This is a genomic window from Bradyrhizobium sp. Leo114 (assembly GCF_055229415.2).
In genome coordinates this window covers 1-57,048 of sequence record NZ_JBUYEN020000032.1, presented here as the reverse complement: position 1 = coordinate 57,048, position 57,048 = coordinate 1, and the positions used below count along the sequence as shown (strand labels likewise).

At 60.3% G+C, this 57,048-nt stretch carries 47 protein-coding genes and 6 pseudogenes (1 of these 53 only partly in view); 38 read left to right on the top strand and 15 right to left on the bottom strand.

Going from position 1 to position 57,048, the window contains the following annotated elements:
* Positions 1-619, top strand: partial view of an amidohydrolase family protein gene (locus ACZIRK_RS31230; RefSeq protein WP_474418771.1) — the final stretch only. The gene continues 890 nt to the left of window position 1, outside the view; 619 of the gene's 1,509 nt are visible here — the last part of the coding sequence; its start codon lies off the left edge, out of view; its stop codon occupies positions 617-619.
* 224 nt (positions 620-843) lie between these two features.
* On the opposite strand, the gene ACZIRK_RS31225 is transcribed toward ACZIRK_RS31230, so the two are convergent.
* On the bottom strand, positions 844-1,350 hold the full coding sequence (locus ACZIRK_RS31225) for a GlcG/HbpS family heme-binding protein (protein ID WP_130228979.1): 507 nt from the start codon (positions 1,348-1,350) through the stop codon (positions 844-846).
* Positions 1,351-1,736: 386 nt separating this feature from the next.
* On the opposite strand from ACZIRK_RS31225, the pseudogene ACZIRK_RS31220 reads away from it, so the two are divergent.
* Positions 1,737-2,191, top strand: a pseudogene (locus ACZIRK_RS31220) (chromosome partitioning protein ParB); the annotation flags it as partial.
* Positions 2,192-2,501: 310 nt separating this feature from the next.
* Here the strand turns inward: ACZIRK_RS31220 and ACZIRK_RS31215 are convergent.
* Positions 2,502-2,630 (bottom strand): hypothetical protein, encoded by a 129-nt coding sequence (locus tag ACZIRK_RS31215; RefSeq protein ID WP_282526666.1) that lies wholly within the window; start codon positions 2,628-2,630, stop codon positions 2,502-2,504.
* 260 nt (positions 2,631-2,890) lie between these two features.
* Here ACZIRK_RS31215 and ACZIRK_RS31210 point away from each other — a divergent pair, with 260 nt between their 5' ends.
* Together ACZIRK_RS31210 and ACZIRK_RS31205 are read left to right on the top strand one after the other, a co-directional pair.
* Positions 2,891-3,202, top strand: a complete 312-nt coding sequence (locus tag ACZIRK_RS31210) for a DUF736 domain-containing protein (RefSeq protein ID WP_130228978.1) — start codon at positions 2,891-2,893, stop codon at positions 3,200-3,202.
* Between the two features lie 363 nt (positions 3,203-3,565).
* A pseudogene (locus ACZIRK_RS31205) lies at positions 3,566-4,763 on the top strand (DUF932 domain-containing protein).
* A gap of 183 nt (positions 4,764-4,946) precedes the next feature.
* Here ACZIRK_RS31205 and ACZIRK_RS31200 read toward each other — a convergent pair.
* Positions 4,947-5,198 (bottom strand): helix-turn-helix domain-containing protein, encoded by a 252-nt coding sequence (locus ACZIRK_RS31200; protein ID WP_456644977.1) that lies wholly within the window; start codon positions 5,196-5,198, stop codon positions 4,947-4,949.
* Between the two features lie 165 nt (positions 5,199-5,363).
* On the opposite strand from ACZIRK_RS31200, the gene ACZIRK_RS31195 reads away from it, so the two are divergent.
* From ACZIRK_RS31195 to ACZIRK_RS31145, 11 genes and pseudogenes are all read left to right on the top strand, one after another.
* Complete coding sequence (locus ACZIRK_RS31195) at positions 5,364-5,636, top strand: DUF2285 domain-containing protein (RefSeq protein WP_130228976.1); 273 nt, start codon at positions 5,364-5,366, stop codon at positions 5,634-5,636.
* A gap of 165 nt (positions 5,637-5,801) precedes the next feature.
* Positions 5,802-5,996 carry a transcriptional regulator domain-containing protein gene (locus tag ACZIRK_RS31190; RefSeq protein ID WP_130228975.1) on the top strand — a complete coding sequence of 65 codons (195 nt, stop codon included), beginning with the start codon at positions 5,802-5,804 and terminating at the stop codon, positions 5,994-5,996.
* Between the two features lie 73 nt (positions 5,997-6,069).
* Entirely contained in the window at positions 6,070-6,573 is a 504-nt protein-coding gene (locus tag ACZIRK_RS31185) for a DUF2285 domain-containing protein (RefSeq protein WP_245474987.1), read from the top strand.
* 134 nt (positions 6,574-6,707) lie between these two features.
* On the top strand, positions 6,708-6,989 hold the full coding sequence (locus tag ACZIRK_RS31180; RefSeq protein WP_130228973.1) for a helix-turn-helix transcriptional regulator: 282 nt from the start codon (positions 6,708-6,710) through the stop codon (positions 6,987-6,989).
* Between the two features lie 20 nt (positions 6,990-7,009).
* The gene (locus ACZIRK_RS31175) at positions 7,010-7,891 is read left to right on the top strand and encodes a replication initiator protein A (RefSeq protein ID WP_130228972.1); all 882 of its coding nucleotides are present in this window, start codon (positions 7,010-7,012) and stop codon (positions 7,889-7,891) included.
* A gap of 289 nt (positions 7,892-8,180) precedes the next feature.
* Positions 8,181-8,645 carry a DUF2840 domain-containing protein gene (locus tag ACZIRK_RS31170; protein WP_474418770.1) on the top strand — a complete coding sequence of 155 codons (465 nt, stop codon included), beginning with the start codon at positions 8,181-8,183 and terminating at the stop codon, positions 8,643-8,645.
* Positions 8,642-9,154: a S26 family signal peptidase gene (locus tag ACZIRK_RS31165; RefSeq protein ID WP_474418769.1), complete on the top strand. Its 513-nt coding sequence runs from the start codon at positions 8,642-8,644 to the stop codon at positions 9,152-9,154. The genes ACZIRK_RS31170 and ACZIRK_RS31165 overlap by 4 nt, the downstream gene beginning before the upstream one ends.
* Positions 9,151-10,050 (top strand): lytic transglycosylase domain-containing protein, encoded by a 900-nt coding sequence (locus ACZIRK_RS31160; RefSeq protein WP_474418768.1) that lies wholly within the window; start codon positions 9,151-9,153, stop codon positions 10,048-10,050. The genes ACZIRK_RS31165 and ACZIRK_RS31160 overlap by 4 nt, the downstream gene beginning before the upstream one ends.
* A gap of 400 nt (positions 10,051-10,450) precedes the next feature.
* A pseudogene (locus tag ACZIRK_RS31155) lies at positions 10,451-11,698 on the top strand (relaxase/mobilization nuclease domain-containing protein); the annotation flags it as partial.
* A gap of 19 nt (positions 11,699-11,717) precedes the next feature.
* Complete coding sequence (locus ACZIRK_RS31150) at positions 11,718-13,631, top strand: hypothetical protein (RefSeq protein ID WP_474418767.1); 1,914 nt, start codon at positions 11,718-11,720, stop codon at positions 13,629-13,631.
* Positions 13,613-14,674: a filamentous hemagglutinin family protein gene (locus ACZIRK_RS31145; RefSeq protein WP_474418766.1), complete on the top strand. Its 1,062-nt coding sequence runs from the start codon at positions 13,613-13,615 to the stop codon at positions 14,672-14,674. The genes ACZIRK_RS31150 and ACZIRK_RS31145 overlap by 19 nt, the downstream gene beginning before the upstream one ends.
* Before the next feature lie 595 nt (positions 14,675-15,269).
* Here ACZIRK_RS31145 and ACZIRK_RS31140 read toward each other — a convergent pair.
* Positions 15,270-15,452 (bottom strand): hypothetical protein, encoded by a 183-nt coding sequence (locus tag ACZIRK_RS31140; RefSeq protein WP_130227191.1) that lies wholly within the window; start codon positions 15,450-15,452, stop codon positions 15,270-15,272.
* Between the two features lie 913 nt (positions 15,453-16,365).
* Between ACZIRK_RS31140 and ACZIRK_RS31135 the strand changes: the two genes are divergently transcribed.
* The 4 genes and pseudogenes from ACZIRK_RS31135 to ACZIRK_RS31120 all read left to right on the top strand — a co-directional run bounded on the left by ACZIRK_RS31135 (position 16,366) and on the right by ACZIRK_RS31120 (position 21,000).
* A complete protein-coding gene (locus ACZIRK_RS31135) occupies positions 16,366-17,112 on the top strand; it encodes an alpha/beta fold hydrolase (protein ID WP_130227192.1) in 747 nt (248 codons plus the stop codon).
* An 835-nt stretch (positions 17,113-17,947) separates the two neighbouring features.
* Positions 17,948-18,039: pseudogene (locus tag ACZIRK_RS31130) on the top strand (carboxymuconolactone decarboxylase family protein); the annotation flags it as partial.
* Between the two features lie 9 nt (positions 18,040-18,048).
* Positions 18,049-18,379: pseudogene (locus ACZIRK_RS31125) on the top strand (epoxide hydrolase N-terminal domain-containing protein); the annotation flags it as partial.
* A gap of 68 nt (positions 18,380-18,447) precedes the next feature.
* Positions 18,448-21,000 carry an ATP-binding protein gene (locus tag ACZIRK_RS31120; RefSeq protein WP_474418765.1) on the top strand — a complete coding sequence of 851 codons (2,553 nt, stop codon included), beginning with the start codon at positions 18,448-18,450 and terminating at the stop codon, positions 20,998-21,000.
* Positions 21,001-21,612: 612 nt separating this feature from the next.
* Here the strand turns inward: ACZIRK_RS31120 and ACZIRK_RS31115 are convergent.
* The 3 genes from ACZIRK_RS31115 to pdxR all read right to left on the bottom strand — a co-directional run bounded on the left by ACZIRK_RS31115 (position 21,613) and on the right by pdxR (position 24,820).
* Positions 21,613-22,569 (bottom strand): NADP-dependent oxidoreductase, encoded by a 957-nt coding sequence (locus tag ACZIRK_RS31115; RefSeq protein WP_456645015.1) that lies wholly within the window; start codon positions 22,567-22,569, stop codon positions 21,613-21,615.
* Between the two features lie 175 nt (positions 22,570-22,744).
* Positions 22,745-23,179 (bottom strand): cupin domain-containing protein, encoded by a 435-nt coding sequence (locus ACZIRK_RS31110; protein WP_130227194.1) that lies wholly within the window; start codon positions 23,177-23,179, stop codon positions 22,745-22,747.
* Positions 23,180-23,416: 237 nt separating this feature from the next.
* Positions 23,417-24,820 (bottom strand): MocR-like pyridoxine biosynthesis transcription factor PdxR, encoded by a 1,404-nt coding sequence (gene pdxR, locus ACZIRK_RS31105; RefSeq protein WP_474418764.1) that lies wholly within the window; start codon positions 24,818-24,820, stop codon positions 23,417-23,419.
* Between the two features lie 181 nt (positions 24,821-25,001).
* On the opposite strand from pdxR, the gene ACZIRK_RS31100 reads away from it, so the two are divergent.
* The 4 genes from ACZIRK_RS31100 (at position 25,002) to ACZIRK_RS31085 (ending at position 28,638) form a co-directional block, all read left to right on the top strand.
* Positions 25,002-26,030: an RES family NAD+ phosphorylase gene (locus ACZIRK_RS31100; RefSeq protein ID WP_456644986.1), complete on the top strand. Its 1,029-nt coding sequence runs from the start codon at positions 25,002-25,004 to the stop codon at positions 26,028-26,030.
* Positions 26,031-26,319: 289 nt separating this feature from the next.
* The gene (locus tag ACZIRK_RS31095) at positions 26,320-26,871 is read left to right on the top strand and encodes an HD domain-containing protein (RefSeq protein WP_474418763.1); all 552 of its coding nucleotides are present in this window, start codon (positions 26,320-26,322) and stop codon (positions 26,869-26,871) included.
* 522 nt (positions 26,872-27,393) lie between these two features.
* The gene (locus tag ACZIRK_RS31090) at positions 27,394-28,098 is read left to right on the top strand and encodes a glutathione S-transferase N-terminal domain-containing protein (protein WP_474418762.1); all 705 of its coding nucleotides are present in this window, start codon (positions 27,394-27,396) and stop codon (positions 28,096-28,098) included.
* A gap of 96 nt (positions 28,099-28,194) precedes the next feature.
* Complete coding sequence (locus ACZIRK_RS31085; protein ID WP_474418795.1) at positions 28,195-28,638, top strand: MarR family winged helix-turn-helix transcriptional regulator; 444 nt, start codon at positions 28,195-28,197, stop codon at positions 28,636-28,638.
* Between the two features lie 68 nt (positions 28,639-28,706).
* Here the strand turns inward: ACZIRK_RS31085 and ACZIRK_RS31080 are convergent, their stop codons facing one another.
* Both ACZIRK_RS31080 and ACZIRK_RS31075 read right to left on the bottom strand, forming a co-directional pair.
* On the bottom strand, positions 28,707-31,871 hold the full coding sequence (locus ACZIRK_RS31080) for an efflux RND transporter permease subunit (protein WP_474418761.1): 3,165 nt from the start codon (positions 31,869-31,871) through the stop codon (positions 28,707-28,709).
* A gap of 26 nt (positions 31,872-31,897) precedes the next feature.
* A complete protein-coding gene (locus ACZIRK_RS31075) occupies positions 31,898-33,196 on the bottom strand; it encodes an efflux RND transporter periplasmic adaptor subunit (RefSeq protein WP_474418760.1) in 1,299 nt (432 codons plus the stop codon).
* A gap of 1,146 nt (positions 33,197-34,342) precedes the next feature.
* Between ACZIRK_RS31075 and ACZIRK_RS31070 the strand changes: the two genes are divergently transcribed.
* The 4 genes from ACZIRK_RS31070 to ACZIRK_RS31055 all read left to right on the top strand — a co-directional run bounded on the left by ACZIRK_RS31070 (position 34,343) and on the right by ACZIRK_RS31055 (position 38,643).
* Positions 34,343-34,969, top strand: coding sequence for an HD domain-containing protein (locus tag ACZIRK_RS31070; RefSeq protein ID WP_130227199.1), 627 nt, complete (start codon positions 34,343-34,345; stop codon positions 34,967-34,969).
* A 112-nt stretch (positions 34,970-35,081) separates the two neighbouring features.
* The gene (locus ACZIRK_RS31065; RefSeq protein WP_456644991.1) at positions 35,082-36,260 is read left to right on the top strand and encodes an MFS transporter; all 1,179 of its coding nucleotides are present in this window, start codon (positions 35,082-35,084) and stop codon (positions 36,258-36,260) included.
* A gap of 266 nt (positions 36,261-36,526) precedes the next feature.
* Positions 36,527-37,255 carry an alpha/beta hydrolase gene (locus ACZIRK_RS31060; RefSeq protein ID WP_474418759.1) on the top strand — a complete coding sequence of 243 codons (729 nt, stop codon included), beginning with the start codon at positions 36,527-36,529 and terminating at the stop codon, positions 37,253-37,255.
* A gap of 101 nt (positions 37,256-37,356) precedes the next feature.
* Positions 37,357-38,643: a flavin-dependent oxidoreductase gene (locus ACZIRK_RS31055; protein ID WP_456644993.1), complete on the top strand. Its 1,287-nt coding sequence runs from the start codon at positions 37,357-37,359 to the stop codon at positions 38,641-38,643.
* Positions 38,644-38,740: 97 nt separating this feature from the next.
* Here the strand turns inward: ACZIRK_RS31055 and ACZIRK_RS31050 are convergent.
* The 3 genes and pseudogenes from ACZIRK_RS31050 to ACZIRK_RS31040 form a co-directional block, all read right to left on the bottom strand.
* Positions 38,741-39,243, bottom strand: a pseudogene (locus tag ACZIRK_RS31050) (transposase); the annotation flags it as partial.
* A 93-nt stretch (positions 39,244-39,336) separates the two neighbouring features.
* Positions 39,337-40,287: a c-type cytochrome gene (locus tag ACZIRK_RS31045; RefSeq protein ID WP_474418758.1), complete on the bottom strand. Its 951-nt coding sequence runs from the start codon at positions 40,285-40,287 to the stop codon at positions 39,337-39,339.
* 172 nt (positions 40,288-40,459) lie between these two features.
* The gene (locus ACZIRK_RS31040) at positions 40,460-40,903 is read right to left on the bottom strand and encodes a helix-turn-helix transcriptional regulator (protein ID WP_130227204.1); all 444 of its coding nucleotides are present in this window, start codon (positions 40,901-40,903) and stop codon (positions 40,460-40,462) included.
* A 799-nt stretch (positions 40,904-41,702) separates the two neighbouring features.
* On the opposite strand from ACZIRK_RS31040, the gene ACZIRK_RS31035 reads away from it, so the two are divergent.
* The 4 genes from ACZIRK_RS31035 to ACZIRK_RS31020 are packed head-to-tail and all read left to right on the top strand — an operon-like array spanning position 41,703 to position 44,827.
* A complete protein-coding gene (locus ACZIRK_RS31035) occupies positions 41,703-42,839 on the top strand; it encodes an ABC transporter substrate-binding protein (protein WP_474418757.1) in 1,137 nt (378 codons plus the stop codon).
* Positions 42,840-42,868: 29 nt separating this feature from the next.
* A complete protein-coding gene (locus ACZIRK_RS31030; RefSeq protein WP_165435305.1) occupies positions 42,869-43,030 on the top strand; it encodes a hypothetical protein in 162 nt (53 codons plus the stop codon).
* The gene (locus tag ACZIRK_RS31025; RefSeq protein ID WP_456644997.1) at positions 43,005-44,036 is read left to right on the top strand and encodes an ABC transporter permease; all 1,032 of its coding nucleotides are present in this window, start codon (positions 43,005-43,007) and stop codon (positions 44,034-44,036) included. The genes ACZIRK_RS31030 and ACZIRK_RS31025 overlap by 26 nt, the downstream gene beginning before the upstream one ends.
* Positions 44,030-44,827, top strand: a complete 798-nt coding sequence (locus ACZIRK_RS31020) for an ABC transporter ATP-binding protein (protein WP_456645017.1) — start codon at positions 44,030-44,032, stop codon at positions 44,825-44,827. The genes ACZIRK_RS31025 and ACZIRK_RS31020 overlap by 7 nt, the downstream gene beginning before the upstream one ends.
* A 108-nt stretch (positions 44,828-44,935) precedes the next feature.
* Here ACZIRK_RS31020 and ACZIRK_RS31015 read toward each other — a convergent pair whose 3' ends face one another.
* Positions 44,936-45,313 (bottom strand): winged helix-turn-helix transcriptional regulator, encoded by a 378-nt coding sequence (locus ACZIRK_RS31015; RefSeq protein WP_130227207.1) that lies wholly within the window; start codon positions 45,311-45,313, stop codon positions 44,936-44,938.
* Between the two features lie 86 nt (positions 45,314-45,399).
* Here ACZIRK_RS31015 and ACZIRK_RS31010 point away from each other — a divergent pair, with 86 nt between their 5' ends.
* Both ACZIRK_RS31010 and ACZIRK_RS31005 read left to right on the top strand, forming a co-directional pair.
* On the top strand, positions 45,400-46,578 hold the full coding sequence (locus ACZIRK_RS31010; protein WP_456644998.1) for an alkene reductase: 1,179 nt from the start codon (positions 45,400-45,402) through the stop codon (positions 46,576-46,578).
* A gap of 397 nt (positions 46,579-46,975) precedes the next feature.
* Positions 46,976-47,548: an OsmC family protein gene (locus ACZIRK_RS31005; RefSeq protein ID WP_130227209.1), complete on the top strand. Its 573-nt coding sequence runs from the start codon at positions 46,976-46,978 to the stop codon at positions 47,546-47,548.
* A 291-nt stretch (positions 47,549-47,839) separates the two neighbouring features.
* Here ACZIRK_RS31005 and ACZIRK_RS31000 read toward each other — a convergent pair whose 3' ends face one another.
* A complete protein-coding gene (locus ACZIRK_RS31000; RefSeq protein WP_474418756.1) occupies positions 47,840-48,100 on the bottom strand; it encodes a hypothetical protein in 261 nt (86 codons plus the stop codon).
* A 431-nt stretch (positions 48,101-48,531) separates the two neighbouring features.
* On the opposite strand from ACZIRK_RS31000, the gene ACZIRK_RS30995 reads away from it, so the two are divergent.
* Together ACZIRK_RS30995 and ACZIRK_RS30990 are read left to right on the top strand one after the other, a co-directional pair.
* The gene (locus ACZIRK_RS30995; RefSeq protein WP_474418755.1) at positions 48,532-48,795 is read left to right on the top strand and encodes a hypothetical protein; all 264 of its coding nucleotides are present in this window, start codon (positions 48,532-48,534) and stop codon (positions 48,793-48,795) included.
* Between the two features lie 69 nt (positions 48,796-48,864).
* On the top strand, positions 48,865-49,548 hold the full coding sequence (locus ACZIRK_RS30990) for an integrase core domain-containing protein (protein ID WP_474418754.1): 684 nt from the start codon (positions 48,865-48,867) through the stop codon (positions 49,546-49,548).
* Positions 49,549-50,035: 487 nt separating this feature from the next.
* Here ACZIRK_RS30990 and ACZIRK_RS30985 read toward each other — a convergent pair whose 3' ends face one another.
* The gene (locus tag ACZIRK_RS30985; protein WP_130227830.1) at positions 50,036-51,439 is read right to left on the bottom strand and encodes an FAD-binding oxidoreductase; all 1,404 of its coding nucleotides are present in this window, start codon (positions 51,437-51,439) and stop codon (positions 50,036-50,038) included.
* Positions 51,440-52,327: 888 nt separating this feature from the next.
* On the opposite strand from ACZIRK_RS30985, the gene ACZIRK_RS30980 reads away from it, so the two are divergent.
* The 3 genes from ACZIRK_RS30980 to rclC all read left to right on the top strand — a co-directional run bounded on the left by ACZIRK_RS30980 (position 52,328) and on the right by rclC (position 56,377).
* Positions 52,328-53,266 carry a helix-turn-helix domain-containing protein gene (locus ACZIRK_RS30980; protein WP_165435365.1) on the top strand — a complete coding sequence of 313 codons (939 nt, stop codon included), beginning with the start codon at positions 52,328-52,330 and terminating at the stop codon, positions 53,264-53,266.
* 787 nt (positions 53,267-54,053) lie between these two features.
* Positions 54,054-55,283 (top strand): cupin domain-containing protein, encoded by a 1,230-nt coding sequence (locus tag ACZIRK_RS30975; protein ID WP_456645002.1) that lies wholly within the window; start codon positions 54,054-54,056, stop codon positions 55,281-55,283.
* A 200-nt stretch (positions 55,284-55,483) separates the two neighbouring features.
* Complete coding sequence (gene rclC, locus ACZIRK_RS30970) at positions 55,484-56,377, top strand: reactive chlorine resistance membrane protein RclC (protein ID WP_283813290.1); 894 nt, start codon at positions 55,484-55,486, stop codon at positions 56,375-56,377.
* Positions 56,378-57,048 lie beyond the last annotated feature (671 nt).

Here is a 57,048-nt window from a genome sequence, read left to right as displayed (position 1 = left end):
CGGCGTATGGGAATACGCAACCGCGTCGGACATCGGAAAGGCTGCCAAGGATTGGCCGCAGATGAACTTCGTGATCTATCACTCGGCGCTGCGGGCGTTCCTCGAACTGCCGGACAAGGCGTGGGCCGAGTTCGAGCAGACCGGCCGCATCCAATGGGCCTCGGATCTCGCGGAAATCCCGCAGAAGTTCGGCGTCACCAATGTCTACGCCGAACTCGGCACGTCTTTTGCCAATTCGGCTGTAGCGCATCCGAAGTTCTGCGCCGCATTGGTCGGCACGCTGATCAAGGGGATGGGGATTGACCACGTGATGTGGGGCACCGATTCGGTCTGGTACGGCTCACCGCAGTGGCAGATCGAGGCGCTGCGTAGGCTCGAAATCCCGGAGGATATGCAGAAGAAGTACGGCTTTGCGGCGCTTGGCGATGCCAACAGCGCTACTAAGCAGCTAATCTTCGCGGGCAACGCCACCAGGTTCTACAAGATCAAGCTGAAGGCGGCTGGGAACATCAGGATGCCGACCTTTTCCGAGGACCGCCTCGCAGCGCTCAAAAACGAGTACACACAAGCCGCGAAGCAGCCCTCGAACCTGCGCTACGGTTATGTTCGCGCCACTTAGGTGAACGGCGCGCCTACCGCCAATCCGACTTCGACTTTGGGTCCAATAGCGCCATTTGGCTGATCGGTCGGTCACTTCCGCGCTACCCCGATAAAGCGGACCATTTCGAAGCCAAGCCGACCTTCGCTCTTGGGCCAACAGCGGACGTCGCCAGTTGCATAAGCGACAAGGCGCACGCGTTGAGGCCGCGCGACAAGGCGACCTCGGTGATGCGAGCGCGGTTTTCACTTCGCGGCGTCGGCACCCGCCTTTGCGACTTGGCCATCCTGAACTGACGTCCCGCCAGAGACGCCGATCGCCCCGACAATCTTGCCATCCACATTAATGGGAATGCCGCCTTCTAGTGGAGATGCCCCACGGAGTGCCAATGAACGCAAACCCATGCCCCCCTGCGCCACGAGATCCTCGAACACCTTGCTAGGGCGCCTGTAGTTAATCGCGCTGTGCGCCTTGTCCTCGGCAGCCATAAGAGAGCCGTATTGCGTATTGTCGAGCTTGTGCAGCATCACCGTGTGGCCCGTGCTGTCGAGGATGACGATGGCCATCGCCCAGTTGTTCTTTTCGGCCTCCGTTTCCGCGGCAGCCATCACTTTCTTGGCTGCCTCGAGCCCCAGTGGCGCTCCATAAGGCGTTATCGGAGGTGGGGATGGCGCCTGTTGAGCACTGGCTGTTGCGGTGAGTATCACTGCAGCCACGATGGAAGCGACTAGCGTCTTGTCCTGCGTCCTCATGTTGTTGTCCTCCCGATATTTGCTGGTCGGCTAAATAGGCAGTCCCTGCACTGGGACTATTTGCGACCGCAGGATTGCGCCAATCCGTACCAGAGTCCATTGGCCGGGGCGTGCCGCCTAGCTGCTTGCCAGCAATGTCCGAGAAGAGCCACAAGCGGATTTATGCACCGCAGCTAACATCGCGGTCGTTCGACAATGGCATCAGCGACTTTGCGGGCTGCGTGCGCTCATTCGGGAAACCCCGCACGGCGCAGACCTTCGGCGTATTTTGCCACGAAACCGGGCTTCTGATAGGGGCCCGAGACGGGAAACGCGGAATGCTGGATCAACAATTTGCAGGCGGGCAGATAGCCGATGCGGCCGTATCGCTGCGCCCGGCAAACAATTGGGCAAGGCAGATGCCCCGTGACGTCACTGACCTTTGGACTTTCGTGGCCGAACTCGACCACGATAGTCGCATGGACTTGTTTGCGCATTGCGCCGCATTCACCGTCAATGCGGTGAAACTGCCGTGGGAGCGGCGGCCGCGGGCGTTGGCAACGGCCGACCGGCTTGCGGAGGCCGTGTCTCTCGACATGACCGGCTTCTGGCGGCCAACGGTGCGCAGCTATCTTGGTCGCGTCACCAAGGCGCGCATTCTGGAGGCTGTTTGCGAAGGTGTCAGCGGCGAGGCCGCCGAGCGAATGGTGGATATGAAGGTCGACATGGCTGAAGCCGCCGAGCAATTGCTGGCTGCCACCGACTGGCTGCCTCGCTGCTGAGAACGGCCAGGCCGGAGGATCGGGCGGCTGTGCCAAGCGAGGCGCAAGGCGATGATGAATATTCGCAGGCCGCAGAATGAGGCTTAAGCCGGGCCGCGCGAGCGGCCCCGGTTCCAAAATTTCGGCCACGCGCCTGACCGGCGCGCGGCCGATTTTTTTTGCGCACAGCGGCGACCGCTGAATGGAAGCCCCGCCACGAGCGAGACCTCGATCACTCTGATCGACGCCGCCTGCGGCAGCCATGTGGACCGCTATGTGGTGCTCGCCTATCAACAGCAAGCGATGAGGCCGGACGCTTTGTCGTCTGCAGACTGGGGTATTGCAAGCGCTGCCTGGCGGATCGCTCTAGCAGCACCTTCATCCTGCCACGCGGGAATGCGACGAGGGGCGCTAGCGTTTGCCAGAATGCGTCTTTCTTGCCGTTGATGCGCTGATGTCAGCATGTGTACGATCGATCCAGTCCCGTCCTTGTGCTGCGTCGGTGTCGGCCGCCATGGTGGTCTCCGTCAGCTCGTTCATGGCGCGTCCAACGCAACCTCGAATGGGCTGATCAGGCCCGAGGGACGGCAAAAGCCTCGATCGCCTTCCCCGCAATGGCTGCGCCTGCTTTTTTCCCCTGCCGCGAAATGGCGGCATTCCTCGCGGGAGACAAAAAAGCAGGCTATCGCCGTCTTCCGCTGGCGCTGCGGGCCTGAAGGCTGCGGGCCGATCGCTCCCCGGGCCAAGGATCGCCATCGAGGCTGCGATAGGCGCGGCCCGAGCAACAAACGGAGACCACCATGGCTACCATCGGCACCTTCACCACTTCGGACAACGGCTACGTCGGCTCGATCAAGACGCTGACGCTGAACATTAAGGCGAGGTTCGCCGCATCCGAGAAGGATAACGACAAGGCGCCCGACTACCGCATCTTCAACGGTGTGACCGAGTTCGGAGCGGCCTGGAAGAAAACCGCTCGCGACAGCGACCGCGAATACCTCTCGGTCAAGCTCGACGACCCGAGCTTCCCGGCCCCGATCTACGCCTCGCTGGTGAAGGTCGAAGGCGACGAGGGCTTCACCCTGATCTGGTCCCGCCGCAACGGCGACTGATCCCTCGGGATCATCGGCCCCGCTTCTCCGGAGGCGGGGCCTTTTGCGTTTCTTGCGCCGCTTTGGAAGGAAGCAGAAGCGCATTTTCCTTTGAAGAAATTGCTAAGGGCTCCGCCCTCGCGCGGGCAAGGGTGAAGCACGATTCCGTGCCGGCCGGAGCGGTATCCCCGGTCTTCCGCGCAAAGATATTCAATGACGACGATGTCGTCGGGCGCGTGCAGACGCGCGCTGTTGGCGCGCCCTTGTCAGGCGGGTGATCCCCCTCCGCTCCGGCCGCCCTTGCCCTTGCTACCCCAGGTCTCGCCGACGGGCAGGGTTGCAGCGCAGCGCTGCGCTTCAACCTCAGCCCATAGGAGAACGACCATGAACATGATGACCTTGTCTCAGAATGAACAGCCTGCTTCCGGCGGCTTCCGCGTGGATGTATCGCGCGGCCAGCGGATTGGCCGCGTGTCGTCCGAGTGGTTTGCGCGACCGGATGACGAGCGGTATCTGAACCTGCCGGAACTCTATGAATCGGTGCGAGGCCGGGCCGAGCGCGCGCAAGCGCGAACGGTGGAAAGCCGAACCATCCGGGTGGAGGCGAGCCGGGACAATGCCGAGCGGCTGGCCCTGACAGTGCCGGGACGCGAGGAGCCGGTAGCGCCGACCCATTGGAGCTTCGGCCAGTTGTGTACGCTGGTCGGTGCGCCGACATCCTATCTGCGGCAGCTTCCCGCAGCCCTATCCGCGATCAACCTGCAACACGGCTTGCTGTCGCATCGCGCCGAGCCCGTGAAGACTTTGGAGACCAACAGCGGACGCGTCGAGCTTCGTGCTGTTACCGGGCCGGATTACGGCCGTATCTGGGATCATGAACTAGTCGCAGCCGTCATGAAGATCGCGGGCAATGGCACCGGTGACACGCGGTGGAAAGTCCCCGGCGTGATGGACTGGTCAACCATGACCCACAATCCCTTTGTGGACGTGACCAAGGACACGACCACGCTCTATGCCAGTGACCGGGATGTGTTCCTGTTTCTGGTCGACGACACCAACCCGATCGAAGCGGGGCGTCTGGCGGATGGATCACCGGATTTGTATTTCCGGGGTTTCTATTGCTGGAACAGCGAAGTTGGTAGCAAGACGCTCGGAATTGCGAGCTTCTATCTTCGCGCCGTCTGCATGAACCGCAATCTCTGGGGCGTAGAGAATTTCGAGGAGATCACCATCAGGCATTCTAAATTCGCCGCGCAACGCTTTGCGCATGAAGCCGCTCCCGCATTGACGAGCTTTGCCAATTCCTCACCCGCGCCATTCATCGCCGGCATCAAGGCTGCAAGGGAACGGATCGTTGCCCGCACGGACGAGGACCGGGAGACCTTCCTCCGCAAAGGCGGGTTTTCCAAATCGGAGAGCGCGAAGATCGTCGAGACCGTTCTGGGTGAAGAAAATCGCAAGCCGGAAAGCATCTTTGATTTCGTGCAGGGCATCACCGCATTTGCTCGCGGAAAGGGCTCATCAGGACACACGCCTTGAGCTGGAGGGCAAAGCAAAGCGCTTGATGGAGCGTGCAGTCTAAAGACACAGGCCGCGTAACCGGAGGTCGGTTGCGCGGCCTTGCGTCCAGGTCTGGTGCACCGCCGCCGCTCCGGCAAGCCGGATCGACGGCGGTGACGCGTATCCGCGTCCGGCGCTCGCCGGGCCTTCGGCCCGGCTCGCAAGAGTCGAGGGTTATGATGACTTAGAATGACTTGCGACCCGATCATTTCCGCTTGGCTGGCTTTGATCGGTCGCTTCGCGCCTCCTCGTCGGGGATCACCAGATCAACGTGACTGACACCTAACGTGCTGGCGAGCTCAAAAATGGTTACGACAGTCGGATTACGGCGGCCGCGCTCCAGGTCACTAATATACTGCTGGGTGAAGCCGGACATTTCGGCGAATTTCTCCTGCGTGAAGCGCTTCTGCTTCCGCAGTTTTGCGAAATTCCGGCCGACCAACTTGCGCATGTCCATCAGCGCAAGTTGCTTCTTTACATACTATGAGGTTTATCTCCTATAGTATGTAATTGCTGCCGCTCGCTCGCTGGTCGGTAACCCGGAATGGGGCTAAAATGAGAATGTTGGACAATCTCGACCGGTCTGAGAGGTTAGAATCATTCGCAGTTTGCTAGGATGCTCATGACGAAGCCCCAGCTAGATCCTGACGTCGCGGATGTTGCGCCGAACGAGGCGAATCTGACCGCCTATGACGAACAGCATGTGGTGACGTACATTCGCCTTATGCAGGCGGAGGGTCAGGGAGCGGACTGGCGGGAGGTCGCTCGAATCGTCTTGCACATCGATCCGGAGCGAGAGCCGGATCGTGCGCGGACCGCATATCAGAGTCATCTCTCGCGCGCCAAATGGGTGACTGAGCAGGGCCGTCTATTACGCGGCACCGGATCGAAATAGAAGAAAATCGCCGACTGGCGACCTGCAGGCAGAACGTTTTTCTTTGGCTAACCGGTGGTCATTCTGGTGCACCACGTGGTGCCAAACTAGGGACTTCCTACAACTGAATCGTTTATAATTATTGCGCCGCAATCCTTGTTAGCTGCATGCAATGGGGCGGAAGCAATGCCTGAGTTCGACTGGCGATCGCCGGATTCTTACAAGAGCCTACAAGACGCCGAAATCACCGACATCGCCTGGGAATGTCTTCGTCGTAACGCGGACTATCGCCGCGACTTTGAGGCGATGATTGCCAACAGTCCCGATGGCCAAGTGACACCAGAATTCAGGAGAAGGTGGGGCCTCTGCTTTCGCCCATGACCCGCGGAGGTCCTTCGACGAGCAGACGATCTTTTGGGCGCCTGAGGTTCTAGCGGCGGTCGTTCCGGTCAAGTTGGTCTCGGCCGCCGATCGCGGTTCAGCGTCTCAACCGCTGCTCGACCTCGCAACAGGTCAGGTGCGGCGCGCCGCCGACGGCTGGCACGCCGTGCTGCGCATCGGTGCGGTAGATCACCGTATCTGGTCCAAGGAGCCGCCGCAGCTCGGCGCGTCGTACACAGCCGAATTGCCGTTTGATGGCGATTTCGACGCGCGTGCGTATGCAGCCCGCCGGCTGTGGCGCGCGATGAATGGACGCGTGCCAGGTCCTGCCTTTCACCAATTATCTAAACAGCGGCGCGAACGTCTGAGCGCCGCGATCCGTGCGCTCGATGCTCACAGCACCGGCGGAAGTTATCGCGTTATCGCCGAAGCGCTGTTCGGCAAAAAGCGAATCCCCGATCGTGCCTGGAAGACGCATGATCTGCGCAATCGGACGGTCCGCCTGGTGCAAGGCGGCCTCGCGTTGATGCGCGGTGGTTACCGCAAACTTCTCCGGCCCGGGCGCAGGGACGAATAGCCCTTCCGCTTAGGGGGTATCGAAAATCGTCCCCTCAAACTTCGGCATCCCCGTCCGACATCGCGCTTCTCCATGATGACCGCACACGCGCCAGCACCGCCTTGCGTGGTGCGCTGTCCTCTTGGAGTCCTCAAATGCCCGATCCGATGGCCGGTCTTCCCCCGCGATTCCTGCGTACGCCTGAGGCCGCGCGTTACTTTGGCCTGTCCGGTCGCACGTTGGAGAAGCACCGCACGTACGGCACGGGACCAATATATCGGAAGATTGGCGGACGGGTCGTTTACGCCGTTGATGATCTGAAAGCGTGGGCCGACCGCGGCGCCAAGACCTCGACCTCTGACCCCGGCAAGGGAACGGTGTTGCCGGCCAAGAAGCATCCCGCGCTGCGCCCGTATGCGGGCCAGGAACGTCGCTGATTGCCGCGTGAGCAGTGACCATGCGGCGCAAGCACCGTTCCGAGCGCGATCAGCTTGAGCTCTTCCGGGCGTTGCCCGGCGATCTCGCGCCCCGCGACGCGCAGGATCTGATGGCCTATCCGTTCTTCTCCCTTGCAAAGACGAAACGTGTGGTGCCGATCGATTTTCGTGCCGGTGCGATCGCAATTCGTGTCGAAGCCGTGCCGGAACACGGCATGGCGACCATCTGGGATGCAGACGTTCTGATCTGGGCCGCGTCCCAGATCGTCGAAGCGCGTGACGCAGGCTTGAAGACCTCGCGCCTGATGGCTGCAACGCCATACGAGATCTTGACGTTCGTCGGCCGTGGCACCAGCGCACGCGACTATGATCGGCTCAAGGCCGGCCTCGACAGGCTTCAGTCAACAACCGTGCTGACATCGATCCGTCAGCCAGCAGAACGACGGCGACACCGCTTCTCCTGGATCAACGAATGGAAAGAGACGGCCGATGCAAACGGTCGGCCATTTGGGATCGAGCTGATCCTGCCGGATTGGTTCTATGCCGGCGTCATCGATGACGCGCTCGTGCTGACGATCGATCGCGCGTATTTCGAGCTCACGGGCGGGCTTGAGCGGTGGCTCTACCGCGTCGTGCGCAAGCACGGTGGACGCCAAGATGGCGGCTGGAGCTTCGACCTTGTGCACCTCCATGCCAAGTCCGGCATCATCTCGCCGCTTAAGCATTTTGCTTACGACGTCCGCCAGATCGTCCAGCGCCAGACATTGCCCGGCTATCAGCTCGTGCTCACGCGAGACCGGAACGGCAGCGAGCGATTGAATTTCGCACCTACGCCTGTTGATCCCTTAACGGCCCGCTTGCGCCGTCGCGGTCTCGTTCCAAATTCGGAGGACAACCTGTGAATCAGCTCGTGCCATCGAGGACCGCAACCCTCGTGCTATCGGGGACCCGATCCTCGTGCTATCGGGGACCGGAATCGGACTTAAGAGCTTGTTTCTCCGCGCTTTCCAGCCGCTCTAACTTTACTAACCAGAAATCCTTCGGATTTCTTCTAACGGAGCAGGCCAAAAGCCACGTTGGCGGCGCTCGGCAACGGCAGCCCGACAGTCCAGCCTGCCTTTCCAGGCCATACGCACTCTCCACCGAGTCCCAAGCTCACGGTTGCCAACTCCAGCGTCAGGGTGCCGCCGTATGAGCGATCTCACGGAAGTGGAAGTGTTGTGGATCGAAAAGCGCATAGAAAACCGCATTCGGTTCGGCCGCGTTGTCGAGGAACGCAAGATCGATCGCCACCGGCGTGTCCTGTCATTTGCGCCCGGCAGCATCTTTGCCTTCGTCCGTTGGACCTCCAACGACTTTGGGACAATCATTTCGCGCGTGGACATTTTGCGCGCGGTTGCGCCAGGACAGCGCTGCTCGACCGTGCCTTACGTGAAGCCCGGCGGAGAGATTTTGCTGCGGCTGTCAGGCTGGCCGAAGGTCGAGCGCGTGCTGCAAATAATCGATGCCGTTGAGGCGCTCGGCATCGATCCAGCTGATGTTGCGCCTGATCATTGGCATCACATTCATAACCGCCTGTCCGTCAACGAAAACCCGCGTCCGTATACGAGAGCGCGCCACCAGGCTTGGCTTCACCGTCAGAGGATAATGCGATGACCGGCCGCATGAAGACGCTGACTGCGACGTTTGGGGCGGCTGCTGCGCTCGTCGCGACATTCGCTCTGGAGCCGGTTCCGCTCTACATTTGGAATATTTCGGCGAGCGTGCCAATCGGCCTCTATAGCTTGCGACCGGTGGAGCGCTTCCATGACACCGAGCTGGTCGCCGTTCAGCCGTCCGAGCCGCTTGCGACGTTCCTCGACCTGAACGGCTATCTGCCGGTCGGCGTCCCCATGCTCAAGCGCGTGCTGGCGCTGCCGGGGCAGAACGTCTGCAGAATCGGCCTCACGATTTCGGTCGATGAAATTGCGGTGGGCGAGGCGAAGGATCGCGACAGACGAGGCAGGCCGCTGCCGAAATGGCAGGGCTGCCGCGTCGTCGGCGACGGTGAGCTCTTTCTCATGAATTGGCAGTCGGACGACTCCCTGGACGGCCGGTATTTTGGATTTCTTCCGGTATCGGCCGTGATCGGCCGTGCGCTGCCCGTGTGGACATGGGAGGAATGATCGTGCATGCTCCACGTGTTCGCTTCGTCATTCCTCTGTTCGATCGATCGCGGGGCCATTCCTCCGTCCCGACCAATGTTTGCAAGGCTGGCGCGCGCAGCGGCAGTCCAGGGCGGCCGAATGGCCGGCGCGAAGCGGCTCTACCCTGGACGGGCGCGAGCACGACGGCATGCTTGGCTTGGTCGGGCGTGCGTATTTGGGCTGTCGTGTCGCTGCTACTTATTTTCGCGGCGTCGGACAGTGCTGCTCTAGCTGAAAGTGGATCGGTGGTAGGTCGCGCGGTTGCTCAGGCAAGCAACCCGTTTGCAGCTTTCGTCGACGAAGCCTCGAAGCGTTTTGCAATTCCGATGGACTGGATCGGTTCAGTCATCAGCATCGAAAGCGCTGGAGATGTGCACGCCAAGTCGCCCAGAGGCGCCCTGGGCCTGATGCAAATCATGCCGGCGACTTGGGCGGAACTTCGCGAGCGCTACAATCTCGGGAACGACCCATACGACCCGCACGACAACATTCTGGCCGGCACGGCTTACTTGCGCGAACAGCTCGATCGGTATGGCTTCGCTGGCGTGTTTGCCGCGTACAACGCGGGACCATCTCGCTATGAGGAGCATCTCGCAGGCGGCTCTTTGCCCGACGAGACGCGAGCATACGTCGCAAAGCTTGCAAATCTGCTTGCCATCGAACTGCCGCCGAGGCGGACGTCCAGCGGACAGTCATCAGCAGCTGCGACGCTATTCGTCACGCGGTCCGATCGAATGAAAACGCGCGATCGGTTGCTGGCGCTCATGCCGTCGAGCGGTGCCACGACCGCAATCTCGGCGCCCGATGTTTCGCCCATGGTCCCCCGGCCTAGTGGCGTGTTCGTTCCTCGATCAGATTCGGGATTATCGCAATGACCAAGTGTGCGGGTTCGCAAGCTGATGGCGTATGGGCGATGCCTTCGGCCTGCGCTCTACTCGTCGCTTCGCTCCTCACCGAGCCACCCTACGGTGTCTCGGCCCTTCGGGTAACGATCGCTATCGCAAGCGCTCGGAAGCAGTTGGGGCTTCGCGAGTTGGGTGCCAAGTCGCGGTGGCTCTTTCGGGAACCGGCGGCCGGGAGACCACGACACCACGACGGCAGGACGGCAGGACGGCGAGATAAAAGAGGCTCGCCGGTCGAACCGCAAGCCATTGGGATGGCTTGGGTTCTACCGTGCCGGTCGGTCGGGGCGCGTGCCGCGCCTAATGTTTTTGCCAATGAATTCAACAGTGTTTTCGGCACTGGCTGCGATTTCATGTCCGCGGAGCCGTTGCCGTGAGCGTGGGCGACAGCGATTTGCGCATCCGGCCTGGCCGCATCCGCGGCACGCGAGCGCCAAAGCCCAAGAGCTTCATCAACCAGGTGCTGCGTGCGGTGAAGAAGGCCGGTCACAGCCCCTCGCATGCGGCTGCGGGTGGGCGCTCCTCCAGCTATGGGCGCTCGACCTTCGGGCGCGGCCGGATCAGCTTTAGCCGCAACCGCCTGTTCAGCCCGGCCCGCCGCGTAGTGGTGAAGGCGCGCGTCGTTCGTCACCAGGGACGATCCTTCCGTTCCGCGCCGCTGACCGCCCATCTTTCCTATCTGAAGCGTGACGGCGTCACCCGTAACAGTGAGAAGGCGGTGATGTTCGATGCCGGCAGTGACCGCACTGACGACGCAGGCTTCGCGGATCGCTGACGGGACGACCGGCATCATTTCCGTGTCATCGTCTCACCCGAGGATGCCGCTGAGATGACCGACCTCAGAGCCTTCACGCGCGATCTCGCCAGGCAAATGGAAGTCGATCTCGGTACTCGGCTCGATTGGGTCGCCGTCGATCACTGGAACACGGACAACCCTCACGTCCACCTCCTCGTTCGGGGCGTAGATGAGGAAGGGGCGGACCTCGTGATCTCCCGCGACTACATCAGCCAGGGACTGCGCTCACGCGCCGAGCAACTGGTCGCCATCGAACTGGGTCCAAAGCCGGAGCACGAGATCCGCAATTCACTGGAGAGGGAAGTCACGGCGGAGCGATGGACGCGGGTAGATCGAGAGATCCGGCTGGCAGCAGATGAGACCGGCTATATCGACCTTCGCCCAGAGAATCCCGGCAAGTCTGATCCCGAGATCCGGCGCCTGATGGTCGGTCGCCTTCAACATCTGGAGAAGATGGGCCTTGCCGCGTCCGCCGCGCCGGGGGAATGGATGGTTGGGCTCGAGTCCGAGCGGAGCTTGCGCGACCTTGGTATGCGCGGCGACATCATCAAGACCATGCACCGCGCCTTTACCGAACGTGGGGAAGCGCGCTGCGTCGCCGACTCCGTCATCGAAGGCGGACAGCCGTCGTCCGAGATTATCGGACGGCTGGTCGACCAGGGATTGCATGACGAACTGACTGGCGAGGCCTACGCCCTGATCGACGGAACAGACGGACGCGCGCACCACGTGCGCTTCCGCGGGCTTGAGGCTTTCGACCACGCACCGCCGATCGGCGGAATCGTCGAAGCGGCCGCGACATCGCGCCGATACGATCGTCCGCACCGGTACCGGCGATATCCGCGTGAATGCGGGCCGCGATATCGAGCTCAAGTCCAACACATCGGTGATCTACACCGCGGGAATGAAGACGCCGACCGCGGCGGGCTTCGTTGTCGGCTCCAAGCTCGGCGACTACCCGACCGCCGGTGGCGACATCATTCTGACCGCAGGGCGTGACATCACCGCTCCGGTGGTCAAACAGAGCACGGCGGCCTGGCTATTCCACTACGGCGAGACCAACTGGACCGGCGATCCAGCGGCGTCGACGGTCAAGGACCAGGCGAGCTGGTCGATCATGTTTGCCAATTTCGAGTCCGGCGTCGGCCCGCTCGGTGGCGGTGATGTGCGGGTGCGCGCGGGTCGCGACAGCAAGGACCTCTCGGTCGCCATTCCGACGACCGGGCACCTCACCACGCCGACGACGCCTCAGGACCAGGCCGGGCCGGTCGCCCGGGCCGAAGACCTCGTCGTCCGTGGCGGCGGCAATCTGGACATCGAGACCGGGCGCGATCTTCTCGGCGGCGTCTACATGCTCGGCCGCGGCCATGCCGCGCTGAATGCCGGCAACCGCATCGCCGCGAGCGGCGCACTCGGGCGGGAGCGGACCAGCTTCTCCAGTTCGCCGTACTATCGGGATGCGCCGGTCGCCATGCTGATCGGGCTGATGGATGCGACCGCCAGCGTCACCGCGGTCGGCGATATCACCATCGAAGGCATCTACGATCCGACGTTGATTGGGCAAGTGGACGCCAATCTTACGGCAAACAAGCGCGGATCGGCCTTCGTCAGCTTCTCCGATCGTGCTGCGGTCGATGCGAGTTCGACCTCGGGCAACGTCGCATATCAGGGAAACATTTTGAGAGCGGCGGATCTGAGCCTCGGAGGGGCCTATGAGGTTCGACTTGGTGCGACCAGCGAAAACAATCCGAGGGCTCGGCTTGATTCCAAGCTGAATCTTCTGCCGCCGACGCTACGCCTGACCTCGCTTCAGAGCGATGTTTCAGTCGAGTCCAAGCTGGCTCTACCACTGGTGTTGGCGTCCAGCGCATCGGGAACGCTGGAGCTGTTGGCTGACAACGACATCCTTGTCTCCGAGCAGCAGATCCGGATGGAGGATATTGCCGCACAATATCGTCGCGGTCCGCTCACGCCCTTTGCGATCGATCGCAATACGTTCCTTCAACTCGGAGTCGGAGACGCGCTTCCGCAGCCGGTCGGCGCGAACACCAACTGGGAGCGTTGCTTCGTTCCGCTTCATGCCGCGGATCCCGACCCCGTGAGGCTGTACGCCCTGAACGGCACGATCGGCACCACTCCTTCGCAACCTTCCTTCACCTGGAAGCTCACCGTACCGAAGCCGGTCGATGTCTATGCCGGCGAGGACATCCTCTACGGAGCGGTGATTGCGCAGCACAACAATGCCTCGCAGGTGTCAAGCGTCATCGCCGGACGAGACATCATCCGACCGCAGATCGCTTTCCTCGGCGAAGGTGCGCTGTGGGTCGAAGCCGGCCGCAATCTCACCTTCGTTGCCGGTGAGGGCATTTTGTCCCGCGGCGGCATTATGAGCACCGGCAATGTGCTGGTCGCCAATTTCGGCGAAGCCCGTAAGGGCACCGATATCGACACCCCCAATCTGGCGCTTCCCGATAAGGGCGGCGACATCAACATGATCGCTGGCACCGCCGGCGGTGCGGACTATGCCGGCTTCGCCGATCTTTATCTCGATCCTCGTAACGCCTCCGATCCAGCCTTCCCGCTGTCTTACCCGGCCAATGCGGGCAAGGTAGTGCGGACCTACGAGAAGGAACTGGGTGAGTTCCTCAAGGGCCTCAGCTACGAAGACCGGCCGGCCAGCGAACGGCGTGCGCTGTTCGCCGCGCTGCCAAGCTCACCCAGCAGGCGTTCCTGCAGAAAGTGCTGTTCACCGAGTTGAAGGAGACCGGCATCGACTACAACGGCGCCGACAGCCTTCGATTCAAGCAGTACACCCGCGGCTATTCGGCGATCGACAGGCTGTTTCGGGCCTCGCCCACACAGGTGAGCGGCGGTTGGGGCGATGTGATGGTGCGGGGTGGCATCGTGCAGACCCAGTCCGGCGGCAATATCAGCATCATGGCGCCTTACGGCACGGTCACCGTAGGCTATCACAGCGAGGACGCCAAGAATTATGGTCAGGGCGGCATCATCACCCGCCGTGGCGGCGACGTCCGCATCATGGCCGACGATAGCATTGATCTTTACGTCTCCCGTGTGTTCACGCTGCAGGGTGGCGATCTGACGATGTGGACCTCGAACGGCAATATCAGCGCCGGCGCTGGCGCCAAGACATCGGTCTTCAACATTCCGCTGCAGTTCACGATGGACAACGACGGGCGCGTCTCTGTCGACGCCTTCGGCCTTTCGACCGGCGCCGGCATCGGCGTACTGGATGCGCTGCAGGCAAGCGGCGATGCGGCGGCGAAGCAGCCCACGTGGAATCCGCCGGCCGGCACATCGGGCGGCCCGCAACAGGACAGACCGGTGCGCAAGAAAAGCCGCATGGATCTCCTCGCCTTCCGCGGCGAGATCAATGCCGGCGATGCGGGCATTCGGGTGGTCGGCGACTTCAACATCGCGGCGCTGAGCATCCTCAATGCCGCCAACATCACGGTATCAGGGGCGACGACGGGGCTTCCAACGGTGCTGGCGCCGAACATCGCCGGCCTGACCGAAGCCTCCAACGTGGCCGGCTCCGCCGCGCAAACGGCGACGCTGCCAGCAGCATCGCGCGACGGCGATCGGCCTTCGATCATCATCGTCGAATTCCTCGGCTTCGGCAGCGGCGACGGCGGTCCTGAAAACGAAGAGCAGCCGGGCCGCAAGAACAGGCAGAGCTACGACACCAACAGCGTGTTTCAGGTGGTCGGAAACGGCACTTTGACGCCCGAACAGGCGCAGGCCCTCACCGACGAGGAGAAACGGAACTCCGCTCGCTGATTGAGCAGTCAGGTCTGCGGGCCCCCGGCAGATCATCGCCGCGGCGGCGACTCGGTAGGGGCGCCTGTCGTCTTGGGCTTTCGCGGAGATCGGATGTTGCGCCTCCGGGATTTGCACCTATTCGCACACACATTTTGCGGCGAGGAATTGCGTGCGAAAAGGCGGGCTTTGACGGGGTATCAGGAGGCGACCTCGCGAGTTAGGCTGCCCGTCGGTACGAAAAAAGGGCTTCCAAAACAGTGGGTTTAGCGATGTGGCGGACCCCCGCTACCATGCGGCACGATTTTGTACGCCAAACTACGATTTCCCGCGATTTTGTACTCCCGCCGATAGCGGTTGGCTGTGCGAATTGTGAAGCCTGTGAAGGGGGCAGCCTGTTCTCCCGCTGGCTAGCACGCGTCAGTAAGGGCGGGACCGCATCATTCACCGGAACGTCGAGCCGGCTCTACGTTCGGACGGAAGCTCGCCAGCAATCCTTTCAGCGCCTCTTGCTAGCGAGCGACCAAGCACGACATTGCGCTCTCGGCCGTGCGCAACGCGCGATGGCTTCGCCGATGTCAGGGGCCGCCCACTGCCACAACGATTACCCTGCCCTTCAGCGATCTTTCATTGCCAAGTCCTTATCGTCCCTGTTCAGATCTTTGTCGTCGGCGAGCCCGAGCGTCCCGGAGTCGTCATGCACCAGGTCGCGATCCTTGCCTTCGGTCTTGTCGGCATCATTGACGACGGCCTGGCGCATCTGCGCCGGTTGATGCTTGGAATTCAGCTCCACGATCATGAATCGTGAGTCTGACTCCAACTCTCTCCGCCATAGATTTTGATTCTTTTGATGTTTCCGTATTTTTGACTCGCCGCGTCAGTCCCGAAAATGCGTGCCATTTCTTTTGTCTCTTATCTTGACGCCGGGAGATACAGCGCACCGGGGCAACTTCCGGCTTAGGGGCGGAGAGGGGGCTCAAGCTCTCGTCATCGAATGCCACACGATCTCGTCTGACCTATGCCGGGGCTGATCGAAAAGCCAGCCCGGCCCGGGAGTTCAATCAGCATCTTCCGCGATGCGCTACGCGCAGACGGTTCGAAGAAGCGCCAGACGCCGTAGGCGAGCGCGAATGCGCCGACAACGACGCGCAAGTGATCCGTCGCAACAGATGGTCAGTCGGGATCATCTCGTCGAGGGTCAAACTCAGAAGAGAGCTGCCCTCCGATCTCGGTCCTGCCGCCCCCTCCTGCCACCTCTTCAGCAGGAATCATTGTTCGCTCGGCGCCTCAAGCCCTTTCGCTAGCATCGGCTAGAAGCAGACATCGACCGGCCATTTGATCAACTCGTCGGCGATCCGCCATAAGCAATGGCAATGGTGATCGGAGCCTTCGCAGGCTTCTGGATTCTGAAGCAGGAAAAATTTAGCCTCGGGAGATTGCGACGATGTGATAGCAATTCATCTGTCACTTCGTGTCGATGAATAAGATTAAACCTCATGCACAAAAAAGGCGGATGCGGGCCGAGTTCTAAAAATAATTTCGCGCGTCTTTGGAACGCGCAAAAGAAAAGCGCGTTAAGCCGCAAAATCCGCGAGATGTTCCGCGGTTTGGAAACTCCACAGGACCGGCTGAATACCGCGGCGACCTAGCCCGGTACACCCCGGCTCTCTCTCGTCGGAGGCGGGCGTCAACTGATTGACGGAGCCAAATCGATGGTCGACCCACCCACGATCACTATAGTTCTCCTGCATGGCGCATTCGCTGAGTCGTTGTCCAACTGGAAACCCGTCCTCGAACTATTGCTCACCAAGGGATACAAAGTGGTCGCGGCTCCGAACCCGTTGCGTGGAGTGAGTAGCGATGCCGCCTATATTTCTTCCATCCTCAAGACGATTGATGGCCCTATCATTCTAGTCGGTCATTCCTACGGCGGTGCGGTCATCACCAACGCGGCCAATGGCAACCAAAGCGTGAAGGCGCTGGTCTATGTGGCCGCCTTCGCGCCGGATGTAGGGGAGAGCGTGGCCACGCTGTTGCGCCGCTTTCCCGGCAGCACCGTCGAGGCGAACACGGCGGCCCCCATTCTGCTCGCGGACGGTAGCCGGGACCTGTACTTTCAACCTGACAAGTTCAGGGCACAGTATGCGGCTGACCTCTCGGAAACTGAAACGAAGCTGCTGGCCCTGACACAGCGCCCGATGGCGGAACGCGCCATGACGGAGGTGTCTGATGTTGCAGCCTGGAAAGCCATTCCGTCCTGGTTCATCTTTGGAACGAGGGACAACAGCATTCCGGCTAATCTGCTGGGATTTATGGCGGAACGCGCGGGATCGGAGAAGACCGTCACGATTGAAGGTGCCTCACACGCCGTCATGTTGTCGCACGCTGACGCCGTTGTGGAGCTAGTTGAACAGGCTGCATCGGCTGTTCGAGAAGGCGGCAGCACTGCTTCTCCGTAACAAGAGGGCTTCGGCCCCGTTCCGGCAGGCGCACACCTAGCCCAATATGCGCCATCTCCTGTTACAGGAGAACGCCATGAAGGTTTCGAACCACTCTCACCCGGGCCGCCCTCACATTGGTGGTCGCGCCTTCCGCAATTTTGATTGGTAGCTTGAGATCAACCACCCGTGCTGCAGGAGGGACATCGAAAGCCATGTCCTTCGTTAACATAATGCGTATTGTCGCCGGGATCGGTCCCACGTCGAATTCGAAGGGCATTCCGCGCCGGAATTCGCGCTCCTGCCCGATGATAAGCCCGAACGAGCGACCATCTATCAGTCGAAACCAATCCACCGAGTAGCGCCTTTGGCGGGTTACCGACTCCGGGCGGGTGATCTGTTGGCGACGACAGCGCGCGATTAAAGCAATTCCCGAGGTGCAAGCTGAAAAGTGCGACGTTACCACAGCAGAGTTGAATCTGGCAGCCTCGACGGTACACGATTTTTGTCCGTTCTTGGTGCTTTTTCCGGACGCAGCGAGAGCATTTCTCCGGGGCAAGGATGCAACAAGGAGAGCGCGGTCATGACAATGCGATCTATCGTCGGCGCGGCCGTTACCGCTGTCGCCGTTGCCACAGCAATGCCCGTCGCTGCCCGCGGCGTCGGCGAACCGGTAACGCCGCACTTCCAAAAGGCTATACCCAATATTCTCGGCAAATCACCGGTCGCTGTGGCTATTGACTATAGGCCGGGCACCGCGTCGGCTTCCCATACCTACGCTGGATCGGCTCCTATGTTCGCCACCGTGCTGTCGGGAAATCCAGTCCCAGGTGAATGAGGGACCAGGCGGATACGCGTGGATCTCACGATCGCGATCGCCTGATGAACGCCTATAACTGCATGGCGATCAGCTTTCGGAATAGGCCGCAGGCTGCGCTTGGAAAGTAGATGCGCCAGTGGGGCACGGACTGCGACTGGCGAAAAGCCGAAGCCAAGTTCGGAGCCCTTCCGCAATTCACGACGATGATTGATGGACTAGACAATCACTTCACCCACGTCCGCTCGCGTCATTCGAACGCACTTCCGCTGATCAATAGACATGGATCGCCCGGCTCAGTATTCGAGCTGCTTAAAACTGTGGGCCCGCTTAGGATCGTAGGCGCTATGGCGGATGCGCGGAGGACGCAGTCGTCATGCCTTCGATTTCTGGCTTTGGCTTCGCCGGCAAGCCGAAGGGCACCGGTTCGGTCCCGATCGCATCGCAGGCGAATGTTTCGAACTGTCGAGATGTACAGACCAATTTGCAGGATGGCCTATGCGGCATCCGCACGCTCGCTATGATCAGGGTGCCCTCGAATGACAATCTTTTCACGCCTATGGATGCTTCTTGCGGTCGCATTGCTGCCCGCGATTGCGATCCAAGCGTACAATGAAGTTGAGCTGCGCTGCACGCGCCAGGTCGAAGTACAGAACCAGGCGCTCAACCTGGCTAAACTCGCCGCCAAAGAGCAGCAGCAGATCGTTCAGGGCATTCGGCAAGTGTTGATTGCGCTGTCGGAACTTCCGGCGATCAAGGCGAAGGACAGCAAAGCGTGCAATGTGGCCCTGGCAGGGATGAAATCGCGGTTTCCGGCATTCCTCACTTTCCTGGTTGCCGACCAGAATGGCCAACCTTTCTGCGACACCGACAGTGATCGTAGGCCGGTCAATGTCTCCGGGCGGCCCTACTTTGCGGAGGCGTTGAAGACCGGTGCGTTTACTGTGGGAGAATTCTCGACCGGTCTTTCAATTCACCGGAAGCTCATTCATTTTGTGCTGCCCTTCTATGGAGAGGACGGTCGAATAGGCGGGGTCGTTATCGCACCCCTCGGCCTTGATTGGCTTGCAGACTACATTGCACGGATGGATGTTCCAGCGGGAGCGGCGCTGGCGATCACGGATCGCAACGGCACGTACCTTGCCCGCTATCCCGATAACGGCAAGTTTGTTGGCAAGAAAGAACCGATTCTTGGCCACGGTCTCACGGCAGATTTGATTGACGTCGACGGCGTCGACAGAATTGTTGGTTTCTCCGGTCTCGGGCCCGATTCCGGAGGACTGCGCGTCAGTTTTGGCCTCGATAAGATGGGGGCCTTTGCCGAGATCCAGCGTCGCACGCGACACGACATCCTGCTAATCACCTTAAGTGCCATGATGGTGTTAGTTCTGACGCTGCTTGGGGCCCGGCAGTTCATTCATCGCCCGCTTGGTTTATTGCTCGATGCCGCCAACCAATGGCGGCTCGGCGACTACTCCCGCCGCGTGAACATCCGAGATAAGTCCGAAATCGCGCAGGTCGCCGACGCTTTCAATACCATGGTCGACGCGCTGGAACGTCGTGAGCGGGAATTGTCCGACGCGAAGGAGAGAGCGGAGGACGCCGCGGCCCGGCTCACGATGGTCTTCGAAAGCACGACCGACAGCGTCGTCATCATTGATCGCGATTGGCGCATCAGCTTCTTCAACCAAAGGGCTTGGACGCAGATCGCCGAAGGGCGAGAACTCATTGGCATGAACTTGCAGGAGGTCCTTTTGGATGCCTCCAACACGGAAGTCCTCAGCCAGTTTCGAAAAGCCATGTCGGGCCGCCGTCCGGTTTCGTTCGAAGTACACTGCCCTCGGCGTGGACTCTGGTATGCAATCAACGCGTTCTCTTCGGGCGAGGGTCTCGCGATCTTCTTCCGAGATATCACGGAGGAGAAGCATGCTGAGGAAGCGCGCCAGCTCATTGAGGAGCAACTGCATCAGAGCCAGAAGATGGAGTCCGTCGGACAACTCACGGGCGGCGTTGCTCATGACTTCAACAACCTGCTTGCCGTCGTTTCGGGAAGCCTCGAGCTCATCGAGGGCGCGGCGGATGACGGCAATATCCGTCGGTTCGCCGCAACGGCGCGACGCGCGACTGATCGGGGAGCGAAGCTCACCGCACAGCTCCTCGCCTTCTCCCGCCGGCAAAAACTCAACCCCAAACTGGTCAACGCGAACGAGCTGATCTCTGAATTCGAGGGGCTCGTCCGTCAGGCGGTCGGAGGAGGATGCGAGGTCAGAATGCGAACCGACAAGCGGCTATGGCTGTGCCAGGTCGATCCATCCCTGCTGGAGACAGCCCTCCTCAATCTGGCGCTAAACGGTCGCGATGCGATGCCCGGTGGCGGCGTGCTCGAGATCGAGACGCGGAACGTCGTCCTCGATGAGGGAGCCGTAGCCGAGTGCCCGGCCGGACCATATGTGAGGCTGACCGTCGCCGACATAGGCCACGGGATGGCTCCCGAGATTCGGGATCGGATTTTCGAGCCCTTCTTTACGACCAAGGAAGTCGGCAAAGGCACCGGCCTCGGTCTTAGCATGGTCTATGGCTTTGTCCGGCAATCCAACGGGTATGTTACGGTCGACAGCGCGCCCAATGCCGGCACCACGATCGCGCTCTACCTGCCTAAAGCCACACAAGAGCCTCATGCCGAGCTGGAAACCGAGCAAACTCGAGCTGTGCGTGGAAGCTCAGAGCGAATTCTCTTGGTCGACGACGATGACGATCTGGTGGAAGTCACATCAGCAATGCTGACCACCTCCGGGTACCGGGTTCTCTGTGTCCACAATAGCACCGAAGCCATACGGATTCTCGAGAGCGGTCAGGAATTTGACCTACTCTTGAGCGATATCGTAATGCCGAATGGACCGAATGGTGTTGAGCTCGCACGCGAAGCGAAACGACGGAGCAGCGAGATCAAGATACTGCTTACTTCCGGCTACGCGGACGATGTGCTCGAACGTCACGCAGCGGTCGACGAGTTTCGACTTATTCATAAGCCGTTCCGCCTATCCGAACTAACTCAACGTGTGCGTTCTGTGCTGCAGGAAGACGACGGTTAGGCAGGGATGAAAATGACGGCGCGCCTATTTACCAGCTTGCAATCCGGAGGCAGTCCATGCGTGGACTGGAGCCATACAACGGTCAGGCCGCTGTCGTTCGACCCAGTCGAGCTTTTCCGCCGCGAACGACGTTGATGCTGAGGACCGCATGGAAACGGACCGACATGCTTCCATGGGTGCTATCGCGCCACCCAACAGCCGACGACCGTCCGCCCGCAGCCGCCGCTCACGCCGAGCAGCAAGCTGCATGTACCATGGTGAAAGGGCGTCGGTGCCAAGCCGAACTGTAAAGCGCGGGACGCGATGTCCATGTCCAACGCAAACTCGGGGAAGCGGAACGACCACTGCCAGACTGCGGCAAGTTAGCTTAGCTTCGTTCAAAAAGCCGGGGCATCAAGCCGATACTAAACCGCATCTCGCTAATGGTTCGCTTTGACTACTGCCGAACGCAGTCGGCGCGCCAATCTATTCGAAGACGAAGCCTTGATCCTGACGGCAGACGAAATGCGTAACATGCGTATCCGCGCCCGCTGGGACGTGTATTCCCGACCTGCGTGGGGACCCCCGGCCGCCTTCACGCCTGCTTGCCGCCAGGCTCATAGTGAGCCGAATTCAAGCGGGCGCGGGGACTTCGCCTGCCGCTTCTACGTTGAGGATGATCTTCCCTTTCGGCGGCCGCAACCGGCCTTCCAGTATCATGTGAGCGTCTCGCGCACCGGCGAAAGGGAGAACCATACCGACATGGGTTTTCAGTTCACCGCGATCGATAAGGTCGGCAATGTTGCGCAACCGCTCGGTGGTCACCTCTACGAGAAAAAAAGCCGCGGTAACGCCGTGGTGTTTTGCGCGGGCTTGGTCAGGCTGGGACACCGCAGAAATCAGCTTGCCGCCCGGGCGAAGAACCTGAAATGAACGTGTTTGCGTCTCGCCTCCGACCAGATCGAGCACCGCGTCGGCATCCTTCACCGCATCTTCGAAAGGTTGGGCATGATAGTCCAATACCTTGTCCGCACCGAGAGACCGTACATATCCGATGTCTTTGGTCCCAGCGGTCGCGATGGAGCGCAGCCGAGCGCGACGAGCGAACTGAACCGCGTAGGTTCCGACGTTTCCTGCAGCTCCGTGGATGACTACCGTCTGACCCGCTTGGAGGTGCGCATGGTCGAATAGAGCCTGCCACGCCGTGACTGCGACAACGGGAACTGACGCCGCTTCCGCATAGGTCAGCGAGCTTGGCTTCTTCGCGAGCATCCCAGCAGAGGCCACCGCGTACTCTGCATAGGCGCCAAGGAACTGGCTATTTGTCACGCCGAAAACCTGCTCCCCAAGGGCGATATCGGAAACACCCGAGCCCAGAGCCGCGACTGTTCCGGACAGATCAGAGCCCAGCGTAAGCGGAAGAGGCTGCGGCAACGCGCTCTTGCCGGCCCTGATCCAGCCGTCCCAGGGACCAACTCCCGCAGCGTGAACTTCGATAAGGACTTCACCCGGGCCAGGAACCGGTCTGGGTATCTTCTCGAGAATCATCGCTTCCGGCGGTCCGAATTCGTGTACTCGCCACGCCAACATGGAGGGAGGAGCTAGGCCGTTGGTCGCATTGCCGACAGGAGTATTTGCCATGTTGGGCTCCTTGCTAGGACATGAGTCAGTTTCTGGTCCTCGCCGAGTTTCAAACACTGCGCCTGCGCTTGACCATTTCCTACAAGCCGCGAACATCCTACGAGGATGATCGGCTTCGCGGGCTTTATCGCGACTCTGAATTCTGGTCTGGTGTCGTCAATGGCTCGTCCGCGGCATCGACGATGAATACGGCCAAAAGGCTGGCAGGCTCGGTCGCGCTGGCATTTTCGCTGACCCTATGATGCGCTCCGGGTTCCTCGTGGAAGCTCTCGCCTGCCTGGTACACCTTGGCGGGCTCGTTCCCCACCACGCTTCGAATGGCGCCGGTGAGCACATAAGCGTAGATGAAGGCCGACTTGGCGTGGCGATGCGGCGCGGATTTCCCGCCGGGTGGATAGCTCACGACAACGGCGACCAAATTCTTACCGGGGATATTTGGAATCGCATGCTGAAAAACCGGCTTTACGGTTTCGTTCTCGTGTGCACCTGCAGCCGACACTTCGACCGCTACTAACATAAGTGCTGCACCAAATAGTGCCACTGCGGAGAAAGTTCGCATCACGTGCTCCCTAACAGGTTCGACTTTGTTTGGCCCTCCAGGTAACGGGCTGGGCAGTCGAAAGCGGAACGATTGCGCAGAAGAAGACAGTGTTCCCCACGAATGGAGGGTGCAGTGGATCATGTCAGCTGGGTGCTACTCACCCGAGATAGGGAGCAGCCCGATCGGAAACAGTACCAAGAGTGGCAACTGTCAATGTACCATAGAGGGAGTTGGCATCGATGTTCAGTTGCAGTGCTATCGGGTCAACTCCAATAGCCGACGACAATCCGCCGGCAGGCGCCGTTCATTGAGATTGGTCACGCCGAGCAATAATCCTTGCTGTCGGGAAGACTGCATGTACCACGGTGACAGCGGGGCGGGGGCCAAGCCGAACTGTAGGGCGCGCGAAGCGATGTCTACGTCTGACGCAAAATCGGGAAGGGACAGAATCACTACCAGACCGGCGGTTGCTTGCACCTTTACCGGGTCAGACGCCATCTCTCCCAGGCAATGAAGCAGGGCCTCCCGTCGGGCGGCGTAAAGGCGCTTCGTGCGGCGCAGATGGCGAAGATAACACCCTTCCCGCAGGAACTCCGCCACCGCGCGCTGCACGGCCGCAGCCGGTGCCGGCGCCAAGCAAGCAGCGACCTCACCGAACCGATGACCCTGTTCCGGCGGCACGACCATGAAGCCCAGGCGCAGCGCCGGGCTGATCGTCTTGCTGAAACTGCCGATGTGCAGCACCCGTCCCCCATGATCGAGGGATGCAAGAGCCGGGGCCGCCCGTCCCTTCAGTTGCAGTTCGCTCAGGTAATCGTCCTCGATGATCCAGGCGTCGCTCCGCCGAGCCCAGGCGAGCAGGGCAAGCCGCCGCGGCAACGACATCGTCATTCCGAGCGGCGCGTGCTGACCTGGTGTCACAACTGCCAGTGCCGCTCCGGGGGCAATCTGGATGCCGGCGGCAACATCCAGGCCTTCCGCATCGACCGGGACAGCTGCCACAGACATGCCGGCCAAGCCCAGCGCAGTGCGCGTGAGCGGAAAACCTGGATCCTCGATCCAAGCGCCCATCCTTCCAAGCTGAAGCCCTTGGATCGCCAGACCGAGCGCGCCGGAGAATCCGCCCGTTATGAGCACCTGAGAGGCACTGCAGCGAATGCCGCGGGCCAGCCCCAAGTAAGCCGCGATCTGCTTGCGCAGCTCCGGGTCGCCACGCGGATCCGGATACGCCACCGGCGCCGCCGCGGCTCCGCGGGTCGCACGAGTCAGGATGCGCGACCACAGCTTGAACGGGAAGGCATCTTGAGAGGGCACGCCCATCTGAAACGCCAGCGGCGCGCTTCCGAACTCATGGAAGAGGTCCGGTAGAGGCGGGACTTCCGGCGACCACTCGGGCGTTGAGGATCGGGACGGCCGCTCGGCCACACGCGTTCCTGCCGGCCCGAGACCAATCGCGAATTGCTCCGTGATGAGACGTTCGTAGGCCACACGCACGGTGCCGCGGGAGACGCCGAGCTGAGCGGCCAGATCGCGCCAAGAGGGCAACCGTGCGCCCGCGGCGAGCCGCCCGTCCTCGATGCCCTCTCGGATCGCGCAATAGATCTGGGCAGCCAGCGGGGTCCTTCTGGCACGATCAAGTTGGATGGGGAGGACAGCCATGGCGCGATGGTACAGTCAGAATTGGCAATCTTGGTACTGTTTTATGATCAGGGCAAACCGATCTGTTCGCTATGACCAACGGCCTGAGCGGCTCTGATGCAACTCAATCTTTTGTGGCAGGGCTGTCCAAAGCGGTAGGCTTTCTCAGCCGAGGCTTGGTGCCGCATAAGGAGAACGCTAAGTGATTCAAAGTGTGGATTGGCGCAACTTCGAGAATTCACCCCGAGCGGAGGCGCGCTTTTTCAATCGGACCGCAGCAAATCATCTCGTATCAATCTTCCATGGTATGAGCGAGTTGCGAACGCGCGAAGGCCGTCCACTCGTGGTGGAAGCGGGTCCTGGAACGGATTTTCATACGCTTTATCGCGCTCGGGTCTTTCAATCCGACGACAAACTTGAAGCCGCCATCGGCAGGCCGGACATCCACCTCGGCTCGCCGCCAGCAGCTTTGGCGGCAGCCGGTTGGATGAACGCGCGCGGCATCTCGGTTTTCTACGGCGCAAATAATCAGAAAGCGGCTATTGCTGAGGTGCGCCCACCCGTTGGTGGTCAGATCGCGGTGGCCCAATTCGAGATCATCAGAAAGCTTCGACTGCTCGATTTGACCGCCCTCAGTGACGTTCGCCTCACCGGAAGCCTTTCTGATTTCGGGTTAGCTGGAAGGATGGAGACCGCCGTGTTCCTGCGGTTGCTGAGTGAGCGTATCATGCGGCCCGTAATGCCCGATGATGATCCGTTTGAATGCCTCGCAACGCAGGCCATAGCCGATTTTCTAGCGACGGAGGCTTCGGTGCCGATTGACGGCATCATTTCTTCATCAGTGCAGGCCGGCCGAGACGATCTTTACGTCGTCCTTTTCCACAAGGCAGCCCGTGTCGAGGCCTTGAACGTTCCGGAGGGAACAGAGATCAGCGCCAGCACGGGCTATTGGGCAGAGGATGGCTGGGTGGAAGATTACGAGGTGGTTGAGAAAATTGCATCGTTGCATAAGGAGGTTCATAACAGCAAACGAGAGCCGGAAATCCTGGACTTCACTGCAATTGCGAAAGCAATGCCTCTTGACCCACGGGACGTCGATTGGCGCGAAGCTAGTCTTCGCATCGTGCCCGAAAGCATAGAAGTGCATCGCGTAAAGCGCGTGGAATTCGCGACAGAGGAATTCACGGTGAAACGGCACCGTCGCGAAATACGGGACAGCATCAATCTTTAGGCGAGTCCGCGCAAGCGCACCAAGTGCACGGGAAAAGCGGCCATCGCACGATGGTACAGTCCGAATCGGCAATCTTGGTACTGTTCAGTAAACAAGCGCAACGCATCTATTCGCTAGTAGCGGCGATCCCGATGGATCAGGGTCGTGGGGGCCCAGTCAATGCAGACAGCGCAGATCGCAGCCACGAAGATAGGAGTTCGACAATGGCGGACTTTGCTTTTGACGTTAAGATCCCGATAGCAAGATCGCGCGCGAAGCCACCGAACTCGTGCGGCAACATGAAACCGAGATGCTGTTCAACCACTCGGTTCGCGTGTTTGTGTTCGGTGCGATGAAGGGAATCCGCCGGAACCTAAAATTCGACTCTGAACTGCTCTATGTGGCTGCGCTGTTTCATGACTTGGGTCTTGTCGATGCTTACCATACCCAGGAAAAGCGGTTTGAGGTCGACGGCGCCGATGCGGCGCGCGAATTTCTCCGGAGCCATGGCATCCCCGAACCGAAAGCGGATCTGGTGTGGGAGGCGATCGCCCTCCATACGACGCCCGGCATCCCCCAATACATGCGACTAGAAATCGCTCTTACCAATGCCGGCGTCCTGATGGACGTCGTCGGGAGAGGATATGACGAGTACACGCCGGAGCAACGGGATCAGGTGATCGCCGCGTTTCCTCGCGGCGATTTCAAGAACGAGTTTATCGAAGTTCAGACTTGCTCGGCCTTAAAGAAGCCTCAGACGACATTCGGTACGGTCAATTTCGAATTTATCGAACATCGTGATCCTGCATTCCGTAAGCCAAGCGTATGCACTCGCATTCATGACGCTCCGTGGAGCAGTTGAGCCATCTAAGGATTCGTCCGGTGAATGGCGTCAGTACAAGCGTCCATTCTCTCCCCGCATATCGAGGATGAAAGGGCTGCGTGTGCCTGCCGGCCTTCCAATCCTTGCGTCAATCTGACGGGCACCGTGACCGTGGAGAAACTGATATGGCGAATTACGTGCTCGTCCAGCCCGCTTGGCATAGCGGTGTCGAGCTTGAGCCGACGGCAGATCTGTTTCGGGCAAAAGGGTCATCAGGTCTATACTCCGACCGTGAGAGGCAACCGCCTCGGCACGGGCGCGGCAGTCGGCGCACTGGTAATCGCCGATGGAAGAGTGGGACGGCAGGGCTGGGTGGCGGCGGGGGTTCAGTGTGGCCACGCCGTTAGCACTGCCGGTCAGCAGCCGCGCCGCGTCAGGCTAGTTGATGAACAGTGAGGCGCTAGATGCTGGCAACACTCACGTAGCCACAGACGTTCACCCGCCGTGACGCTTACCACTCGAAAGTGTTGCCTGGATCCAGCCGGAGGAGCGAGTTGAGAGATGCCAAAGTTCTCTGCTTTCCCGACCACACGGCGCTGGCCTCCGAAGCACCCAGACCGCCTGCAACTCTATTCACTGCCTACACCCAATGGCGTAAAGGTCTCAATTATGTTGGAAGAGATCGGGCTACCCTACGAAGTGCACCTGGTCGACTTCAATAAAGGCGATCAGCACACGCCGGAGTTCCTTTCGCTCAACCCCAACGGCAAGATTCCCGCCATCCTCGATCCGAACGGTCCGGACGGTCAGCCGCTGCCCTTGTTCGAATCCGGAGCCATTCTGCATTATCTTGCGGAGAAGACTGGCGAGCTTTTGCCGAATAGCGCAGCTCGCCGTTACACGACAATCCAGTGGGTGCATTTTCAGATGGGCGGGATCGGACCGATGTTCGGCCAGCTCGGCTTCTTTAACAAGTTTGCGGGGCGTGAATATCAGGATAAGCGACCGCTTCATCGTTACGCCAATGAGTCAAAGCGCCTGCTAGGCGTCATGGAGATGCATCTTGCCGGTCGGCGGTGGATCATGGACGATGAATATACCATCGCCGACATCTCCATGCTTGGCTGGGTGCGCAACCTGATCGGCTTTTATGAGGCGCGTGACCTGGTCAAGTTCGACAGCCTGCGGCAAGTACCGGCGTGGCTCGAACGCGGCCTCACTCGGCCCGCCGTCCAGCGCGGCCTGAATATCCCGCAGAGGCCATGAGACGGGAAGGTGTAGTGATCGGGCGATGCACCGCCTCCTATGGTGCGCCAAGTCTCGTCGTCCGGTCGAATTAAAGGCTTCAAAATTGTCGCGTCGATGGCCACGCTGCCCGGTCAGGAACCCCTCATCACCGAATACCTCGTGTATCGGCTCGCGCAAGCAAACCGGGCAATCAACCAGCAGCTTGAATTACACCTTGCCAAGGAAGGTGTGCCGGTCGAGCAATGGCGGATTCTGAAGGTGCTATCGGATGGAAACGGACGCTCTATGAGCGACCTCGCCGAAAAGGTGCTGCTCAATCATCCAACGCTAACAAAAATCATCGACCGCATGGTGTCGGATACTCTCGTCTATCGGGCCTCGGATCCTCAGGATCGTCGAAAAGTGCTGATGTTCTGTTCCGAACGCGGCAGGATCCTAAGTCACCAACTCGACTTACTGGCGATGAGCCAGGAAGCGCACATCGTGCAACGTTGCGGCACTAGCTCAGTCAGCGAGCTTAAGCGACTGTTGAAGAAGCTGATCGACTGCGCGATCTGAGCGGCTCAAACAATCGACGTGGTGCCGAAGGATGCTCGGCGGAGTGACGCGACCAATGACACTACGCTTCACTTTGGCGCATGGACGACGTCCGCGGGCTGGCTTGCTTTCCGACCAAACCCGCGAACCACTGTATAGAACGCCGGCGTAAACAGGAGACCGAATCCCGTTACACCTAGCATGCCCGAGAAAACGGCGGTCCCTAGCGACTGCCGCATCTCTGCGCCTGCGCCGGTGGCAACGACGAGCGGGGCGACGCCGAGAATAAATGCGAGCGATGTCATAAGAATGGGCCGCAGCCTGGTCCGCGCGGCGCTGACCGCCGCGTCACCTGGGGTGGCACCGTGCTCTTCGGCCTGTCGTGCAAATTCTACGATCAGAATCGCGTTCTTGGCCGCGAGGCCCACCAAAACAACGAAACCGATCTGTGCCAGGACGTCGATCGGTAAGCCACGTGTTACTAGGCCTGTAACCGATGCAAGCAGGCACATTGGCACGATCATGACCACCGCGAGCGGTAATTTCCAGTTCTCATATTGAGCCGCGAGCACCAGAAACACAAACAGGGCTGCCGCGCCGAAGATGAGCAGGGACGACGTTCCAGGTTGCTGTTGCTGGAAGGCCAGTTCGGTCCACTCGAAGCCGATGCCGGGCGGCAGAACCTGTCGGGCGAGCTCCTCCATCCTCTGCAGCGCCGTGCCTGTCGCCACACCCGGCCCGGCTACTCCCATGATTTCAGCCGCGGGGAAAAGATTGTACCGTGGCACTCGGTACGGAACGTTCTCGTATTTGAACCTAGCCACGGTCCCAATAGGTACCATTTCGTCCAACGTGTTCCGCGCCTTGAGCCGTGCGATATCCTGCGGATCTCGTCTAAAACTTCCGTCGGCCTGCGCGATCACCTCGTAGGTTCTGCCAAGATAATTGAAGTCGTTGACATATTGAGAACCGAGATAAACTTGCAGCGTTGAAAACACGTCCGTCGGGGTCAGGCCGACTTTCTCGGCTCTCTCGCGATCGATATCCGCGTAGATTGACGGCGCACCGGTGTTGAACAAGGTAAAGACGCCTGCGAAGCTCGGGTCCTTGTTTGCCGCCCGGACGAGCGCTTGAACCGCGCGTGCGAGCGCGTCAGAACCAAGCCCCGCGCGATCCTGAAGCATCATCTTGAAGCCGCCGGCGGTGCCGAGGCCCTGCACCGGAGGCGGTGGGATAGTCAGTACATAGGCATCCTGTATCACAGAAAGGCGTTTGCGCAGGTCTGCGAGCACGGTCGTCGCAGTGACGCCATCGACATGATGGCTATACAGGGACGGCAAGCCTGAAAAAATCGTTGCGGCGTTGGAGGCAACGGTGAAAGTCGTCGCGTCCAGGCCGGCGAAAGGCGCGACATGTTCGATGCCCGGCGTTGTCAAGATGATGTCGATCACCTTCTTGAGGACAGCTTCGGTGCGATCCAGGGTCGCACCCGGCGGCAGTTGCACGACGGAAATGAGATAGCCTTGATCTTGCTCCGGAATGAACCCCGTCGGCGCACGGGCAAACTGGACGCCGGCGATACCGATCAGCGCCGCATAAGCCAACAGTACTACGCCGGTCACTTGGACGAGGCGCCCCGTCACGCGCCCATACCGCGTCGACAGCCACTCGAATCCAAAATTGAACTTGTCAAATCCTGCCCGCACCAAGCGGCGAATGCCGGAGGGACGAATCTTGTGACCCGGCTCGTGCGCCTTGAACAGAACCGCGCAGAGCGCTGGGCTCAAGGTCAGTGAGACGAAACAGGAGATCAACGTCGACGCGGCGATCGTCACCGCAAACTGGCGGAAGAACAGGCCGGAAATGCCCGACAGGAATGCTGACGGCACGAACACGGCGCAAAGTGTCAGTGCAATTGAAATCAGCGCGCCGCCCACCTCGTCCATCGTGACATAGGCGGCCTTTGCAGGCGTTATCCCGCGTTCCAGATTCCGTTCGACGTTCTCGACTACAACAATGGCGTCGTCGACGACGATGCCAACCGCAAGCACCAGCCCGAACAGCGAAAGATTGTTGAGGGAGATCCCGACCGCGTAGAGAACCGTAAAGGTGCCGACGAGAGACACCGGGATCGCAATCACCGGAATGATCGCGGCTCGCCAACTCTGAAGAAAGAGGAAGACCACGCCCACAACCAATAGGATCGCAACGAAGATGGTCGTGATGACTTCGTCAACGGATTTGCCGACAAATATGGTCGGATCGTAGATAACTTTATGGGCGACGCCGGGCGGAAACTCCTTTGAAAGCGTCTCCATGCTCGACAGGACCTCGTGCTCCACCGTCAGAGAATTGGCGCCAGGCTGGGCGAAGATGAGCAGCGGCAGGCCCGGCCCGCGGTCCAAAAAAGCCGTCGAGCCATAGTCCGCCGCACCGACTTCAACACGACCTACGTCGCGGATGCGGGTAACGCGCCCCTCAGAATCAGCTTTGAGCACGATGGCGCCGAATTGCTCCGGCGTAGCGAGCCGCCCTAGCGTCTGTACGTTGAGCTGATACGCCTGATCCGAGGCGACCGGCGGCTGGTTGAGGATGCCGGCCGAGACCTGAACATTCTGCGCTCGCAGTGCCGCAAGGACTTCGCCCGCGCTCAATTTGTGGGCCGCGACCTTGTCCGGATCGAGCCAAATGCGCATCGCGTATTCGCGCGCGCCGTGGAATTGGACGTCGCCCACGCCGGGCAGCCGCGCCAGCACGTCCTTTACGTGCAGCGTCGCATAGTTCGATAAATACAGGGTGTCGCGCGAACTGTCCGGCGAATAGAGGTGGACCGCCAAAAGAATGTTGGGCGTCGCCTTTCTCACCTGCACCCCAAGGCGCTGGACGTCTTCCGGCAACCGAGGGAGGGCGTCCTGAACGCGATTTTGCGTCAGCATCTGCGCGACGTTGAGGTCGGTCCCGATCCGGAACGTCACGGTTACCGTGAGTTTGCCGTCACCGGTCGATTGGCTAGTCAAGTAGAGCATGTTCTCGACGCCATTGATTTGTTGCTCAAGCGGCGTCGCAACGGTCCGCGAGACCGTCTCCGCGGAAGCGCCCGGATAGGTGGTCGTCACCTGAACCGTGGGAGGCACGATTTCCGGATATTGAGCGACAGGCAAAATGGCGAGCGCGCCAAGCCCGATCAGAGTGACGAAGACGCTCAGTACGGTCGCGAATATAGGCCTATCGATGAAAATGTGTGCGAGGCGCATGGGATCGTTCCAGTCTCAGTTTTTGCTTAGTCTTGGCCATCGGCGATTACGTCGTAATGGATCGCACCATGCTGCGGCACGACTTTCGTGCCTGGCCTAGCGCGCACCAGTCCGTCGATGACGACCCGGTCGTTCGGTTCAAGCCCCGATCGGATCACCCGCAGGCCGCCTCTAAGATCTCCCGGTTGCACGACCTTCGGCACCACGGTCGCGTCCGGAGAAACCGTCATCACCAGATGTTGCGACTGATCGAGCACCAGCGCCGAATCGGGCAGCAGGAGAGCCGGCGTCGGCGCCGCAACAGCCACACGAAGCCGCGCGAATTGACCGGGCGCGAGAAACAGATCCGGATTTGGCACGGTAGCGCGGGCGTGGATCGTTCCGCTCGAGCGATCAAGAGCATTGTCGAGGAAATCGAGGGTTCCGTGCCGTTTGAAATTGGTCTCGTCGCTCAGGCCAAACGCGATCGTGTCGGCGAGCGGGCCTGCAATGGGTGCGCGTTCGCGTGAAAACGCCAGGTAGTCGGATTCACTCATGTCAAAGTCGAGATAGAGCGGATCGAGCGAAACCAGCGTTGCGAGCAAGGTGGTCGGGCTGACGGCCGCTCGGCTGCCGGCGATCAGGTCGCCGATCGAAACCTGGCGGGCGCCGATTCGTCCGGTAAAAGGCGCCGTGACCCGGCAATATTCGAGGTCGAGCTGGGCATCTCGGATGCGGGCTCTGGCGTCCTCCACCGCGGCCTGCGAGGCATGCTGCTCATTGGTGCGTTGGTCGACCGTTTCCTGGGTCGCAAAATCATCACGCCGGAGCGATTGTGAGCGTGAGAGCTGATTGTTTGCCAGCGCGAGACGCGCTACTGCGGTGTGGAGCTGGGCATTCGCCTGCGCAAGTTTGATCTCGTAGGGGCGCGGGTCAATCACGAAAAGAAGGTCGCCCTTGTGTACGATTTGCCCATCCTTGAAATGAATTTCGGTGAGGACACCTCCAACCTGGGCGCGCAACTCCACGCGGTCGATGGCCGAGAACTGTCCAAGGAATCCGAACCGGGAATCGACGTCTCGCCGCAAGGGTTCGCTTACTGTTACCGGAAGTGCTCCGGCTTGTCGCGGCGCCGCGTGATCATCTTTGTAGCGGGAGAATGCGAAGTAACTGAGCGCTAGGGCTACAAGAGCCGCGCCTGTGCTCAAGAACTTCCACCGTCGTTGCGGGGGCGAGGAGCCGAGTGACTTTTCGAGCTCCGAGCGATTGCTAATTTGATCCATTGACCGTCCATATCTCTCTGCATGACGTTTCTCGTTTTGGAGAACCCTTTCGGTAAGAGCCAATCCGATTCTCGGCAGGAGCGGCAGCCGGAAACATCTCAACGCAGAGGCGCTATCAACGAAAGAGATGTGCCCCATCAGATCGTTTGACAGTACCAAGATCGGTGATTCTGATTGCACCGTACTGTGCGGCGGCGGCGCCGGTCGGATATCCGGACCCCCGTGAGCCCAAATGTTGTCTCCCTACTGAATAGAAAGTCCAACGTCTGGTCTCCGCAGGACCGAAGACAAGGGCTGACGTGAACGCGCGTTTGCCATGGTCGGGTTCGGCATCAATGTGAAACGAGCGCGCCAACGCCGCAGGCGCTGCGCAATGCGGTTAGGCGTGTCCTCGACACGCACAGCTATCGTGTGCGTGCACTGCCCATGTGCCGAAGGAGTTTGCGCGGATCGACACCCGCGCGGAGATTCTCAGCATTGTGGGCAGTCATCGCATAATGCAGTTGATGTTTCATGCGCTGCGATGAGGCAGCCAGCTTAGCTCTGCCGAACGATTTCACGCGCCCAGTTTCGCGAGTTGCAAGCAACGATCTGGGCGTCGTCGTCGCATCTAGCGCTCTAGGGTTCACTCGATCAGCCTGCCAGCTGGCGGCTAGGAGGAGGGCGCCGCTGCCCGCCGCTCAGGGCAGCAGCAGGTCTTGCCCGGCCGGTCGGTGCGCTGGTGGTGAAGGGCTCGGAAAGAGCGAGTGAGAGATGCCAGACCCTTCCAGATCCACGGCGTCGGCTCGCCAAACACCCAGACCGCTTGCAACTTTATTCATTCCCGACGCCAACGCTCTCAACGTCTCGATCATGTTGGAGGAGATTGGCCTGACGTACGAAGTGCATCTGGTCGACTCCAGCACGACTAGCAGCAGACGTGGGAATTTCCTCGTTGAATCCTGCCGTTAGAGTCCGGCGATCCGCGGCCCCGACGCTGGGCCGCGGCGGCCGCGCCACAAAACGGTCGATGGGGAGCGCAGTCATAGCGCGATGGTACACGCACAATTGCAAGTCTTGGTACTGCTTTATGGCTAGGACGATACGCATCTGCTCGCCATGACCAGCGGCCTGAGCGACTCCGATCCAACTTCAATCTCTTGTGTCAAGGTTGTCCAAAGCGGAAGGCGTCGCTCGCCAGAGCTTCGATGCTTGCTGAGGAGAATGCAGATGACGAACGACATTTTCGGCGTAAGGATTCCCGATAGCAAAATGGCGCGCGACGTAACGCGGCTCATTCGCAACGCAGAGGACGACCTTCTGTTTTACCATTCCACTCGGGTCTATTTTTGGGGCGCCCTGATTGGAACGCGGAAGCGCTTAACGTTTGATCCAGAACTTCTCTACACAGCAGCGATGTTCCACGACATCGGCCTTACCGACGGGTATCGGGAGAGCCAGCTTCCCTTTGAAGTGGACGGCGCGAATGCCGCGCGCGAATTTCTTGAGAACTATAGTATCTCTGAAAGAGATATCCAGAAAGTTTGGACCGCAGTGGCCCTTCACGCGACTCCGGACATCCCGGAATACATGCATCCAGAGATCGCCCTGGTTCAGGAGGGGTATGAAATGGATGTTGTGGGTCGGGGCTCTGACTATTTTCAAAGCGAACAACGCGAGGCAGTGATTGCCGCCTATCCGCGTAGCAAAGACTTCAATCGTGAGATCATCGAGGCATTCTATCAGGGGGTGAAGCGGAGACCCGACAGCACATTTGATATTGTTGCATTGAAGGAGCCGAACTTTCGGCGCGCGAGCTTATGCAGCATTTTTTTGGGCTCCCACTGGAAACACTGACTATTCGTCCAAACCTCTGAACTGTCCCGAGCATAACCGTTGCTATATGCAGCGCCGAGAAACATCGGTGCTGCGCCGGCACCCAGGCGCTAACAAACCAAGAAGGCCAATCATGGATCGTCGACTACTTGTTCTCGCCGTTGGAATGTTCGCTGTTGGAACGGATAATTTTGTGATCGCTGGTATATTACCGAGCATTTCGATGTCGCTGAATACTTCCGCCAGCGCTGCGGGACAAATGGTGTCGATTTATGCATTGTCATTCGCAATTCTGGCCCCAGTCATAGCCGCTCTCGCGGGCGGATGGTCACGCAAATTCTTGCTAATGTCCGCGCTCGGAATCTTCGTGGTCGGCAACGCGCTTAGCGCGGTTGCGACCGACCTCAATACCGTCCTTGTCAGCCGCGCCCTGGCCGGACTCGGCGCGGCGATGTTTGCTCCCACAGCGCTCGGCGCAGCAGCCTCGCTCGTTGCGCATGAAAAAAGGGGGCGCGCCCTTGCAATCGTCACAGCGGGACTTGCCGGTGCAACCGCACTGGGAGCGCCGATCGGCACGTTTATCGGAGGCTTGGGCGGGTGGCGTGGCACACTCTGGTCCGTCGCTGGGCTTGGCCTGATAGCGATGATCGGCGTCTCACTAATGCTTCGGACCATCCCGACACCTCCGCGTATCACCCTGCGTGAAAGGCTCCGTCCGCTCCACGATAGTCGCATCGCGCTGACATTGCTGACCACTTTATTTGCTTACGGCGGCTTGTTGATGGTCTACACGTATATTGGGCTGACGCTCGATCACATCACCAAGGGTAACATCGGTGTCCTGGCCGGAATACTGTTTCTTTGGGGCGTGGCGGCAACCGCTGGCAATCTTCTGTCAGGCAGGCTAGTCGACCGTTTTGGTAGTCGTGAGATCATCAATGGCGCGCTTATCGTCGCTGCGATCAACTTCGCAGCTCTGCCGTGGACCTCCGCGCATATAGGCACGGGTCTAGTGAGCGTCGCGATCTGGGGCATCTCCGGCTGGGGGCTGAACGTTCCGCAGCAACATCGGCTGGTGACGCTTGCGCCGCACGTCGCGCCCCTGTTGCTGGCCCTCAACAACACCGCACTATATGCGGGGCTTGCCTGCTCAGGCTTGCTGGGCGGCATCGTCATTCTCGTTATCGACGTGCACTATCTAAGTCTGGTCGGTTCGGCGTCAATATTCGTTGCGCTTGTTATGGCTGAGTTGGCACATATCCGGATCATCCGGCGAGCGTCGCTCGAGCCGCGCGAAACAGCGGATGCATAACCCGCCGCATCACGACGGAATGCTCCAAGGCGGTCATTTCAATGCGAATGAACGTGGATGCGAAGCAACCATCGCTCAATGGTACATCGAGATTTGCTAATCTTGGTTCTGTTCCAGATCAGGCGTCCCCCTATTTCTTCATCAGTAGCGCCGGTCGACGCTGATCCACCGTAACCATCGATCCTTGAACGTTCGATTGTCCACCGGGGAATGCGATCAAACGGATGTGGCCTGCAAAAATCATTTGATCGTGAAAGGCAAGGTGAATGGCGAAATACGTGCTTATACATGGCGCTTGGCACACAGGTACCACCCTCCAGGGTGTGGCGTCCCTGATCCAGGCCATGGGACATGATGTCCACACCCCTACGATAAAAGGAAACCGACCTGGTGACTCGAAAGCGGTCGGCTTGTCAGAAGCCATAGAGTCGATCGTCGAATATTTGGAAGAAGAAGCCGGCACCCAGGATGCAATACTTGTCGGACACAGTTACGGTGGAATGGTGATTACAGGAGTGGCCGATCGCATTCTGCACCGCATCCGGCGCCTGATCTATTGGAACGCCTACGTTCCCAATGATGGAGAGTCCATCCAAGATATGACCTCGCCACATCAAGTCGCCGCGATAGAGGCCCTCGCAGCAGAACGGAATGATGGCTCGGTCGTATTGCCGTTCCCTTTCTTTCGTGAAGCTTTCATCAATGACGGTGACCTTGAGACAGCGCAAAAAGCCTACGAAATGCTCAATCCGCACCCGATGCAGACATTCAGGGACAAGATCCGTCTATCCGCCAATCCGGCCGACATGAAAGTTGGAAAATCCTATATCAACTGCACCGAGGATACAGTGGCCCCGCATAGCCATCCCTGGCATCCGAGACTTTCGGAGAAGCTTGGGCTTTTCCGCCTCATCCAGATTCCGGGGTCTCATGAAATAAGCTTCACACATCCGGAGCGGATAGCGAGGGCCATCGTAGCGGCCGGCCGCGACTAAGTCAGATGTCAATGTCGGTAATCGAGTTTGTCGCTTCGGGGAGGACGCCGGCGGCTCGAGCCGCAACAGCTCGGCAGATCCTGTGACGAAAGACGATCCGGATGAACAAGAATCATGGGCCACCGACCAGCAGCGTGCCGCGCAAGGGCCACGATGGATCCCTCAATGGGCGCGTTCTTATTGCGGGAGGGGGAATCGGCGGACTGACGCTGGCATTGTCGCTGCATCAGTTGGGCGTTCCTTGCACCGTCTTTGAGGCCGCCACGGAAGTCCGGGAGCTCGGGGTGGGCATAAATATCCTCCCACACAGCGCCCGCGTGCTCATGTCACTCGGCCTGTTAAGGGAGCTCGACGATGTCGCCATCCGCACGCGCGAACTGCGGTATCTCAATCACCTCGGACAACAGATATGGGCTGGCGAGTGCGGCCTCTGGGGCGGGCACGATGTGCCCCAGCTCTCAATCCATCGTGGCAGGTTGCACGGCGTTCTGTGGCGAGCGGCGCAGGCGCGATTGCCGGTTGGCGGCTTGCGCAACGGTTATCGCCTGCACGGATTCACTCAGGGTAGCCATGGCGTCACGGCGCGCTTCACGCTAGCCGACGGCACGGAGGCGGAGGAGCGTGGCGATGTGCTGGTAGGTGCTGATGGCATCCACTCAGCGTTGCGGGCCCTGCTGCATCCTGGCGACGGCGGCATCCGCTGGCAAGGCAGTCAGCTGTGGCGAGGAGCAGTGGATTGGCCTGTTTTCGAGGGCGGCAATGTCATGCTGATTGCCGCCGACTCGATGGCTAAGCTGACCGTCTATCCGATCGCCGAGGGCAGATCGGCGGGAACGTGGCTGACCAATTGGGTGATGAACGGGAAGGTGGCGGACGGCGCATCGCCGCCGCCCCGGCGTGAGAACTGGTCTCGCCCCGGCAAGCTCGAGGAGGCGCTGCCGTTCGCAAGGCGCCTGCGGCTACCCTTCCTCGACATCGAGGCGCTGATCCGGGCCACGCCGCAGTTTTTTGAGTACCCGGAGTGTGATCGCGATCCGCTTCCCTGGTGGACGCGAGGTCGCGTGACGCTGCTGGGCGATGCGGCACATCCCATGTATCCCACTGGCTCGAACGGCTCAGCCCAGGCCATTCTCGATGCGACGTGCCTGGCGAGGCTTTTGTCCGAACTGGCGCCTGAGGCGGCGCTCAGCGCCTATGAGGCTGAGAGACGACCCAAGACTGCCGAGGTCGTATGCAACAATCGTAGAGGGGGGCCCGAGCGCGTGCTGGATCTGGTGGCCGAGCGGGCACCGAAAGGCTTCAACCGCTTGGAGGACGTGATCACGACCGCAGAGCTCGCTGACATAGTTGGCGGCTATGCGCGATTAACAGGGCTCGCCAGCCACTAGTAGCACTTGCAGGCAGCCTTATCGACGGCTTCGAGAAGACACGTGGTCTTCTGTCATGCCGCCGCGGCGCCCATAGCCTGCCATCGATTGGGCCCGACCTTTCAAGGGCGACCCAGACGGCTTGTACGAACACGACGCGCGGGTAGCGATTGCCACGCTTCGACATCTTGGCGAGATTTTGTGCGTCGCCGGTCGAGATCTGCATGGGAACCAGTTCAAGCCAAGCGGCGAAGCCGCGGCCATTGGCAAAGCTATCGCCGATTCCAATCGCCGCCACTATGGCACTCCAGATAATGGGTGCCCGGGATGCCCGTCAGTCGTTCACATCCGGCAGCTTGCCTGCTAAGCTCTCCGACCGATACTTGCTCGATCCGGACATCGAGTTGACGCCAATCCGAAGCCAGCCCTTACAAACGCACCATGCGCGGCGATAGCCTCGGGTGGCGCGGCCAGGACGGGCGGCAATTCCGTTCGCGAAAAGTGTTGTCCTTGTCAAACCGCAAATGCCGCGTTCCAGCATAAAGGCGCGGAGTGCTTGATGATGCCACTACGCTGCCTGACCATTCGCTCGCGGACCCGATGCAATGACTGCAGGTCGAGCACGGCGTTTATGAATGCGCCGGGTCGCATGATCGCGCGCCGACGACTCCGTCGGCCGGCTCCAGTGTGCTGATGCTCGCAATGCAACCGGCATTACGAGTTGGGCATATGCGTCAGATACTGATAGATCGCGGCCAGCTCGTCATCCTCCATTTTTCCGACAGAACGCCACGGCATTTGCTCGCTGATCTGGTGACCGTTGGGATCGATGCCGGTACGCATGGCTGCAATGAAGCCGGCCTGCGTCCAGTCCTTGACCAGATTGAGGTCCGGTCCGAGCGGCGCCAACTGCCCGGGCACGCCGCCGGTCAAATTCTCGCCGTGGCACGCACGGCAGTCTTGATACGCCAGGATGTATTCGCCAAACTCAAAGGTCGGCCCTTTCAACGGCCCTGAGACATGTCCGGTGACGATCGGGTTGCCGCTTGGCAGCAGGTCTGCGCCGAGCATGGCAAGGCCGAGCAGATTCATGTGATCGGGCGGATCCGGCGTCGGATTTCCTGCCGCCGGCACACTACGGATATACGCGATCACAGCCTTGATGTCGTCGTCGCTCAGTCGGCCGGCATTGACGTAGGACATCATTGTCAGCCACCGGCCCTCCGCGTCAACGCCGTTGCGAATGGCACGGAAGATCTCGCCATCGGACCAGTGCTTCAATGGCCCGGCCGGAGTAAGATTTGCAGCCACGAAGGACCCAATTGGAACCTGGAGTTCTACGGCGAGATCATAGCCGCCGGTGAGCGTGCCAGTGTGTGAATGGCAGGCGCCACACAGACCGTCGGAGATATCCTTGCCACGCGCAACGAGTTCGGGGGTTGCCGCAACCTTGATATCAGGGATGGGAGCCGAGCGGCTGTGCTGCTTGATCATCCCCAGCGACGTGAGCGCGCTGGCAGACAACACCGCAACGGACAGCAGCGCCAACAGGCTTGCGCCACCCCATTTGATGATGCGGTTTTTAACACGCCATGAGCGGAAACCAGACCAAGCCAATAACGCGGCGATGGCGATCAACGCCACCAGCGCAACGATGTTTTGCATTGCTACTCCTAGACAAATGATGCGCACGGGAAAGTGAACTGAGCAGAATGGAATCTGCCGGTGGTTCACGCTGACGACAAATCTCGCGACGCAGCCGTCGGCATCGTGCCATCAAAGCTAGGCCACTGAGCAAGCGGCGTCGTGGGCCTAACGCGCCCTTTCGTGCCTTACGTCACGCACGGGGTTGAACGTTGTCGCCCTGCACATGAACGCCGGGTGCGTGACCGAAGCGTTGGCGGAATGCCCGGGCGAAGTTAGTGTAATCGCGATACCCGCAATCGTATGCGATCGTGCTCAGAGGCTGGCCCGACTTCGACCCCCGACGCCTAATAGCGCGGGCCGCTTGATCCAGGCGCACTGATTGAATGAAGCCGCTGCAGGTACAACCGTGGTTCGTGAACAGTTTTTGCAGGTAACGTAGCGAAATACCGACCTCGGCAGCAATCTCACTCGGACCGAAATCTGGGTCGGCAAAGCGATCCTTGATGACATCGCAGATGCGCTTAAACAACCGATCCGAATGAAGGGGGCCTGGTACTGGGTCCAGCGGCGCGAATACCGCTCCGAGCAGATCGTAAACCGCTAACTGCATATAGTTGGCAGCCGAGGTTGGCATCGGTTGCTCGGCGTCGACGGCGTCCAGAACGAGTTGGAACAGCAGGCGTGATGCACGCGTTCCAGAGTGGCCAGACTTTCGAACTTTGAAACTTTCGAACTTGGCCCAATCCGGACATTGCTTGTCGAGCGGTTCACTCCGTCTCGCGCGGCGCGGGTCGATCCTCCGGCGACTGCAAGCACAGGCCGAACGCGTCTGTCCAAATGCCGACCACCCAGCGCCGCAGTGAAGCCGTGATGAGAGCCGCACGTTTTGACGCGCTTCCTTGACGCGAACCAGTGCCGGTCGATGCGCGGCGACAGCTTGATGCTGCCGTCATCTGTGCGCGGCCATCGAAGACGCGATTGTCGTGGCGTTTGATCACGACATCGTGCGTCCGGGCCGGCGCAACAGGGCATGGTGCAATTGGAATGATCAATCTTGGTACTGTTTCGATAAGCCGACAGCGCACATTTTTGCCTGATCGTCACCGGGATCGCGTCGGGTTACAGCGCTGTTGCGTCGTGTCGATGCGGGTCTCATGCAAACTCAAGCGGGGTAACAGTGGCCGAACTCGGGTCGCTGATCATCTGCGGCCAGTACAGCTTCCCGATTCAGCAGATGGCTTCGGCGTCCTGCCGTCTCCGTGATGGAGTTGGCGTTTGCTTTCACGATCGATGCGATCGAGCGCCGCTTCACACGCGCGCAACGTTGCAGGCACGACAACGTGAAAGTCGACATTGCGGCTCGATCTTGCACCACCATGCGCATTCACTGCACCCTCTCAACCCGGACGTTCTCGATGATTCAGGAGCAAGGAATGAACGACCCTCAGGCATCCTCAAGACCGGCTTCGCCCGATCTCAGTCGGCTCGCGCCGTTGTCGCGACGCAAGTTTGTCGGCTTCACAGGAGTGCTGGGTGCCGCTGCTCCGTTTGCTGTGTTGAAAGCGGCGAACGCGTTCCCCGGCTTTGGATCGACAGCCGCCGCAAACGGCATCGGCGACATCCCGATCTGCCGAGCATCCGAGAGCACTTACGCCGATCCAAAGGGGCCGCCACGACACATTCGCTTTGTGTACAATGGCACCGGGATCTGCACTGCGGCGGTGCCGGTCGCTTTGCATCACGGGTATTTTGGCAAGCATAACCTGGATGTCGAATTTATTCAGGTCGCCGGCGAGACCGACCAGATGCTGCAGGCGCTTGCGACGGACAAAGCCGACGCCGGTTCGAGCATGCTGCTGAATTGGCTCAAGCCGCTTGAGCAGGGCATCGATGTGAAGCTCACAGCGGGCCTGCACGGCGGCTGCACACGCCTGTTCGCCGGCAAGACATCGGGCATCACCGATATCACGAAACTCAAAGGCGGGACGATCGGCGTGTCCAGCATTTCCGGCTCGCCCCGCAATTTCTTCGCGATCTTGCTGTCCGACAATGGCATCAACCCGGAAAGCGACGTTCAATGGCGCGAGTTTCCGGCGGACCTGCTGCCGATCGCGCTAAAGCGCGGAGAAGTCCAGGCGATCGCCGACGCCGATCCGACAGCGTGGCTGATACAGCATCGCAGCAACGGCGAGCTGGTGGAGATCGCCTCGAATCTCTCCAGCGACTACGCCAACCTGTCCTGCTGCACGATGGGTGTCCGTGCCTCTCTATGGGCAAAAGATCCCGCGACTGTCGCCGCCTTGACGAATGCCATCCACGATGCGGCCGTCTATGTCGCCACCAACCCCGATGACGCCGCTGAGGTCTTCGCACCATACACACCGAAAGTTCCGGTCGCAGACCTTGCGGCGATGCTGCGCAGCCACACGCATGGACACCATCCTGCGGGCGATGCGCTGCGTCGGGAAGTCGTCAGGATCACGAGCGACCTCAAACGGGCGTCGATCATCAAGCAGAGTACGGATCCCCAAAAGCTCGCCAACCGCGTGGTCGTCGACGTGACCGGTTGATCGAAGATGCCGAAAGACGCGACCACCGCATGGGCATCAATATGAGCTCACCGACCGACCAGCTTCTGGAGTGCATCGCTATGGGCAAGACCGATGCGAACGATCTAAAACGCGTCTCGGTCTTCAAGCCGGGCGCGGATACCGCGAAATTCGCCGAGCGGATTTATGTCGACGTATTCGACAGGGTCTAAGACGCCGGCACTGGCGCGATCTACCGGAGATAAAGCCGCCGCCGCGAGCCATTCGCTGTCGTTTCCGATATCGGTTGCGAAAAATGCGTCGGGTGCGTTGGCAGCCTTGGCGTGGACCGGCTTCGGACTTTCCTGCCTGCTGTGGCAAGACCTCGGCGATTGGTCGCGGACCCATGACGTGGCGGTCGCGTCATTCGTGTTCGCTGGTGGCATTCTCACCGCAACTCTGTTTGGCCGGTTTGGCAGCGGCCTACAGTCGCGGGCGCCATGGCTGCTGGCGTTTGGGCTGTTCCTGACCATATGGGAAATCGCGACCGCCAAGTTCGCATGGCTGCCATTGCCGTTCTTTCCGCCGCCGCAAGCCATTGTCGAAGTCTACACCGACGACTGGCCGAAGCTTCTGGCCAGCACCGTTGCATCGGTGAAGCTTCAGCTTGTCGGCTATGCGCTCGGGGCAGCGATCGGCTTTCTCGCCGGCGTATTGATTGGATGGTCGCGCGCCGTCGGCTATTGGGTACATCCTGCCCTGCGCTTCATCGGGCCGCTGCCCGCAACGGCATGGCTGCCATTTGCCTTGTTCACGTTTCCGTCGAGCTGGAGCGCGAGCACGTTCCTGATCGCACTGGCCACCGGGTTTCCGGTCACGGTGCTGACCTGGTCGGGCGTCGCAAGCGTCGGCAATGCCTATTACGATGTCGCGCGAACATTGGGGGCGAAGCCTTCCTTCCTGGTGCTCAAGGTCGCAATTCCAGCGGCGCTGCCGCACGTGTTCGTAGGCCTGTTTATGGGTCTTGGATCGTCCTTTGCCGTTCTGGTCGTTGCCGAAATGATGGGCGTCAAGGCCGGGCTCGGGTGGTATTTGCAATGGGCGCAGGGCTGGGCAGCTTACGCAAACATGTATGCGGCGCTGATCGTTATGTCGTTGTTGTGCTCCGGCGCGATCACCCTGCTGTTCAGGACGCGCGACCGGCTGCTGGTCTGGCAGAAAGGCGTCGTCAAATGGTAGCGGTTGCTATCGCTGAAACTGATCGGCCGGCTGCCGTCGGCGCGTCGCTGAATGTCGAGGGCGTCAGCCACGCCTTTGACATCGATGGCGCCGCGCTGCCGGTACTGAATGACGTTAGCTTCAACGTAAGACCGGGCGAATTCGTCGCGCTGCTCGGTCCCTCGGGATGCGGAAAGTCGACCTTGCTGCGTCTGGTGGCCGGGCTTGAACCGCCGCGATCGGGCGCGTTGTTCGAAGATAGTCGTCCGATCAATGGGCCGTTCCCGTCGCGGGTGGTGGTATTTCAGGATCCGACGCTGTTTCCGTGGCGAACCGTCTGGAAAAACGTTGCGCTCGGGCTCGAGGCCCAGGGTGTCTTAAAGAGCCAACGCCCCCGCGTCGATGCGGCGCTCGACCTCGTCGGGCTTTCTGCGTTTCGCAACGCCTACCCGCATCAGCTTTCGGGAGGAATGGCCCAGCGGGTCGCGCTGGCACGAGCGCTGGTGAACAACCCCAGGATACTTATTCTGGATGAGCCGCTCGGCAAGCTCGATTCGCTGACACGCATCTCCATGCAGGCGGAAATCGCCGCGCTCTGGCAGCGCAGCGGCTTCACCACGCTGATGGTGACGCACGACGTTGAAGAGGCGGTCTTCATGGCCAACCGCGTCATCGTATTCAGCGACCGCCCCGCGCGCGTCAAGGCCGACATGACGGTCGATCGTCCCTTCCCCAGGCACCGCGGCGATCCCAAGCTGGCGGAGTTACGGAGCAACATTCTGGGGCTGCTTGGATTGGATGCGAACTGGTGAGCAGCGGCCGGGCGTTGACGGCACGTGCGATGTCTCGTCGTGGGCGACAGCGCCTGCGCGAGGTACATCGAGACCGCGCTGGCGCGCCTGCGCGGTAACCGATAGGCGTCAGGTCGGACGATCGCGGACGACAGCATCGCATGGCAGAAGCCTATCGAGCTCATCGAGCTCCTTGGCGTGATGGGCTCCCCATTCTATGAGGGAATCCAATACGGGCCGCAGGCTTTCGCCGAGCGGGGTGAGCAGGTATTCGACCCCCTGACGATCGTCGGCGCTGGGCTGCCGGCTCACCGTTCCATGTTCCTCAAGCGCTCGCAGCTGCCCGATCAACACCTTCTGCGAGATGCCGGCAATGCGCTTTTCCAGCTCGCATGTGCGTTGCGGGCCGTCCAGCAACACGGAAAGGATGACCGCCTTCCAGCGTCCCGAAAAGACGCCTAGCGCGCGCTCGACCGGCAAGCCGGGTAGTCTCTTGATGATCTTCATCCGCCGACCACTGACCAATTCGTGTGTAGATCGGAACGACTACCGAAGAATAAACCTTCGGCAGAAATCTGATCGGAGGATGATCTATGGCCGACCTGTTCGAAACTCAACTGCTTGGCGGCACTGTTCCGCTGAAGAACCGCATCGTCATGCCACCCATGACCCGCACGCGAACGTCCGAAGGCGACCTCCCGACCGATGGTGACCTCCCGAACGAGATGATCGCCACCTATTACGGCCAGAGGGCCAGCGCCGGCCTGATCATTTCCGAGGTCAACGACGTGGATCAGTCCAGTCATGGTTACGCGAGGATACCCGGAATCCACTCGGAAGCCCAAATGCAGGGCTGGCGCCTGGTGACCGATGAGGTTCACCGGCATGGCGGCACGATCTTTATGCAGTTGTGGCACGTCGGCAGGTTGGCCCATTCCTCGCTTCTGCCGAACGGCCAAGCCCCGGTGGGCGTGACCGGCGAAAGGGCTGCGGGTTCAGAGGTGTTCGCCCATGGCCCGGACGGACGGTTGCGTTTTATGTCTGTGGAGACGCCGAGGCCTCTCAGCACGGATGAGGTGTCGGCCATGGTGGGCACCTTCGCCAAAGCCGCCGCCAATGCACGGGAGGTCGGATTCGATGGTGTCGAACTCCATGCGGCCAACGGCTATCTGATCGAGCAGTTCATGAACTCGGTGCTCAATACGCGCACCGACCGTTACGGCGGGGGCAGCATGGAAGATCGTACGCGCTTCCTGATGGAAGTCGTCGATGCGGTGGTGGCTGAATTCGGTCCGGGGCGCGTGGGTGTTCGCCTGTCTCCGTTCGGCAAGTACGGCTCCATGCCGGCGGACCCTCTTACGGAGGAAACGTTTCTGTACGTTGTCGAGCAGCTGGGGCGTCGCGGCGTGGCGTACATCCATCTGCTCTACGAGCTACTGCCCGAAGGAAACATGGAGGCGGCGGAGTTCAAGCCTCGGTACCTCGACCACGCGCTGCTTGCCAAGGCTCGGGCGGTGTTTCCTGGCGCCTTCATCTGGTGTGGCGGCTTCAATGACCGCGAGCGCGCCCAGGCTTCGCTCGACACCGGGTTGGTGGACCTGATCGCCTTCGGCAGACCATATATCGCAAACCCGGACCTTGTTGAGCGTCTCAAGCACGGCTGGCCGTTAGCGGTAGCGGACCGATCAACTTATTACACCCGACGCGGCGAGGTGGGTTTCACGGACTTCCCTGCTTATCCGATCGGTAGTGCTGCACGCGATGCAGCCTGACCGCGGCGGTGGGTCGAGGCGTCCGGTGCCGGGCGGTTTCTGCGGACGAACATTTCTCGTCACCGGTGCCAGCAAAGGCATTGGCGCGCACTCTCAACGCGGCTCGCCGATGCCGATCATCATGTGGTCGGCATCGGCCGTGGCAGGCCAGTTGTATCATCGGGCAGACCCTATTCGTCGATGGCGGTGGATCGACCGGAAGGGTGGCCATCTGAACCGAAAGTACAGGGCGACTAGGACTACAATTCCGTCGTTCAGGCGCCCAGCACCCACACTTCAGCAAGGTGCTGTCGAGCTTGATCACTGAAAAGCAGGGCCAGCGCATCCAGCAGGCGCTTGCGACGCTGCAATAATCCAAACGTGAAGTCTAACCCAACCCAAGCAAAGGAGCCCCATGATGGGTGCACCAACGAAGACTGCCGACTCCACCGTCGTCAACGGCATCAATGTCGACGACCTGGTTGCGCTGATCGACGACGTCAAGCGCAAACCTGCCAAAGGCAAGACGAACTGGCACGCCGTCACGACCTGGCAGGGCCAGACGCGGAGCCGCGCCGAAATCGAGCGTTATGAGATGGGCGGAGAAAAGGTGCCGCGCCGGTTCTGCATCGACATCGACGAGCCTCGCGAACTCGGCGGAACGAACCGTTTCGCCAATCCGCAGGAGCATCTGATCGCGGCGCTCAACGCCTGCATGACCGTCGGATACGTGGCGCAGTGCGCGGTGCGTGGAATCACCCTCGAAAGCCTGTCGATCGAAACCGATGGCGAGATCGATCTTCGCGGCTTCCTCGGGATCGATCCTGCCGTGCCCCCAGGCTACGAGACCCTCAGATATACCGTCCGTATCAAGGGTAGCGGCACAAAAGAACAGTTCGTCGAGGTCCACGAGGCGGTCATGGCGACCTCGCCCAACTTCTACAATTTATCCGAGGCTGTGGCTCTCAAACCAGCCTTGATCGTCGAGTGATTGCACGCTGGTGCAACCCCGGACGAAATCTCGGCCGTACTGCAGCTGGCCGCCGCGCTCTCAAAGGCAAACTGGTCGATCCGATGCTCTTGACACGACCGCCGAACTGATCGCGGCGATCAAGGTGTCTTGGCTTCGGATATAGCAGTAACATCAGGATGTATGTCATGACTTTCAGCGATTCGTCCCTGCCGCCGGTATTGCCCGAGGATGCCGCGCCACTCGTGGCCACGGTCGCGGGGAAAATTTGACTGGCTCTGGATGGCACTCGTGGCCCAGGACAGACCATCTTCATACCATCCAGAAGAAATGAGCGTATGCCATCCAGGTTTGAATCAAAAACAAGCGAGGATCGAGAGGACTTAGGCGAATTGCCGCCGAAAATTGCTCAATCGCAGCGTCGTCATTTCCGAGATAAATATTTGTCCAGCCTTTCCAATTGCGCGCCAAAACCGAATTGGGATCGAGGGCAATGGCGCTTGCACAAAGAGCTTCCCCTTTCTCCGGCTCTTCGAGTACGTATGAGTACGCTTGTCCTGACAACGCAAGCACCAGAGGATCATCCTGGTCGAGCTGTATCGCTCGTTCGGCAAGCTGCCGGGTTTCAGCCCGCTCTTGGGCAGCATTCCTTGTCCACGCCCACGCTTTCTTCTGTCCAAAATTACTTGCTGCAAAAGCGTAGGCCCGGGCGAACGCAGATCGAGCGAGATTGCAATTTTCGTCAGCCTGAGAGCTTCAACATTTCCCTTTCGGGTTTGCTGGTAGGCGACAAACAGCGCGCGAAGATAGTAGTCATAAGCCTTCAGATTCTCCGTTGGCTTGCGCCGGACGCGCTCCATTTCGGCTCGCTCAAGCTGCGGAGAAATAGCGCCTATGACGCTGCTTGTTAAGCGATTCTGCAAATCAAAAATGTCTGCGAGATCTGTGTGTACCGAAAACCTTATCCGAGTTGATGAGGTGACGGAATCGCCTAAGCTGGAAGAATGATCGGGCTACTCTGTTTTGTTTTGGCGGTCTTGGCTTCGCCATTCAAGTCGAAGTTGCGGCTTGAAGCGGAGAACGCGGCGCTCCGACATCAATTGATTGCCTTAAGGCGTAAGCTGCATGGTCGCGTCCGGCTCACCAACGATGATCGCTGGTTCTTCATTCAGCTGTATCGCTGGTTTCCATCGATCTTGCAGGTCCTCACGATCATCCGGCCCGAGACGCTCGTGCGTTGGCATCGGGCCGGCTTTCGCCGCTACTAGCGTTGGAAGTCGTACCCACAGGGAGGGCGGCCGCAGATCGACGCCGAACTGCGCGCGCTGATCCGGCACATGAGCATGGAGAATCCGCTTTGGGGCGCGCCACGCATCCATGGCGAACTGCTCAAGCTCGGCTTTGAGCTGGCGCAGTCGAGTGTCGCCAAGTACATGGTTAAGCGGCGAGGCCCACCAAGCCAGGGATGGCGGACCTTCCTGCGTAACCACGCGCCGGACGTTGCCGCCATGGACTTGTTCGTTGTTCCCACCATCGGTTTCGACCTGCTCTATGCATTCGTTATCATCCGACTGGACCGCAGAGACTTGGTCTTGATCAACATCACAAGAAATCCGACGGCGGAATGGGTTGCACGTCGGATTACGGAGGCCTTTCCTTGGGATGAGGCCCCAAAATACCTCATTCGCGATCGCGATCGCATCTATGGCAGCCTCGTTACGCGCCGATTGCGCGCCATGGGCATCCGCGACAAGCCTGTTGCACCGGCCTCGCCGTGGCAGAATGGCCTTGCCGAACGGTTGATCGGATCGATCCGCCGCGAGTGTTTGGACCACATCATTGTCCTGGGCCAGGTGCATTTGCGTCGGGTTCTGCAATCCTACGCCGACTATTACAATCGTGTCAGAACGCATCGGTCGTTGGACAAAGATGCGCCGGTTTCTCGCCCGGTTCAGCGGACCGCAAGCATCAAATCGTTCCCCATTCTCCGCGGACTCCATCACCACTATGTCCGGCTTTAGGTTTTCGGTACACACAGGAGCTTAGCTCTGCTTCTATGGTCTCAACTCATCCCTCGCAACATAGTCTTCCGCTAAAATGCTAAGCTCTTTCGCACAGCCAAAGCATGAAGAAATCTCCAGCAACCATCTTTCGAAAAAGAATCGGGATTGCAGAATCGAACGCTGACGCACGTCGCTGTAGGTCCTTCAGCATGGCTCGCGTTCGTCGTCAGGATGCCCGTCTTGATCATCGCCCGCGCCTCGAGCTCCTCCGAGCGCGCCTTCGGTCCCCGCCTGAAAAGAAAATCGCCCGCCCGTAACTCCAGCGAGTCGCTCTGCCTTCGGCTCTCTATATTGATTTCAATACAGCACCGAGCAAGGCTTGGGCGGCCGCGCGGAATTATATCGAGCCCACCGAATTGAGAGTTCGTGTGACCGCCTATTCAGTAGCAGCTTCAGTAGCAGCCAAAATCGCCAGCTCGCCGTGATGCCGGGCGGCTTTGTCAAATCAGGTGGCCGGAATCACATTGTGGTTGAGCCGGAACATGTTGGCCGGGTCGTAGGTTTTCTTGATGGACGCCAAGCGCGCGTAGCGCTCCGGCCCGTAAATCGCCGCGCCGTCGGCCGCCTCATCCGGCGCGAGGTTGTTCACGAAACGCCGGTCGCCCTGCCAGGGCTTCATGCCGTCGAGCAGCTCGGCGACCGACCTCTTGAGTTGCTGCTCCTGCGACAGCGGACCGGCCGAGACGCCGAGCAGGCTGTACGGCAGGCCCCTTGTAGCTACGGCGTTGGGCATCGCCGGCTCCCGGTCCCACGCCCCGCCCAGGGCACGAAGCTCGGCGATCACCAGGGCGGTCTCGGAATCCGGACCGACCAGTTCGATCAGTTTGTCCTGCGCCTGCGCCGGAAACTCTCGCAGCATGATGCCCCGTTCGTAGTAGGGCAGCGGGTCGGTCGGCTCGCTGTGGATCGACGCGACTTCGGTGTACGGCATGTCCCGCACGGTGTCCAGGACTGCCGGAGCTACCGCCCGCAGCGGCGCTATCATCCGCTCGCCGTCCGCGGTCGTGCCGTTGTAGGCGATCCGCACGGACACCAGAAACTTCCCGCGTACAGGCTCGGGCACTCCGGGCACCGACGGCATCCGCATCACGGCGATCGACGTGACCATGGTCTCCGGGGTGCTCGGGTGCCAAGCGGTCCAGGCTCTCAGCACGTCCGCCGTACGCTCACCGGGGAAGTAGATGCCGCCGCCGTAAAGGCGGGTCACCGGGAACAAGTCGAATTCCAGCGCAGTGACCACTCCGAAGTTGCCCTTGCCGCCGCGCAGCGCCCAGAACAGGTCGGGCTCGGACTCCGCATCGACATGCCGCAGTTTGCCGTCCGCGGTCACCACGTCGAGCGAACGCACGTGGTCGGCGGCGTAGCCGTGGGAGCGGCCGAGGGTCGGGCTGAGGCCGCCGCCTAGCGTATAACCGGAGACTCCCACGGTGGGGTTTGACCCGTTCAGCGGGGCCAGCCCGGCTTTGGCCGCCTTTGCGATGACCTCCGACCATAGGGCTCCGGCGCCGACCCGAGCCGTGGGGCCGGCCACGTCGATCGTTATGTCGTTCATTCGATGAGTCGCGATCACGACGGCGCCGCGCGCCTGGCCGACAATCTGGTGGCCGGTTGTCTTCACCAGGACCGGCCGGTGCTGCTCCGCCGCGAAAGTAACGGCGGCCTGGACATCGCGCGCGCTCTCCGGCACCACGATCGCCGCAGGCACCAGCTCGTGATTCAGATTCCAGACGGCGCGTTCGTCATCGTATCCCGCCTCGCCCGGCAATAGAACCGAACCCGCGACCGCAGCCAGGAGGGGCGCGGCATCTTCCGGCAATACCGGCGGCAGCGACGCATCGTTAAAAGCCATGACATACATCCCTGTTTCTAGTGCCATACCCAAGCCAAGACGCGTGGACGGTCCGAAAAGCCTCTGTTGTTCTCCTCCGCCGTTCGTGATTACGGGTGTGTGGGTGGGGCCTGAATTAGTGCGGTTCCGAAACCAGACGCGCCTCACGTTAGGCCGCCGAGCGGGGCCGCGTCGTGGGTCGAACGCGCCCTTTCGTGCCTCGCGTCACGCACTGGCGTCGCCCGACGAATTCGACGATTGACTGGAGTATGCCAGCGGCATGCAAGTCGCCGGTGCAGAATGGTGTCGCTCGCGATCTCGGCGGCGAGGTCGAGGTCTCGGGGGGGCAAGCAGGACGAGAGCGTGATCCTCCGTCGATCTCGTCGAGGTGAAGGTCGCCGCGGACAAGACCGCGTAAGCCGCGGTGATCCGCTATCGGCGGGTTTGTAGAAGAACAGGGTGACGAAGAGCAGGGTGGTAAAGGAATCTGAAGGGATCACCAAGTCAACCCAGAACCAAACATACCAGGTGAGAACCGGACGTAGTAGGAATGTTGGATGCGGAGCATGTTGTCCGGCTCTGCCGGGAGATCAACGAATAAGTACGCGCTAACAACTAACCTATTGCCGGCGCCTCACAACCCGGTAGCCAGGGTTCGCGTTCCTGGTTGCGGTGCTGATCGGCCTCTCGGCGTGGCTTCATTTACCTGGGACCTGGGCCTTCATCTTTAAGCTGGCGACCCGATCGTCTCAGCGCTGCTCAGCTCATCACTGCCGGGTGTCACGATCGCGCGCTTCTCCAACATTTGATTGCGCGTGGCGTTGAAGAGTCGGATCGGAGCCCTCTTTTAGGAGCTTCAAACCACAGCCTTAAGGGATCTTGGTGACAATGCGGAGTGCTGACCGTCTGATGCGCAGTGCTGACCTTCTGCAGACGCCCGAGTTGAATTACGAACAGTGGAGGGATCTGTTGCGCCCGATTTGTGGGCTGCACACGATAGACAACCCTGAAGCCTTTGCCGGCCGAGTTCGACCCCGGGACATCTTCGGACTTAATGCGTCGGAGATTAGGAACAATAAATGCCGTTGCGAACGGACACAAAGGGATATTCGCCTTGACGGCCTTGATCACTGCTTTGCCGTATTTCAGGTCGCTGGACGATCAACGATCATTCAAGATGATCAGGCCGTAGCACTGGGGGTGGGAGATGTCGCGTTCGTAAATTGTGCCCGCCCGGTGACGTATCTTAATGATGGCCACGAACAGTGGATCACACTGCAGTTGCCTCGCCAGCGTCTGATTCGTGGCGTTGGATTCGAGCCGCGCGGCGGCCTTACTGGCTGCTCTGGAACGCCTGCATCACGCCTGCTATTCCAACTCGTTCTGGACGCCGTCAACGAAGAGGTATCTACGCCTACGTCGGCTGGCAACTATATGCAATTGGCGGTTTTTGATCTGCTCGGAGCGCTATTAGCGCCGGAAGATCCAGCACCGAGGTCCCTTCATTCGGATCGATTGTTCAGGCGCATCTGCTTTGTCGTCAAAGATCGCTTTGCCGATCCGGATTTCGGTCCATCTAAGATTGCGGCCGAGGTCGGTATTTCGCTACGTTATCTCCAAAAACTGTTCACGAACCGCGGTTGTAGCTGCAGCGGCTTCATTCAATCAGTGCGCCTGGATCAAGCTGCGCGCAGTATCAATCGTCGGGCATCGATGAAGTCGGGCCAGAGTCTGAGCGAGATAGCCTACGCTTGTGGGTATCGCGATTACAACAATTTCGCCCGTGCGTTCCGCCAAAGGTTCGGTCACGCACCCAGCGTTCACCTACAGGGAACGACGCCAACCTAGTGCGTGGCGTAGCGGCCGCGGCGGCGCGTTAGACCCAGGACGCCGGCCGCGCGGTAGCCTGTCTGAGATGGCAGCTGGCGACGGCCGCGTCTCGAAATGTATCGTCAGCGTGGACCATCACAGATTCCATTCTGGTCAGTTCGCTTTTTTCGCGCGCAGCATCAATTGGCGGCCTCTCAGTCTGGCGAGTACATCCCGACATATCAGGACTGCCGTGAGTCCTACGGCGAGAACCTAACGCCGTTGGTTGCGCCTTGACGGGCTATCAGCTTTTCGACTTAGGCGTCGACTCTTGGCCGAAACGATCTGGCTTCTGCAACGGTTTCTATGCGCAGCCCTTCGAGTTCTTGCATTGATGTCGCAGGACTTCGGCAGCCGGGCCAAGGACGTGCGGCAGAACAGCTGGCGCTGAACGAAGCAAGCTACACGGTCTCGCCGAAAGTTAATTGTCCTGCGCGCGAGCAGCCAGTTGCCGACGCCTCAGCATCCGCCGGTTGACCGCGGGAGAGCGTCGGCGTGAGCGGTCAATCGGCCGCGAACGTCAGTTCATTGGTATCGAGGCTGCCAGTGCTAATGTTAGTGCGCCCTGTCGGAAACTGCTGGAAATCGTGCTAACAAGAAATATCGACGCTGGCTAAAGCTTGCGGAGAAAGCAGGGTACTCCCAACTCCTCGTTCGCGGTTGGATCGCCTACTGCATTGATAGCGTGAACCGCTTCCGTCCGACGACGCACGGAGAAGTCAAGCACCGCGTCGTGCGCAGCAGCAGCCCCTTAGGAGAACCAAGCATGGATTCCATTTCCCGTCGGCATCTATTGGCGGCAACCGCCGCCGGTGGTCTTCTTACGACTGCGGGTCTCGCGCATGCGCAAACCGGAGGCGCCGCTACTCCACAGCCACAGCGGCCTGGTCACGGCGGCACCGATCCCGGCCCGCGCAATCTGATGCGGGATCAGCAGAACCCGGATCTGTTGGTTCCGCCATCGACCGATCATGGCACGTTGCCGAACCTGCGCTTCTCGTTTTCCGATGCGCATGTGCGGCTCGAGCCGGGCGGCTGGACCCGCCAGGTCACGCGGCGCGAGCTCGGGGTTGCGACGTCCATCGCCGGCGTGAACATGCGTCTGAACGCCGGCGGCGTGCGCGAGCTGCATTGGCACAAGGCGTCGGAATGGGCCTACATGCTGTATGGCAAGGCGCGCGTGACGGCCGTCGATTCCGAGGGGCGCTATTTCGTCGACGATGTCGGTGTCGGCGACCTCTGGTTCTTCCCGGGCGGGACCCCGCACTCGATCCAGGGCCTCGGTCCCGACGGCTGCGAATTCCTTCTCGTCTTCGACGACGGCGACTTCGACGAAGACAACACTTTCCTGCTCAACGACTGGTTCCGGCGCGTGCCGCCCGACGTGCTGGGTAAGAATTTCGGCGTGCCTGCCGCGCTGTTCGGCCACACCCCCGAGGAAAGCGAACGCTATATTTTTCCCGCGCCGATACCGGGGCCGCTCGGCTCCGAAGCCATACCGGGCGCACAGGCGGCGGAGACGAACTACACGTGGCGGATGATGGAGCAGGTGCCGATCAAGACCAGAAGCGGATCGGTGCGGATCACCGATTCCCGTCTGTTCCCGATCAGCACCACGACCGCCGCGGCGCTCGTCGAAGTCGAGCCGGGCGGATTGCGCGAGGTGCACTGGCACCCCAATGGCGACGAGTGGCTCTACGTCATCGAGGGGCAGACGCGCATGGGCGTGTTCGCCGGCCAGGGGCAGGCCCGAACGTTCGATCTGCAGGCCGGCGATGTCGGGTACGTGCCGGTGGCGATGGGGCACTACCTCGAGAACACGGGGCCGAACACGCTGCGATTTCTCGAGACGTTCAAGAGCGACCGCTTTGTCGACTTTTCTCTAGACACCTGGATGGCAGCCACGCCGCCCGAACTGGTGCAGGCGCATCTGAACCTGGATCCACAAGTGATGAATGGGCTGCGCAAGGCCAAGGCTCTGGTCGTGCCCGAATAACGGCGTACGTCGGAGTGCGTCGCGGCGCACTCATCGGCCGCCGACGGTGAACCGGGGCTGGCGGGACCCGCCGCCAAGCTTGCGGTGGACAGAGGCTCCGTGGTTCGCCTCAGCGGCAAAGCCTCAGCCTCCTGCTCGCGAAAGCGGGCATGTAAGCAGGGGTAAGGGGCCGAATACCGCGGGTCACAGGAGCCACTCGAATGAACTGGAATTGTAGCGCGATCAGACAGGAGACGCTACGTCTCGGTACGTTTCCAACCCAGCAGTCAGCAGATCAGAGCCCGCATTCGCTTTCTGCTGTGACTTTGTTTGAACGCGAAGAGCTAACCCGAAAGCTGCACCCGATATCCTCGTCTTTCGATCCGACGCAAGCCGTGTATTTTGAAAAAACATTCGGATTATTGAAATACGACACGACCGGATGCTGCAACCTAATCGTGTTCGATGAAATGGATGAGGAAAAGGTCATGATCGGCTATCTCCGTTTCGTGCTTGAATGGATCGCGAACACCGACAAGGTAGGTATGCAGGTGATGCGCGTGGCGATTGCAATCGTCTTCCTGTGGATCGGCGCGCTCAAGTTCGCCCCCTACGAGGCCGACAGTATTACACTGTTCGTTGCAAACAGCCCGTTTTTGTCATTTTTTTACAAGCATCCCAATCAATACAAGGCCCACCTTACGAGGGAAGGAGAGTTGAAGCCGGCTGATAGAGCCTGGCAGACGGAAAACCATACCTATTCGTTCTCGGATGGATTGGGTTCAGTCGAGATCATAATCGGCCTGCTGACGTTGGTCGGGCTTTTCTCGCGTCGATACGGAATGTTGGGAGCGATACTGGCCTTTCTCACGCCATTCGTCACGTTGTCGTTCCTGATCACGACGCCCGAGGTTTGGGTCCCGGCGCTTGGCGATACGCCGCACGGCTTCCCTTGGCTCTCAGGCGCCGGTCGGCTGGTGATAAAGGACGTCATGCTGTTGGCCGGCGGCTGGCTCATCATGACCGACAGCGCCCGCGCCTTGCTCGAGGTCGGCCGGCAGCCTGCTTCTGATCTGGGAGGCGTCCGCCATTTTCTCGGCGTGGGGAAACTGTAAGTGGTGAAGCTCTGACTGGCGGAGCATCACTTGCTTCAAATCAACGCTTGCTCGTGGTAATCGGGCTGGTGCTCAGATTGATGGGGCTCGATGCCGGTTGACGCGGCGAGGCGACGAGGACACCTTTGGGCCCCAGCGGTGCGCCTCACCGGCTGATCACGCTGGTCTTCGGCTTCGTGCTATAGCCGATCGCGATGATCTGGCCTATCTCGATGTGCCCGCGAACTGGACGGCGGAGTCCCGGCCATGATGATCGCCCTCATGACGCTCAATCGGGCGCTGCCGTTCGCGCTGGTCTGGCTCGGCGCCATCCGCTTCAGGGCGTTTGCGAGGCTTCGCCCTTGATCACGAGCGCATTTGATGACCCTCTGGGCGACCAGCTGTCTACGCCGGTGAGCTGACGAGGCGATCTTCAATTCAGACTCTCAGGTCGGATCGACCAGTTTTCCACTTGATCGCGCCTTCTGCATTGAACAGTCAGCCCGACAAGAGCCTGAACTTATTCTCGGGAAGCTCACTCACTGAACTGTCGTGCCATGGCGGCCCAGGGGAATCGCATATGGATTTGCGGCCTCTATTGCGTTGTTTTGCAGGATGGATTCTGAGAGCGGCTCCCACAAGGCGGAGGGAGTCGTATGGGGAAGTTCAAGAAGGCTTTTCGGCGGTTGTCG

What these genes read in the sequence shown, in the direction of transcription:
- ACZIRK_RS31110 (WP_130227194.1), bottom strand. Translation starts at nt 23,179, where the DNA reads ATGCGAACTTTCTCCGCAGTGGCACTATTTGGTGCAGCACTTATGTTA.
- ACZIRK_RS31140 (WP_130227191.1), bottom strand. Translation starts at nt 15,452, where the DNA reads ATGATCGTGGAGCTGAATTCCAAGCATCAACCGGCGCAGATGCGCCAG.
- ACZIRK_RS31025 (WP_456644997.1), top strand. Translation starts at nt 43,005, where the DNA reads ATGTCGACGTATTCGACAGGGTCTAAGACGCCGGCACTGGCGCGATCT.
- ACZIRK_RS31010 (WP_456644998.1), top strand. Translation starts at nt 45,400, where the DNA reads ATGGCCGACCTGTTCGAAACTCAACTGCTTGGCGGCACTGTTCCGCTG.
- ACZIRK_RS31135 (WP_130227192.1), top strand. Translation starts at nt 16,366, where the DNA reads ATGGTCGACCCACCCACGATCACTATAGTTCTCCTGCATGGCGCATTC.
- ACZIRK_RS31055 (WP_456644993.1), top strand. Translation starts at nt 37,357, where the DNA reads ATGAACAAGAATCATGGGCCACCGACCAGCAGCGTGCCGCGCAAGGGC.
- ACZIRK_RS31005 (WP_130227209.1), top strand. Translation starts at nt 46,976, where the DNA reads ATGGGTGCACCAACGAAGACTGCCGACTCCACCGTCGTCAACGGCATC.
- ACZIRK_RS31120 (WP_474418765.1), top strand. Translation starts at nt 18,448, where the DNA reads ATGACAATCTTTTCACGCCTATGGATGCTTCTTGCGGTCGCATTGCTG.
- ACZIRK_RS31085 (WP_474418795.1), top strand. Translation starts at nt 28,195, where the DNA reads ATGGCCACGCTGCCCGGTCAGGAACCCCTCATCACCGAATACCTCGTG.
- ACZIRK_RS31170 (WP_474418770.1), top strand. Translation starts at nt 8,181, where the DNA reads ATGAGCGATCTCACGGAAGTGGAAGTGTTGTGGATCGAAAAGCGCATA.
- pdxR (WP_474418764.1), bottom strand. Translation starts at nt 24,820, where the DNA reads ATGGCTGTCCTCCCCATCCAACTTGATCGTGCCAGAAGGACCCCGCTG.
- ACZIRK_RS31070 (WP_130227199.1), top strand. Translation starts at nt 34,343, where the DNA reads ATGACGAACGACATTTTCGGCGTAAGGATTCCCGATAGCAAAATGGCG.
- rclC (WP_283813290.1), top strand. Translation starts at nt 55,484, where the DNA reads ATGAACTGGAATTGTAGCGCGATCAGACAGGAGACGCTACGTCTCGGT.
- ACZIRK_RS30980 (WP_165435365.1), top strand. Translation starts at nt 52,328, where the DNA reads ATGCGCAGTGCTGACCTTCTGCAGACGCCCGAGTTGAATTACGAACAG.
- ACZIRK_RS31215 (WP_282526666.1), bottom strand. Translation starts at nt 2,630, where the DNA reads ATGAACGAGCTGACGGAGACCACCATGGCGGCCGACACCGACGCAGCA.
- ACZIRK_RS31040 (WP_130227204.1), bottom strand. Translation starts at nt 40,903, where the DNA reads ATGCCAACCTCGGCTGCCAACTATATGCAGTTAGCGGTTTACGATCTG.
- ACZIRK_RS31180 (WP_130228973.1), top strand. Translation starts at nt 6,708, where the DNA reads ATGCCCGATCCGATGGCCGGTCTTCCCCCGCGATTCCTGCGTACGCCT.
- ACZIRK_RS31190 (WP_130228975.1), top strand. Translation starts at nt 5,802, where the DNA reads ATGCCTGAGTTCGACTGGCGATCGCCGGATTCTTACAAGAGCCTACAA.
- ACZIRK_RS30990 (WP_474418754.1), top strand. Translation starts at nt 48,865, where the DNA reads ATGAGCATGGAGAATCCGCTTTGGGGCGCGCCACGCATCCATGGCGAA.
- ACZIRK_RS30985 (WP_130227830.1), bottom strand. Translation starts at nt 51,439, where the DNA reads ATGGCTTTTAACGATGCGTCGCTGCCGCCGGTATTGCCGGAAGATGCC.
- ACZIRK_RS31035 (WP_474418757.1), top strand. Translation starts at nt 41,703, where the DNA reads ATGAACGACCCTCAGGCATCCTCAAGACCGGCTTCGCCCGATCTCAGT.
- ACZIRK_RS31020 (WP_456645017.1), top strand. Translation starts at nt 44,030, where the DNA reads ATGGTAGCGGTTGCTATCGCTGAAACTGATCGGCCGGCTGCCGTCGGC.
- ACZIRK_RS31115 (WP_456645015.1), bottom strand. Translation starts at nt 22,569, where the DNA reads ATGTTGGCGTGGCGAGTACACGAATTCGGACCGCCGGAAGCGATGATT.
- ACZIRK_RS31080 (WP_474418761.1), bottom strand. Translation starts at nt 31,871, where the DNA reads ATGCGCCTCGCACACATTTTCATCGATAGGCCTATATTCGCGACCGTA.
- ACZIRK_RS30995 (WP_474418755.1), top strand. Translation starts at nt 48,532, where the DNA reads ATGATCGGGCTACTCTGTTTTGTTTTGGCGGTCTTGGCTTCGCCATTC.
- ACZIRK_RS31200 (WP_456644977.1), bottom strand. Translation starts at nt 5,198, where the DNA reads ATGGACATGCGCAAGTTGGTCGGCCGGAATTTCGCAAAACTGCGGAAG.
- ACZIRK_RS30975 (WP_456645002.1), top strand. Translation starts at nt 54,054, where the DNA reads ATGGATTCCATTTCCCGTCGGCATCTATTGGCGGCAACCGCCGCCGGT.
- ACZIRK_RS31175 (WP_130228972.1), top strand. Translation starts at nt 7,010, where the DNA reads ATGCGGCGCAAGCACCGTTCCGAGCGCGATCAGCTTGAGCTCTTCCGG.
- ACZIRK_RS31045 (WP_474418758.1), bottom strand. Translation starts at nt 40,287, where the DNA reads ATGCAAAACATCGTTGCGCTGGTGGCGTTGATCGCCATCGCCGCGTTA.
- ACZIRK_RS31030 (WP_165435305.1), top strand. Translation starts at nt 42,869, where the DNA reads ATGGGCATCAATATGAGCTCACCGACCGACCAGCTTCTGGAGTGCATC.
- ACZIRK_RS31225 (WP_130228979.1), bottom strand. Translation starts at nt 1,350, where the DNA reads ATGAGGACGCAGGACAAGACGCTAGTCGCTTCCATCGTGGCTGCAGTG.
- ACZIRK_RS31095 (WP_474418763.1), top strand. Translation starts at nt 26,320, where the DNA reads ATGCTGTTCAACCACTCGGTTCGCGTGTTTGTGTTCGGTGCGATGAAG.
- ACZIRK_RS31160 (WP_474418768.1), top strand. Translation starts at nt 9,151, where the DNA reads ATGATCGTGCATGCTCCACGTGTTCGCTTCGTCATTCCTCTGTTCGAT.
- ACZIRK_RS31195 (WP_130228976.1), top strand. Translation starts at nt 5,364, where the DNA reads ATGACGAAGCCCCAGCTAGATCCTGACGTCGCGGATGTTGCGCCGAAC.
- ACZIRK_RS31090 (WP_474418762.1), top strand. Translation starts at nt 27,394, where the DNA reads ATGCCAAAGTTCTCTGCTTTCCCGACCACACGGCGCTGGCCTCCGAAG.
- ACZIRK_RS31210 (WP_130228978.1), top strand. Translation starts at nt 2,891, where the DNA reads ATGGCTACCATCGGCACCTTCACCACTTCGGACAACGGCTACGTCGGC.
- ACZIRK_RS31065 (WP_456644991.1), top strand. Translation starts at nt 35,082, where the DNA reads ATGGATCGTCGACTACTTGTTCTCGCCGTTGGAATGTTCGCTGTTGGA.
- ACZIRK_RS31015 (WP_130227207.1), bottom strand. Translation starts at nt 45,313, where the DNA reads ATGAAGATCATCAAGAGACTACCCGGCTTGCCGGTCGAGCGCGCGCTA.
- ACZIRK_RS31060 (WP_474418759.1), top strand. Translation starts at nt 36,527, where the DNA reads ATGGCGAAATACGTGCTTATACATGGCGCTTGGCACACAGGTACCACC.
- ACZIRK_RS31165 (WP_474418769.1), top strand. Translation starts at nt 8,642, where the DNA reads ATGACCGGCCGCATGAAGACGCTGACTGCGACGTTTGGGGCGGCTGCT.